This window comes from Pseudomonas triticifolii, assembly GCF_014358015.1.
GTDB lineage: Bacteria > Pseudomonadota > Gammaproteobacteria > Pseudomonadales > Pseudomonadaceae > Aquipseudomonas > Aquipseudomonas triticifolii.
The window spans coordinates 1-57,671 of record NZ_JACONV010000007.1; the positions used below are offsets into that span (position 1 = coordinate 1).

Genomic DNA, 57,671 nt, shown 5'->3' on the forward strand with positions numbered 1-57,671 from the left:
AACACAGCCTTCGCGGACAAGTCCGCTCCCACGTGGAGAACGCATCCCACGTGGGAACCGGACGCGGGATGCGCGTTACGCGGTCTTCTGATGCAACCCTGCCAGAAACGCCATCAATGCACCCGACACAAACTCCGGGTTCTCCAGGTTGGCGATATGCCCGGCTTTGGGCACCAACACATAAGGGCAGCCGATCAGGCGAGCCATCTCTCGGGTTTCTTGCGGGGGACGGGGGATGTCAACATCGCCGCACATCACCAGCGTCGTGTCCGCATCCAGTTTATGGAGAAGCCCAAGCCGGTCTTCACGACCAAAGATGATGCGACCCAGCGGCACCACCGTCTGGCGTACCTGCTCTGGGTTCATGCTGGCCAGCGCCGATCGAAACGCCTGATACAGCGGTGACTGAGGATCGATCCCGGGCCGGAAGAATATCGGCACCACAACGTCCAGAAGCGGCTCGGGAAACACACCGGCTGCCTGCACCTTATCGAGCAGAGAAAAATAGTACGCCTGCTTGGCCTCGCTTTCCTTGCCCAGATAGGTGTCCATCAACACCAGCCCGTTGAAGCGCTCAGGCGCTGAAGTCGCAGCGATAGCGCCCCACATGCCACCGACCGACAGCCCGATGAGGGTGCAACGTTCGATGTTCAAATGATCGAGCAATGCCAGCGCGTGGCGCGCGAGATCATCCAGATTCCGGGTCCCTTCAGGAAACGCACCCGACTCACCATGCCCCCACAGGTCCGGCACAATCACGCGGTACTGACTGGCGAGCAGATCAAGCTGCGCGCTCCACATGTTCCGGTCCCACAGGTAACTGTGGCCAAGCAACAGCACTGGCCCGCTGCCCTGATCAGAATAGTGAAGCGTCTTGCCTTCGATGACTGCATTCGGCATGTATCATGATCCTCTCTGTATCGATCCAAGCATTCATTGCATACCCATAAAACAAGGCTGCAACCACCCCCGATGCCTGATGCTCAGGCACCTCCATGATCACTTTTTGGCTCTCTGCACCTCAAAGGACCAACCAGTCACATTTTGGCGGGGGCTATATTACACCGAACATTTTGCCTGTCAGTCGACATAGCATCGTGGCAAAACAGGCCGGGGGCCTGGCCTGTCAGTCATCAAAAACACTCAAATCCAAAGGCCGCACCGCGCCCATCCAGATGGCATGCTCGGTGTGATCGAGCCGTTCATCGCCCGTCAGCGGATGCGTAAACACCACCAACCCATTGCGATTCAACGCCAGCCAGAGCATGACGTCAGCGAATTGCGCATGCTCGAAAGCCAGCTGACAACTCCAGTCCGGGTGTGGACCGACGCGCTTTTGATGGACGCGTCCCATCTGCACAGCAAATTTCCCGGCCGCGGCTTCGCACAACGCTTGGGCCTGGTCGAGGGTCTGGACGTCGAAATAAACATGGGCGTGGTAACCGTGGACATCTTGCATGGGGATAAAGACTCCTTTCGCGGCTGAAGACCTGACTGACGCAGGTGTGGGTCCAGCCTTGATCATTTTTCTCGCGTGTGGGCCGATAGTAGGTCCTGCATGATGGTTGATAAAGCGTAGCCGTCTAGCTTTTATCTCTCCATGCTTCGCCGGCTATCCCATAAAACCGATAGCCAAATGGCAACGCTAAAAACTTCACCAGATCAGGACGATGCTCCGCTACATGGTGTGCATGGACGGTCTTAAGCGTCTTGGTATCGCCGTTATACCGGCCTGTGGTTATCCACCAGCCAGACATATGTTCGGGTGACGAATAACGAACGCCCTCAGCAGGATCACCCTCGAGCACACCGTCAGAAATAACGATCAGCTGATCGTGGCGTGGGACGGAATACTCGACCCCGGCTTTCGCACACATTGCATGCTGCTCCGCCCACATAGTCAGGGTGGCCGTGATGCCGAGTACATAGTCGCCTGTTAAAGGAACCTGTTCAAAAAATACCAGTTCCTGACAATCATTGAGCTGCATTTTTGTTATCCAGGAGCCATAGCCCAGCGTTTCATTTGAAGAAATTTCATGACCCATATCGAGATAGTTAGCAACCGTCTCAATAAACGCTATCGCGTGTTCTTCCAAGTCGTCATCATGAATCTGAACAGTTATCTCGTAACCATAATGTTGTAAAAGCCCTTCCGTGTTTAATAGCAACCCAATGTCATTTATGGAAGTTTTTATCTTCACTGTTTGCTCCCTCTAAAGCGGCGCAAACGCCCTCAGATCGTTTACAGGCTAATCAGGCAAGGCGTCTACGCAGACATATACGCTCACTCCCTATGCACAGGTGAAGCCAACTCCAGACAATCAGAGACTCTCTTCTGAGATCTCTTTGCCTATGGCAACAGCGTATGCCCCATACGAAGGCTCTAACTCCACTACTAAAACAGAGCCATTCCGAAACGCCTCAAGTTTTTTATCCAGGAAGGACGAGTACTTTGGGGACAGCTTGAAATCCGCGTCTTCCAGCGCGTAGGCGTATTTCATCAGGCGCATGACTTCGCTGCTGGCTCCAGCATGATCATTCGGGCTTAATACACGTAAAGAATTGATTATATTTCCCTCCTCGAAATCAGTAACCCTAAGCTTTTCCAGGCCAGAGACTTTGATTTTGGTGGTTTTACCGTCAGCGTAAACCTCCATAAAAAGCGTGTCATCCATAACAGCAATGGACATCATTTTTCCATCATGAAAATTGCTAGATAGCATAGCGCTGATCACCTTCTAGGTTTAGCCCCCTCACGACTTATCTACGTTAGCAAGGCGGACTCAAAGTTAATGCCACTTACCTAAACTGAATCAAAAAAAGTCATCCACCCCAACGCTCTGAATTTTGAATGAGCCTCTACATAAAAAGTTATATTTTGCCAAGTAGTTCTAAACTAACGCTTTCCGCCAATGCAATAAATGTTGCACCGCAAACAGCCTCAAGCTCGAACAACACAAGCTTGCCCGTACGGACGAGTTCCAATTTCTGTAAAAAGGTGGAGTCCTTTAGCTCTCCTGTTTCAGGATCGCGCCCCCACAACAGAAAAAATAAACAATTTGCGGTTTCTACTTCTTGCTCTTTACTGACATCGAAAAAATTGACGCGATCAACAATATTCAAAACCGTCATATTATTAAGGACAAATCTATCGATACCTTTAACAACTATTTGATAGGACTTCTTACCCTCCCATGGGCTTGTTACCCGTACTCGAACGTGTTTTTCAATTGAACATACATGGATAGATTCAAATGTGGCCTCTACTAAAACATCCCACTTATTCATAAAGCCCCCTCAATTTCTCGACAAAGGTAAATAAGCATGATCAGGGTGCTCTCGAACGCGGCCCAGCCACTCATGCACATGAGGTGTATTACCCACTAATATCAAGCTGCGTCATCAGTCTGGACATTTATTTCGCCCAACCATAATTGTGCAACAGCCCATCGGCTTTAACATCAGCCCATGATTATCCAGGAATAACATTTATCTTCAATGGTCACTCCTCTCGGCGAGGCGCTAAAACGCTTACCCATTGACAGCGGTTAAAGTAAGGCTTGTACGCATACATACAAGCCCATGCCTCTTAAAACAAGGAAAAATTAATTCCAGATAACCAGAGGAAATCCTGGCCTCAAAAGCTGCATAGCCTCCGGCCCTTGAAATCCATCCGGAGTCATATCAATTCTAATTTTTGCTAAACCTTCGAACACCAGCTCAATTTCTCGCTCACTTTCTGAAACATTTATAAGTTTTTTCCCCTGCAGACTTTTCACAGTAGAGCCAATAATACAATATGAATTGTTGATATTTAATATGACGCCTCCTGCGAAAAACAACTGAAAGCAATCATGTACTACACATACAGTTTCAATATTATTTCCAACAAGGCTGGCAAGAACACTCATCGCATAATACTCCACTATTCAATTGGAAAATGACTCTTTGAGTTTGGCAACGTACGTCCTGTATAGGGGTCGACACCCTGACCTGACCTTTTTTCGCATTTAATATAATCATATTTGTAACCTGGGCTTTTCCCTAACGGACGTGCAAACGCCATTCACGCTTCAAATACTGAAAACTTTTTAATGCTTTGAACGTTACGCGCCGGACAGTCCAGCATTATCAATATCGCATAACCCACTAATATCAAGCTGCGGATACAAGGCTGCAATTATCTCAGAGCCACTACCTAAGTAATGCTAAAAAAGAGCAAAAGTAAACTCGCCCACTTCCGCAAACCATGTAGGAAGTTTCCGTCTAATTTGATAAGTCGCTTCTAACCCGTTAGATATTCGGGGTCATGAGTGCTGAAAAATACCCGATCACACCGCAATCGACGGCAGCGGCCTGCCCGCAAGCGAAACCCCGCTCAACGCCTGCTCGCTGGCCAGCCAGTCGACGAATTGCTGGACGATCTGTACGCGGCGTTTGCGCTGTGGCAAGACGACGTAGTAGCCGTAACCGGAAACCGCCGAGGCTGAGATGGGGCGGCACAGCAGGCCTTGTTCGAGCAGGTCGTCCACCAGATGCCGCCAGCCGATGGCCACGCCCTGACCGCCGATGGCGGCCTGGATCAGCAGTGTGTAATTGTCAAAGCGCAACTGCCCGGGTGCCGGTGACTGGGGGATGTCGAGGGCCCGGAACACGCCGCCCCAGTCGAACCAGTTGTTATTGCTTTCGCCACGCAGGTGCAGCAGTGGAAATTCGCGCAGCGCATCGTTGGCCAAGGGCAGTTCTCGACCTGCAATCAACTGTGGGCTGCACACTGGAAACACTTCCTCGTTGAACAGCCAATGGCTCTGGCCCTGCTTGAAGCGCCCATCGCCGAACAGCACAGCGACGTCGATATCCGGGCGCAGCATGCTGTGGCTGCGCTCGCTGGTCACCAGGCTGACGTCTACGTCCGGGTTGAGCTTGTGGAAACGGTGCAATCGGGGCATCAGCCAATAGGAGGCGAACGCAAAATCCGTCGCGACCTGAAGCACTTCATGCTGGCGCTGATCGGTAATGGCGACCAGCCCGCTTTCGATGGACTGCAAGCCGGTCTGCACATGACTGAACAGCACCTCACCGGCTTCGGTCAGCTCGATGCCGCGGTAGATGCGGTCAAATAGCCGGGTCGCCAGTTGCTCTTCAAGCCGCTTGATCTGCTGGCTGACCGCAGGCTGCGTGGTGCCCAGTTCGATGGCCGCAGCGGTAAAGCTGCGCGAACGGGCAGCCGCCTCGAACGCGCGCAACAGATCCAGCGAGAGATCACCAAGCGATTCATACATAAGTGCTGCTTATCCTAGGTATATCTTCATATGGGCTTTACCACAGCCAGTATGGCCTTCATTCTCGTTGGCAGCACTTTCGCATAACTATTCACTATGGGATGCAGCGATTACATGAAGCGCAAAAATATTCTGTTCATCATGGCCGATCAAATGGCCGCGCCAATGTTGCCGTTCTACGCCCCGTCTCCGATTCTGATGCCGAACCTGTCTCGCCTCGCCGATCAGGGTGTGGTGTTCGAGTCGGCGTACTGCAACAGCCCGTTGTGCGCACCCTCGCGTTTCACTTTGGTCAGCGGTCAGTTGCCCAGCAAGATCGGCGCGTACGACAACGCTGCCGACTTCCCGGCAGATATCCCGACCTACGCTCACTACCTGCGTGCGCTGGGTTACAAGACCGCGCTGTCGGGCAAGATGCATTTCTGCGGCCCCGATCAATTGCATGGCTACGAAGAACGCCTCACCAGCGACATTTACCCGGCAGACTACGGCTGGTCCGTGAACTGGGACGAGCCGGACGTGCGCCCCAGCTGGTATCACAACATGTCGTCGGTGCTGCAGGCCGGGCCGTGTGTGCGCACCAACCAGCTGGACTTCGATGAAGAAGTGGTCTTCAAGGCGCAGCAATACCTGTACGACCATGTGCGCCAGGACGGCGATGCGCCGTTTTGCCTGACGGTCTCAATGACCCATCCCCACGACCCGTACACCATCCCCCGACCGTTCTGGGATCTGTACGACGACGTCGAAATACCGATGCCCCCACTGCACGCCAACCAGCAGGCGCTGGACCCGCATTCACAACGCCTGCTCAAGGTCTACGATCTATGGGACAAGCCGTTGCCGACGCACAAGATCCGCGATGCGCGGCGCGCCTACTTCGGTGCCTGCAGCTACATCGACCTGAACGTAGGCAAGCTGATGCAGACACTCTTTGAAGTCGGTCTGGCAGACGACACTATTGTGGTGTTCTCGGGCGATCACGGCGACATGCTGGGTGAGAAAGGGCTCTGGTACAAAATGCATTGGTTCGAGATGGCCGCGCGCGTGCCACTGGTGGTCTATGCACCGGGCCAGTTCAAGCCACGTCGCGTGAAAGCGTCGGTGTCCACGGCTGATCTGTTGCCGACCTTCGTCGACCTGGCCAATGGCAAGCTGGACAAAGGATTGCCGCTGGACGGTCGCTCCCTGCTGCCGCACCTCAAAGGCAAGGCCGGTCACGATGAAGTCTTTGGCGAATACATGGCCGAAGGCACGACCAGCCCGTTGATGATGATCCGTCGCGGTGCCTACAAATTCATCTATTCGGAGCAGGATCACTGCCTGCTGTTCGACGTGAAGAGCGATCCGAAGGAACTGGAGGACCTGAGCCAGTCTCCCGACTATCAGCAACTGTTCAACGACTTCCTGGCCGAAGCAAGGGCCAAGTGGGACATACCGGCGATACACCATCAGGTGCTCGCCAGCCAGCGCAGGCGACGTTTCGTCGCCCGGTCGCTGGCAACCGGCAAGCTGAAGAGTTGGGATCACCAGCCACTGGTCGACGCCAGTCAGCAATACATGCGCAACCACATTGATCTGGACGATCTGGAGCGCAAGGCACGTTATCCACAACCCTGACACTGCCCACACCAAGAAAATCAAAAGGGGTATACCGATGAGAACGTTATTCACCGCACTGGCGGTCAGTGTCATGGCATTGGGCGGCGTCGCGGCACACGCCGATGACGCCAGTTGCAGTACGGTCAAAATGGCCGATCCGGGCTGGAGCGACATTGCCGCCACCAACGCGATCACCAGCCTGGTGCTCGAAGGCATGGGCTACAAGACCAAGATCGACACCCTTGCAGTGCCGATTGCCTATGGCGGGCTGAAGGACGGACAGCTGGACGTATTCCTGGGTAACTGGATGCCTGCGCAGCAGGGTTTCTATGACAAGTTCGTGGCCACCGGAGACGTCACGCAACTGGCCAAGAACCTCGAAGGCACCGAATTTACCCTGGCCGTGCCTGACTACGTCTGGGACGCGGGCGTGCATGACTTTGCCGACCTGAACAAATTCGCCGACAAGTTCAGCAAGAAAATCTACGGCATCGGCTCCGGCGCGCCCGCCAACCTGTCGCTGCAGGAGATCATCAAGAAGAACGAATTCGACCTCGGTGGCTGGAAACTGGTGGAGTCCAGCGAGCAGGCCATGCTCGCCGAGGTCAATCGCAACGTGAAACGCAAGTCGTTCGTGGTCTTTCTCGGCTGGACCCCGCATCCGATGAACGTGCAGATCAAAGGCATGCACTACCTCAAGGGTGGCGAGAAATACTTCGGTGACACCGGCTCCGTCTTCACCCTGACCCGTAAAGGCTACGCCGACGCCTGTCCAAACTTGGGCAAGCTGCTGACCAACCTGAACTTCACGCTGGACATGGAAAACACCATCATGGCTAACGTGGCGAACAATAAAGTCAGCAACAGCGAAGCCGCCAAGGCCTGGATCAACGCCAATCCGGCCGTGCTGGAAAAATGGCTGGATGGCGTCAAGACCCTCGACGACAAGGACGCGCTGGCGGCCGTGAAAGCGAAGCTTTCGCAGAACTAGGTCTGCGGGTACGCGCTCGACCTGAGGGGGCGGCTTGCCGGCGATGAGGCTCCCACGATTTATCAGAAACATCGCCGTCACCATTCATCGCCGGCAAGCCGCCTCCCACACTTCTGTGTTTGCTGCCAGCCAGTGCAGCCCCGAACAGGCGTCCGTATCTCACACGGGAAAATAGTGTTTCTTCAGTGAGTTACGAATCGCTGAATGAAAGGCAACTGACTGAACAAAAACCGCTTCTGTGGGAGCGAGCTTGCTCGCGAAAGGGCCCGCGCTAACGCCACAGCCTGTACCTTTAGCTACGCAAGCACGCTCACTCCGCAGGCTCTGCGTTCACTCAGGAAAAACCATGTGGAGCGAAAAGCACAGGCCGCGGTCATCATCAGATCGAGCCACAGCGTGTAACCTTGGCGGCAATCCACCACTCAAGAGGGACTGATGCGCTGGTTAAACCGCCATAAATTCCTGCCTTTTCTCGCCTGGCTGCCTCAGCAGACTCGCACCAGCGTCGGACGTGATGCGCTGGTGGGGTTGAGCGGCGCGATTCTGGCGTTGCCGCAATCCATCGCTTACGCGCTGATCGCCGGGCTGCCTCCCGAGTACGGGCTGTATGCCGCCATCGTGCCGGTGATCATCGCCTGCCTGTGGGGCTCTTCGTGGCATTTGATCTGCGGCCCGACGGCTGCCATTTCCATCGTGCTGTACGCCAGCGTCAGCCCGCTTGCGGTGCCAGCCAGTCAGGATTACATCACGCTGATTCTGCTGATGACCTTTATCGCGGGAGTGTTTCAGTTGCTGCTGGGCATGATGCGCTTCGGCGCGCTGGTCAACTTCGTCTCGCATTCCGTGGTGGTCGGTTTCACCCTGGGTGCCGCCGTGGTGATTGCGCTGGGGCAAATGCCCAACCTGATGGGCCTCGACCTGCCCAGCCAGACCACAGCCCTCAACAGCCTGACGGCGATGCTCGAACATCGTGGCGAAATCGACCTGCCGTCCCTCACGCTGGGCCTGATGACGCTGGCGCTGGGCATCCTTCTGAAATCCCTAGTGCCACGCTGGCCTACATTGCTGATTGCGCTGGTGTCGAGCAGCCTGCTGGTCTGGCTGTGGCCCGCCATGTTCGGCCACATCAGGCTCGTCAGCGCCTTCGTCGGGCACTTGCCGCCGTTCAGTCCGCTGCCGCTGGATGCCGAGCTGATCCTCAAGCTGCTGCCAACGGCGGTAGCGGTGGGCATGCTCGGGCTGGTCAACAGCCTGTCGATTGCGCGCTCGCTGTCGACCCGTTCGCAGCAGATGCTCAACGCCAATCAGGAAGTCCGCGCGCAGGGCCTGTCGAACATGGTGGGCTCGCTGTTTTCCGGTTACCTGTCGGCAGGCTCGTTCACCCGTGCGGCGCTGAATTACGAAGCCGGGGCCAGTTCGCCACTGGCCGGGGTCTTCTCCGCGCTCTGGGTCGCGCTGTTCGCCGTCGCAGGGGCCTCGTTGATTTCGCACATCCCGATCCCGAGCATGGCGGCGTCGATCCTGCTGATTTGTTGGGGGCTGGTGGACCGTCGCGGTATCGCTGCGTTGTTCCGGGTCAGCCGCGCGGAGTTCTTCGTGATGGCGCTGACCTGCCTGGCCACGCTGCTGCTGGAGCTACAGACCGCGATTTACGCTGGCGTGCTGGCTTCGCTGTTCTTTTACCTCAAGCGCACCTCGCAACCTCGCGTGCAGCAATGGCGTGAAGACGACGAAGACATTCTGCGCGTCGGCGGCTCGATCTTCTTCGGTGCCAGTCATTACCTGCAAACCCGCCTGCAACGTACTCAGGGCCAGCGCGTGGTGATCGAGGCGCAGCAGATCAACTTCATCGATTACTCAGGCGTCGAAATGCTGCATCAGGAAGCACGCCGCCTGGCCAGACAGGGCAGGGCGCTGGTGCTGCGCCATGCAAGGCCGCAAGTGATCGAAGAGCTGCATAAACTGGAAGGGGCCGAGAAATGCCCGATTGTGTTTGAGGATTGATGGGGGGCTCTGATCATGCCGATGCATGGGCATGGGCATGGGAACGGTCAGAGCGTGTGCATCAGTTCGCCAACTGCCTGCGCAACTCCGCCAGCACCGGCGCTGAATCCGGGCGCACGCCGCGCCACAGCAGGAACGCTTCGGCGGCCTGTTCGACGAGCATCCCCAGACCATCGACCGACTGCGCAGCGCCGTGCTCGGTGGCCCAGCGGCAGAATGCCGTCGGCTCTTTGCCGTACATCATGTCGTAGCAGAAGGTCTTGCCCGGCTCGATCAGGCCGGGCGAGATCGGCGGCAGTTCGCCTGCAAGGCTGGCGGATGTGGCGTTGATGATCACGTCCACCGACTCCTGGAGCCAGTCGAAACTACTGGCGAACACGGGACCGAGATCCGCGAACTCCTGCGCCAGCTTTTCGGCTTTTGCCACCGTGCGATTGGCAATCACCAATGCCAGCGGCTGTTGCGCCAGCAGCGGCTCAAGCGCGCCACGCACAGCGCCGCCCGCACCCAGCAACAGGATGCGCTGCCCCCGCAGGCTTACGCCGCAATTGACGGTCAGATCACGGACCAGCCCGGCACCGTCGGTGTTGTCGCCCAGCACTTTGCCGTCGTCGAGCTTGCCCAGCGTATTGACCGCGCCAGCACGTTTGGCGCGCTCGGTCAGACGGTCCGCCAGGCGAAAGGCTTCTTCCTTGAACGGCACCGTGACGTTGGCACCGCGCCCCGTCTGGAAGAACGCGCGGGCGAATGCTGTGAAATCGTCCAGCGGCGCCAGCGACGTCTGGTAATCCAGCGACTGCCCGGTCTGCTCGGCAAACAGACGATGAATCAACGGCGACTTGCTGTGGCCGATGGGGTTACCGAAGACGACGTACTGGTCCATTGGGGTTCCTGTTGATGTAGTGCAGCGCCTGCAGCGCTCGGTCTCGCAAACGGCGCTCGGTCTGCTGAAGAAACGCTATCTGACGTGGGAGCGGACTTGTCCGCGAAAAGGCCGGTGCATACGACGCATAGGCAGTGGTTGAAATACTGCCTTCGCGGATCAGGCCGCTCCCACGACGCCCGGTATTTGCCTGGAGACGTGGTGAGGCCTCCCACGGCCTTGACTGCACAGTGCAATCATTCCTCAGCCAACCAGTCCCGATCCGTCAGGAAGTACTCGGTCAACCGCGCCTCCTCGCTGCCCGGCGCGGCTTTCCAGTCGTAGCCCCAGCGCACTTGCGGCGGCAGCGACATCAGGATCGATTCGGTGCGGCCACCCGATTGCAGACCGAACAGCGTGCCACGGTCATACACCAGGTTGAACTCCACATAACGCCCGCGGCGGAATTCCTGAAATTCGCGCTGCTGCACGGTGTAGGCGTTGGCCTTGCGGCGGCGCACGATCGGCAGATAAGCATTGATGAACGCATCGCCAATCGCCCGGATGAAGGCAAAGCTGGTGTCGAAATCCCACTGGTTCACATCGTCGAAGAACAGGCCGCCAATCCCGCGCGGCTCATCACGATGCTTGAGGTGGAAGTAGCTGTCGCACCAGGCCTTGTAACGCGGGTAGACGTCGGCGCCAAACGGCGCACAGGCCCGCTCGGCAACCCGGTGCCAATGCACGCAGTCTTCTTCCACGCCGTAATAGGGCGTCAGGTCGAAACCACCGCCGAACCACCAGACCGCTTCTTCGCCTTCTTTCTCGGCAATGAAGAACCGCACGTTGGCGTGAGACGTCGGCACGTGAGGGTTGTGCGGGTGGATCACCAGCGACACACCCAACGCCTCAAAGCCACGCCCGGCCAGCTCGGGACGATGCGCGCTCGCCGAAGGGGGCAGGTTGCTGCCGAACACATGGGAGAAATTCACGCCGCCTTTTTCGATGACTGCGCCGTTCTCGATCACCCGCGTACGGCCACCACCGCCCGCCGGGCGTGTCCAGGCATCTTCAACGAAGTGTGCGTTGCCATCTTCCTGTTCAAGCGCAGTACAAATGCGATCCTGCAGATCGAGCAGGTAAGCCTTCACGGCCTCGGTGCGGGTACTCATGGCGATCCCTTACGGCTGACATCAAACGGCTGAGCCCCCGGAACACAGGCGGCGCAGGCAAATTGGCACGTAGCATACCATCGCAGCACAGGCGTGGCAGTTGACGAGGGTCGGGGGAAAGCGTTCGATAGGGGCTTTCGCAATCGGTTTAACCTTCATGGAGAGAGCACATGGCAAAGCGTATCCAGTTCAGCACTGTCGGAGGACCCGAGGTACTTGAATACGTCGATTTCGAGCCCGAAGCGCTCGGTCCGCAAGAGGTGCTGGTGCGCAACAAGGCCATTGGTCTTAATTTCATCGACACCTATTACCGCAGCGGCCTGTACCCGACACCTGCGCTGCCGTCCGGTCTTGGCACCGAAGGCGCGGGCGTAGTCGAAGCAGTGGGCGATGAAGTGACGCGTCTGGCCGTGGGTGATCGAGTGGCCTACGCCACCGGCCCGCTGGGCAGTTACAGCGATGTTCACGCACTGCCGGAAGACCATCTGGTGAAGCTGCCCGACTCGATCAGCTTCGAACAGGCCGCTGCCGTCATGCTCAAGGGCCTGACCGTTCAGTACCTGCTACGCCAGACCTACCAGGTCAAACCGGACGACATCATTTTGTTCCACGCTGCGGCGGGCGGCGTCGGATCGCTGGCCTGTCAATGGGCCAAGGCACTGGGTGCGAAACTGATCGGCACGGTCAGCACACCGGAGAAAGCGGCACACGCCAAGGCACTCGGCGCTTGGGAAACCATCGATTACAGCCATGAAGACGTTGCCAAACGGGTGCTGGAGCTGACCGACGGGAAGAAATGCCCGGTGGTTTACGACGGCGTCGGCAAAGACACCTGGCTGACCTCGCTCGATTGCGTGGCACTACGCGGCCTGATGGTGAGTTTCGGCAATGCTTCAGGCCCGGTGTCCGGCGTGAACCTGGGCATCCTGTCGCAAAAGGGCTCGCTGTACGTCACTCGCCCTACACTGTTCAGCTACGCCAACACTGCGCAGAACCTGCAGGCCATGGCCACTGAGCTGTTCGACATGCTCGCCAGCGGCAAACTGAAAGTCGGCGAGATCAAGCAGTACGCGCTGGCCGATGCGGCCCAGGCGCACATCGAGCTGTCCGCACGCCGCACCACGGGATCGACGATTCTGATCCCGTGACGCGTGCCGTCGTTCGCGTCCGGGTCAGCCGGCGCGAACGACCTGGGCGGTGGCGATATCGCGAATCACGCTGGGGTTTCGGCGACCACCCAGGCTGCCGCCGAGCACAAGATCAATCTGGCCTCGGAAATACTGCTCCACGCGCAGTCGCGACTTGGCGGCAGGCCGACCTGCGGGGTTGGCAGACGTCGAGATCAACGGTCCGACCAGCGCGCACAACTCACGTACGGTCGGGTGATCCGTGACGCGCAGGGCAACGGTCTCGTGGATGCCGGTAATCCACTCCGGCAACAGGTTCTGATGTGGCACCAGCCAGGTGTTGGGGCCGGGCCAGGTGCTGGCCATTCGGTCCAGCCACAGCTCCGGGAAGTCTTCGAACAGAAAGTCGAACTGGCGAATGTTGTCGGCAATCAGAATCAGGCCTTTCTCCACAGGCCGTGACTTGATCGCCAGCAGCCGATAGACCGCCTCTTCATCCCACGGATCGCACCCCAGCCCCCACACCGCTTCGGTTGGATAGGCAATCACCGCTCCAGCCCGAATATCACGAGCGGCTTGTTGCACACGCCAACTGCTGACCATTGTCATCTCTCCACGAAATCCTGGCGGCAGTTTAACCTCAGGGCGCTCTGGCGAACCATCGTCCCGCCTCACTGCTTATCCGTCCGTCGAGCTCAAGCTCGGTCAGTGCCGCCAGTACCTTGGGCAACGGCCAGCCACTGGACACCGACAAGCCCTCGCTGGTGTGCGGCGCGGCGTGCAGCAAATCGAGCAACGGATGATTGCAGGCAGGCGCCGAGGCTGATTCAGGCGCTTCTGGCGCGGTGACATGCCAGTGTTGCAAGCCTTCCAGAATGTGATCGACGGTTTCGACCAGCGTCGCGCCGTCGCGAATCAACTGGTGGCAGCCTTTGGCGCCTGGGTGATGAATCGAACCCGGTATCGCATACACCTCGCGGCCATGTTCAGCCGCAAGGCGTGCCGTAATCAACGAACCACTCGCGACACTGGCTTCGACCACCAGCACACCCAGCGACAACCCGCTGATGATTCGATTGCGTCTCGGGAAGTTGCCAGGCTGCGGTCCGGCATCGAGCGGGAACTCGGAAATCACCGCGCCGCCCTGCGCGGCCATCTGCGCCGCGAGTGTCCGATGCTGCTGTGGATAAAGTTTTTCGAGTCCCGTACCAAGGACGCCGATTGTAAGACCCCCGACATCCAATGCGCCCTGATGCGCCGCGCCATCGATACCCCGCGCCAGACCGCTAGTGATCACAAAACCGGCACTGGCCAGGCTTCTGGCGAAGGCTGTTGCGGTGTCCATTCCAGGCCTGGATGCACGTCTGCTGCCGACCATTCCCAGTTGCGGTCGCTCAAGGATCGAAGGGTCGCCAGCGATGAACAGCAGCGGCGGCGGATCGGCAATCTGCGCTAGCAAGGCGGGGTAGCCAGGGTCGTCCCACATCAGCAAATGCTGGCCCGGACGCTCTAGCCAGGCCAATGCAGCGCTGGCACCATCACGCACCGAAGGATCACGACGAGCCTCGGCACTGGCATTCGGAAGGCCCAGCGCCCGCCATGCACTGGCGGGTGCTGCCAGTGCCGCAGAGGCGCTACCAAAGGCATCGATAAGACGGGAAAAGCGTTTCAGCCCGACCTCGGGCAAGCGGTGCAGACGAAGACGGGCTTCCAGTTCCGAGGGCGACGGAACGGCTTTTTCGAACAGCGGCATGAGATCGTCCTTGATCAATTGTGTACCTGAAACAGTGCACAAACCTGTGGATAACTCTGTTGACAACAATTTGATAAATCAGCGCTTCGGCGGGAAAATCCGTATCAAAACCGAAGCATGCCGTCAGGGGTTGCGGACCTTGTCCATAATGGCCAAAGATCGATTGGCGTGCAGGACCAAGGCGTAACTAAGCTTGTCGTAGGTGCGGAAAACCATCAGCAGCCCTGACCGTTCGTCCGGGATTTTCACCTGCTCACCCGTGACCCGGTCGCGGACCATTTCGCCGGTTTTGTAGATCGCCAGCACGTTGCCTTCAGTCAGACCGTCACGTCGCCCCTTGTTGAGCGTGACCACATCCATGACACCCACCTGAGTCACACCGCGTGGCACATCCAGAATCAGACCTTCGACAGGCGCTTGCGGAGCGCTGGGCATGAAAGATGAATTGATCGCCCGCTCTTCGCTGGTGAACAGGCGGTCGCCCAGCCGGACTTCCTGCGTGGAGCGCTGCAGCATCAAGGTCGAGACATCGCCTTCGGTCGCCACGACTTCGCCACCGCCGATATCGTCGGCGTTGATGCCCAGCACTTCCTGGGTTTCGGGGTCGGTGTAGATCTTGCCCTGACGGAAAATGCCATACACGGTGTGGGAAGGGTCCAGCGCACCGCGCGCATACACCCGGTCGCCACTGCCGCTGAGCACACGCTCGGCGTTACCCGCGACGATGTAAGGGGCCTGCTGAAACTGCTCGGCGTCATCGACGATCCGGTTGCTGATCAGAAAGGCATTGATCGCCCCCAGCGGAATGCTGGGAATGGCCTCGACCATCGGCGTACTGCGCACACGCGGTGACAATTTGATCGTTCCGCGCGACTCGCCCCGATTGAGCGTCACGCGGGGCTGGCCGTCCACGTAGTCGAGCGAAAGCGTATCGCCCGGATAGATCAGATCGGGATCGCGGACCTGCGGATTGGCGCGCCAGATCTCGCGCCACTGCCACGGTTCACGCAAAAACTTGCCGGAAATGTCCCAGAGCGTGTCACCTGCGACAACGGTGTAACGCTGCGGATGGCCTTCCCTGAGTTGCACTTGCGCCTGGGCAAGACCGCTGGCGGTCAACAGCAGCAGGGCGAGTAGTGATTTCCTCATGCGGTGAATCCCTTTATCATGTTGCCTCGCGTGAACAATAGAGTCCCATCATGGGCTGCCTGCTTTGACGTCCCGAGCCCGCAGCCGACATTGACTTTACCTTAACAGTGCAGCTCTTACGTATATGGCTATTTTAAACATCCTCGAATTTCCCGATTCGCGCCTGCGCACCATCGCCAAACCTGTGGCGATAGTAGACGACGGCATTCGCCAGTTGGTCGACGACATGTTTGAAACCATGTACGAAGCGCCTGGCATCGGGCTGGCTGCGACCCAGGTCAACGTCCACAAACGTGTGGTCGTCATGGACCTGAGCGAAGATCGCAGCGAGCCGCGCGTGTTCATCAACCCTGAAATCGAAATGCTGACCGATGAAATGGATCAGTATCAGGAAGGCTGCCTGTCGGTGCCCGGTTTCTATGAGAACGTTGACCGTCCGCAGAAGGTGCGCATCAAGGCGCTGGGCCGCGACGGCCAGCCTTACGAGCTGGTTGCCGAAGGCCTGCTGGCGATCTGCATTCAGCACGAGTGCGATCACCTGAACGGCAAGCTGTTCGTCGACTACCTCTCCAACCTCAAGCGTGACCGGATCAAGAAGAAGCTGGAAAAGCAGCACAAGCTCAACGCCTGATCCGTCATCACCTCTAAAAGGCCTGTCGAAGGCCTTTTTCTTTTTTCAGAACGAGAAGTCCATGACTGAGCCACTGCGCATCGTCTTCGCCGGCACCCCGGAATTCGCCGCCGAACACCTCAAGGCCCTGCTCGACAGCCCTCATCAGATCGTTGCGGTCTACACCCAGCCTGATCGCCCGGCCGGTCGCGGACAAAAACTGATGCCCAGCCCGGTAAAACAACTGGCGCTTGAACACCATGTGCCCGTCATGCAGCCACCGACGCTGCGCGCGCCCGAGGCTCAGGCCGAACTGGCCGCCCTCAAGCCCGACTTGATGGTGGTGGTCGCCTACGGCCTGATCCTGCCGCAAGTGGTGCTGGATATTCCACGTCTGGGCTGCATCAACAGCCACGCCTCGCTGCTGCCACGCTGGCGCGGTGCCGCACCCATCCAGCGCGCCGTGCAGGCGGGCGATGCCGAAAGTGGCGTGACAGTGATGCGCATGGAGGCCGGTCTCGACACGGGTCCCATGCTGCTCAAGGCCGTGACGCCTATTACCGCGCAGGACACCGGTGGCACGCTGCACGACCGTCTTGCCGAACTCGGCCCGCCTGCGGTGCTGCAAGCCATTGCCGGTCTGGCCGACGGCACGCTGATCGGCGAGGTTCAGGACGACAGTCTTGCCAACTACGCTCACAAATTGAACAAGGACGAAGCGCGCATCGACTGGACACGACCGGCCGACGAGCTGGAACGTCTGGTACGTGCATTCAATCCGTGGCCGATCTGTCACAGCACGTTGAACACTGAAGCGCTGAAAGTCCTGGCGGCCGAACCGGCCGAAGGGCAGGGCGCACCGGGCACGATTCTGAGCGCCAGCAAAGACGGTCTGATCGTCGCCTGCGGCCAGAACGCCCTGCGCCTGACGCGCCTGCAACTGCCGGGCGGCAAACCATTGAGCTTCACTGATCTGTTCAACAGCCGCCGCGAGAAATTCGCCGTCGGCACGGTGCTTGGCCAATGAACCCGCGTCTGGCCGCTGCCAAGGCCCTGGCTGCTGTTCTCAGTGGCAAGGCGTCGTTGAATAGCTCGCTGCCCACGCAGCTGGACAAGGTCGAGCTGCGTGATCGCGGCCTGACTCAGGACCTGGCGTTCGGCACCGCACGCTGGCAGCCACGCTTGTCGGCCCTCGCCGCCAGACTGCTGCAAAAGCCCTTCAAGGCCGCCGACGCTGACGTCGAAGCCTTGCTGCTGGTCGGCCTGTATCAACTGTTCTACAGCCGCATGCCTGCCCACGCCGCGATTGGCGAAACCGTGGGTTGTGCCGACAAGCTGAAAAAGCCGTGGGCCAAGGGTTTGCTCAACGCCGTACTGCGCAACGCACAGCGCGAAGGCGAGGCGCTGCTGACCGAGCTGGAACACGACCCTGTGGTGCGCACAGCTCACCCACGCTGGTTGCAGAAAGCCCTGAAAGCCGCATGGCCTGAACACTGGGAAGCGATCTGCGCCGCCAACAACGCGCATCCGCCGATGATCCTGCGGGTCAATCGTCGTCACCACAGCCGTGATCAATACCTTGGGCTGCTGCAGACTGCCGGGCTTGAAGCCAGCGCCTGCACGTTCAGCCAGGACGGCATCGTACTCGCCGAGCCCTGCGACGTGCGCTCGTTGCCCGGCTTTGCCGAAGGCTGGATCAGCGTTCAGGACGAGGCCGCGCAACTGGCCGCCGACCTGCTGGAACTCGCACCCGGTCAACGCGTGCTCGACGCCTGTTGCGCGCCGGGCGGCAAGACCTGCCACCTGCTGGAAGTGCAGCCGCAACTGGGCGGGGTGGTCGCCGTGGACCTTGAAGCCAAGCGTCTGGTGCGCGTTCGCGAGAACCTCGGCCGCCTGGGCCTGGACGCCGAACTGATCGCCGCCGATGCGCGGGAAACCGCTCAATGGTGGGACGGCAAGCCGTTTCAGCGGATTCTGCTCGACGCGCCCTGCTCGGCCACCGGCGTGATCCGTCGCCACCCAGACATCAAGCTGACCCGTCAGGCAGACGACATCGTGGCCCTAGCGACGCTGCAAGGCGAACTGCTCGACGCGCTGTGGCCTACGCTTGAAGTGGGCGGCATGCTGGTTTATGCAACGTGCTCGACACTGCCCACGGAAAACACCGAGGTGATCGAAGCGTTTCTGGCCCGCACATCGGGTGCCCGCGAGCTGGACATCGCAAGCGACGCCGGTATCAAACAGACGCATGGCCGGCAATTGCTGGCTCAGCAGGGCGGTCACGACGGCTTTTACTACGCCAAACTGATCAAGATCGCAGCGGCGCGGGCGTGAACAGGCCGCTGGCAGCACTGCTTACGAATTTCCATGGAGTGAACGGTTGAAAATCATCATTCTGGGCGCAGGTCAGGTCGGCGGCACGCTGGCCGAGCATTTGGCGGGCGAAGCCAACGACATCACCGTGGTCGACACCGATAGCGACCGGTTGCGCAACCTGGGCGACCGTCTGGACATCCGGACCGTGCAGGGCAAGGGCTCGTATCCCGCCGTGCTGCGTCAGGCCGGGGCCGAAGACGCCGACATGCTGGTTGCCGTGACCAGCAGTGATGAAACCAACATGATTGCCTGTCAGGTGGCGTACACGCTGTTTCACACGCCGACCAAGATCGCGCGAGTGCGTGAAGCGGCCTACCTGACGCGCTCGGAGCTGTTCGACAACAGCGCTATTCCAGTGGACGTGCTGATCAGCCCGGAACAAGTGGTCACCCATTACATCAAGCGCCTGATCGAGTACCCCGGCGCACTGCAAGTGATCGACTTTGCCGAAGGCAAGGCCCAGCTTGTGGCCGTCAAGGCGTATTACGGCGGGCCGCTGGTGGGTCAGCAACTGCGCCAGCTCAAAGCACACATGCCCAATGTCGAAACCCGCGTCGCCGCGATTTTCCGCCGTGACCGTCCGATCCTCCCGCAGGGCGACACGGTGATCGAAGCCGACGATGAAGTCTTCTTCGTCGCCGCCAAGGCCGACATTCGTGCAGTGATGGGCGAAATGCGCCGCCTGGACGAAAGCTACAAACGCATCGTGATTGCGGGCGGTGGCAATATCGGCGAGCGACTGGCTGAAGCCATCGAGAGTCGCTATCAGGTCAAGATCATCGAGATGAACCCGGCACGCTGCCGTTACCTCTCGGAAAATCTGAACAACACTGTCGTGCTGCAAGGCAGCTCTTCGGACCGTGACCTGCTGATCGAAGAAAACATCGACAACGCCGACCTGTTCCTGGCGCTGACCAACGATGACGAAGCCAACATCATGTCGTCGCTGCTCGCCAAACGGCTGGGCGCACGCAAGGTCATGACCCTGATCAACAACCCGGCCTACGTCGATCTGGTGCAGGGCGGGGAAATCGACGTTGCCGTCAGCCCGCAACTGGCGACCATCGGCACACTGCTGGCTCACGTGCGACGCGGCGACATCGTCAGTGTCCACTCCCTGCGCCGGGGCGCAGCCGAAGCCATCGAGATCGTTGCGCACGGCGATTCGAAATCCAGCAAAGTCATCGGCCGCGCCATTAAAGATATCAACCTGCCGACCGGCACCACGATTGGCGCGATCATCCGCAACGAAGAAGTCCTCATCGCACACGACATCACCGTGATCGAATCAGGCGATCAGGTGATCATGTTCCTTGTGGATAAAAAGTACATCCGCGACGTGGAGCGGCTGTTTCAAGTGGGGTTGAGCTTTTTCTGATCACCCAGTGGGAGTGAGCTTGCTCACGAAGAGGCCGGCACATCAGCTGAAACAGTAGCGCCCGAACCACAGCTTTCGCGAGCAAGCTCGCTCCCACGAAGTGCACGCGCACACTCCCAGTGGGAGCGGACTTGTCCGCGAATAGATCGGTAAATTCCTCCCCGTGGGACCGGGCGGCGCTCCGCCTGTCCGCGAATGGGCGGTGTATTCAGCCGAAGTGGTGCGTCTGGAAGGCAGTCTTCGTGGACAAGTCCACTCCCACAGGCTGAACGCCGGTTTCAGCCGGTGGAAGCAAGCCTGCTCGCCCGAGGGAGCGGACCGGGCGGCGCCCCCCTTGTCCGCGAATACTATGGTTCAGCCGCTGAATATGTGTCGGATGTACCGGCCTTTCGCGGACAAGTCCGCTCCCACTGGCTGAAACCGGTTTTCATCCAGGCAGGAGTGGACCGGGCGGCGAGGTTGAAGCGCCAGATCAATACCAGCGCTTCTCACCCTCGGGACGTTTCTTGAAGCGTTTCATGGTCCACATGTACTGGCTCGGGTACGCGCGCACGTATTTCTCGACCACTTTACTCATCGCCGCTGCCGAGGTTGCGGTGTCGGTGCTGTACATCGCTTCAGGCGCGGCTTCCAAAACAACCTTGTAACCCGAACCGTCCGGCAGGCGCATGGCGTGCAGGAAGACGCCGACGGCTTTGCCGCCTGCCAGCATGTTGGGCACGAACTTGCTGGTCAGGGCCATGGTGCCGCAGAAGGGCACGAAGATGCCGGCGGACTCTGCCGGTTCCGGGTCTGCCGGAATGCCGACCGAGCCACCCTTGCGGACTTCCTTGATGACGCTGAGGATGCCTTCTTTAGTGGACGCCGCCACGCGGTTGCCCAGTTGAACCCGCTGCTTGCGCAACAAGTCATCCACGGCCTTCAACTTGGGCGGGCGGTAGAAGATGATCGGCTTGCACTGGCTGCAATAGAAGTGGTTGAGCACTTCCCAGTTGCCCAGGTGGCTGGTGATGCCGACCACGCCCTTGCCGGACGCCAGCGCATCCTTGAGCACGTCGAGCCCTTCGACTTCGCGCACCAGATTGATCGATTTCTGAGCAGGCCAGATCCACGCGCAGGCGCTCTCGGTCAGGGTCTTGCCGATGTCCATGAGGCTTTTGCCGACCAGCTTTTCAAGCTCAGGCCCGCTCAGCTCGGGGAAGCATTTGGACAGGTTGATCCGCGCCACTTCGCGCGAACGGTTGGGAAGTTTCCACATCAGCCAGCCAATGGCGGTGCCGACCCACTGCACGGCGCGCCAGGGCAGAAGTGCAAACAAGCGTAACGCCCCGACCATCATGGCGCCTTTGAACTTTTCCACAGATCACTCCCGGATTCTTGAGGCAGGCATTGTACCTTCAGCGGCTCAGGATCGCGTACCGATCGCAATCGACGGTGTGGTCCATCACCATACCGCTGGCCTGCATGTAGGCGTAACAAATGGTCGGACCGACAAAGGTGAACCCGGCCTTTTTCAGCGCCTTACTCATGGCTTCGGCTTCGGCGGTAATGGCGGGCACTTCGCTGCGGTCCTTGAAGTGGTTGATCTTCGGCTGATCGCCAACAAAGGACCAGAGCAGGCCGACCGGGTCTTTCAGCGCCAGCCAGGCCTTGGCATTGGTGCGCACGGCCTTGAGCTTGAGGCGGTTGCGGATGATGGTCGGATCGAGCATCAACGCGTCGATTTCAGCATCGGTCAGTTGCGCCAGACGCTCGGCATCGAAACCGAACAGCACCTCGCGATAACGGGCCCGGCGCTTGAGAATCGTGATCCAGGAAAGGCCGGCCTGGAACCCTTCGAGCAAAAGCAACTCGAAGAGCTTCTGCGCGTCGCGCAGCGGCACACCCCACTCCTGATCGTGATAGGCGATGTAAAGGGGGTCTTCGTTGCACCAAAAGCAGCGTGTCATAGGGCTCCCGAGAGTGGACGTGCAGCCGAATCGGGTATACTCCCGCTCTTTGAATCGCAGCCCAGCACAGGTGAAATTTGTGAGCCAGCCTACGCCAGCCGTGCGTACCTTCCAAGACTTGATCCTCGCCCTCCAGCAATACTGGGCAGAACAAGGTTGCGTGGTACTTCAGCCCTACGATATGGAAGTAGGCGCCGGCACCTTCCACACCGCCACGTTTCTGCGCGCCGTAGGCCCGGAAACCTGGAATGCCGCCTACGTTCAGCCAAGCCGTCGTCCTACTGACGGCCGCTACGGCGAAAACCCGAACCGCCTGCAGCACTACTATCAGTTCCAGGTGATCCTCAAGCCGAACCCGGACAACTTCCAGGAGCTGTACCTGGGCTCGCTCAAGCACATCGGCCTCGATCCGCTGGTGCACGACGTGCGTTTCGTCGAAGACAACTGGGAGTCGCCGACGCTGGGCGCATGGGGTCTGGGCTGGGAAATCTGGCTCAACGGCATGGAAGTCTCGCAGTTCACCTACTTCCAGCAAGTGGGCGGCCTTGAGTGCTACCCGGTGACTGGCGAGATCACGTATGGCCTGGAACGTCTGGCCATGTACCAGCAGGGCGTGGACTCGGTTTACGACCTGGTCTGGGCTGACGGTCCGTTCGGCAAAGTGACTTACGGCGATGTGTTCCACCAGAACGAGGTGGAGCAATCGACGTACAACTTCGAACACGCCAACGTCGACAAACTGTTCGAGCTGTTCGACTTCTACGAAAGCGAAGCCGCGCGCCTGATCGAACTCGAGCTGCCATTGCCGGGTTACGAAATGGTCCTCAAGGCCTCGCACACCTTCAACCTGCTGGATGCCCGTCGCGCCATTTCCGTGACCGCGCGTCAGCAGTACATCCTGCGTGTACGCACCCTGGCGCGCTCGGTGGCTCAGGCGTATCTGCAAGCCCGGGCCAGACTTGGCTTCCCGATGGCACCGCCCGATCTACGCGATGAAGTGTTGGCTAAGCTGGAGGCTGCACAATGAGTGCTCAAGATTTTCTGGTCGAACTGGGCACCGAAGAACTGCCACCCAAGACCCTCAGCTCCCTGGCAGACGCGTTTCTGGCAGGTATCGAGAAGGGCCTGCAGAGCGCAGGCCTGACGTACAGTGCCAAACAGGTCTACGCCGCGCCGCGTCGTCTGGCCGTGCTGATCACCGAGCTGTCCACACAGCAGCCAGACCGCAGCGTCAATCTGGACGGTCCGCCGCGTCAGGCTGCGTTCGACGCTGACGGTAACCCGACTCAGGCTGCCCTGGGCTTCGCCAAGAAATGCGGCGTGGACCTGAGCGAAATCGATCAGAGCGGGCCGAAGCTGCGTTACAGCCAGAACATCGTCGGCAAGCCGACCGTGTCGCTGCTGCCGACCATCGTCGAAGACTCGCTGAACGACCTGCCGATTGCCAAGCGCATGCGCTGGGGCGCTCGCAAGGAAGAGTTCGTGCGTCCGACCCAGTGGCTGGTCATGCTGTTCGGCGATCAGGTCGTCGATTGCACGATCCTGGCTCAGACGTCGGGTCGTCATTCCCGTGGTCACCGCTTCCATCACCCGGAAGATGTGCGTATCTCCTCGCCTGCCGGTTACCTGAGCGACCTGCGAGCCGCCAATGTGCTGGCCGACTTCAACGAACGTCGTCAGATCATCAGCAAGCGCGTCGAAGAGCTGGCCACCCAACAGGAAGGCACCGCCATCGTGCCGCCAAGCCTGCTGGACGAAGTGACCGGCCTGGTCGAATGGCCGGTTCCGCTGGTGTGCTCGTTCGAGGAACGCTTCCTTGAAGTGCCCCAGGAAGCACTGATCACCACCATGCAGGACAACCAGAAGTACTTCTGCCTGCTGGATGCCGACGGCAAGCTGCTGCCGCGCTTCATCACGGTCGCCAACATCGAGAGCAAGGACCCGGCGCAGATCATCGCCGGTAACGAGAAGGTGGTCCGCCCACGCCTGACCGACGCCGAGTTCTTCTTCAAGCAGGACAAGAAGCAGAAGCTGGAAACCTTCAACGAGCGCCTGAAGAACGTCGTGTTCCAGGCCCAGTTGGGCAGCGTCTACGACAAGGCCGAGCGCGTGTCGAAGCTGGCCGCCTACATCGCACCACGCATCGGCGGCGACGCCCAGCGTGCGGCGCGTGCGGGTCTGCTGTCCAAGTGCGACCTGTCGACCGAAATGGTCGGCGAGTTCCCGGAAATGCAGGGCGTGGCGGGTTACTACTACGCCAAGGCCGACGGCGAAGCCGAAGACGTGGCACTGGCGCTCAACGAGCAGTACATGCCTCGCGGCGCAGGTGCTGAATTGCCGACCACCCTGACCGGTGCGGCCGTCGCCATTGCGGACAAGCTCGACACGCTGGTGGGCATTTTCGGTATCGGCATGCTGCCCACCGGCAGCAAAGACCCCTACGCACTGCGTCGTGCAGCGCTGGGCATCCTGCGCATTCTGATCGAGAAGAAGCTGGACCTGGACCTGATCGAGACGGTGAAATTCGCCGTCACCCAGTTCGGAGCCAAGGTCAAATCGGCCGGTCTGCCGGAACAGGTGCTGGAGTTCATCTTCGACCGTCTGCGTGCGCGTTACGAAGACGAAGGCGTCGAAGTGGCCGTGTACCTGTCGGTTCGCGCGTTGCAGCCAGGTTCGGCGCTGGATTTCGATCAGCGTGTGCAGGCCGTTCAAGCCTTCCGCAAGCTGCCACAGGCTGCTGCGCTGGCAGCGGTGAACAAGCGCGTCTCGAACCTGCTGAGCAAGGCCGAGGGCAACATTGCCCAGACCGTCGAGCCCAAGTACTTCGACAACGCCAACGAGTTCTCGCTGTATTCGGCCATCCAGCAAGCCGACCACGCTGTGCAGCCAATGGCCGCCGAGCGTCAGTACAGCGAATCGCTGGCGCGTCTGGCCAGTCTGCGTGAGCCGGTCGATGCCTTCTTCGAAGCCGTGATGGTCAACGCCGAAGACGCCAACGTACGTGCCAACCGCTATGCGTTGCTGGCCCGTTTGCGTGGCCTGTTCCTGGGCGTTGCCGATATCTCGCTGCTGGGCTGACAAGGGGTCGATGTTGAAACTGCTGATACTGGATCGGGACGGGGTGATCAACCATGACTCCGACGCTTATATAAAGTCGGTGGAGGAATGGAGACCCATTCCCGGCTCGATCCAGGCGATCGCAGCGCTGAGCAAGGCCGGCTGGACGGTGGCAGTGGCCACCAACCAGTCCGGCATTGCCAGAGGTTATTACGACCTGGCCACCCTGGACGCCATGCACGCGCGGTTGCGCGGGCTGGTGGCCGAGGAGGGTGGCGAGGTTGGTTTGATCGTCTATTGCCCGCACGGGCCAGACGAAGGCTGCGACTGCCGAAAGCCCAGGCCCGGCATGTTGCAGACCATCGCCCGACATTACGCAGCAGACCTCAAAGGTCTATGGTTTGTGGGCGACAGCAAAGGTGACCTGCAGGCGGCTTTGGCCGTCGATTGTCAGCCTGTTCTGGTGAAGACCGGCAAAGGTCAGAAAACCCTGACCGGTGACGTGCCGAGCGGCACCCTTGTTTTTGACGATCTGGCGGCGGTTGCCGCAGAACTTATCCACACTAGTGTTTCGCCGAACAATCCATAAGTTCGGCTCGAAGCGCTCAAGGAGCGGGCACCTGCCCGTACGGTAAACGTAACTATGTCGATCATCCAGGCAATCAGGACTTTCTTCTTCTACCTGTTGCTGGGCAGCAGCTCGCTGCTGTGGTGCACGCTGAGCTTTTTTATCGCGCCATTCATGCCGTTCAAGGCTCGCTATCGATTCATCAACGTCTACTGGTGCCGCTGCGCCATCTGGCTGACCCGTGTGTTCCTTAATATCAAGGTTGAAGTCACCGGCGCCGAGAACGTTCCGAAAACGCCCTGCGTGATCATCTCCAACCATCAGAGCACGTGGGAAACCTTCTTTCTGTCGGCGTACTTCGAGCCACTGAGCCAGGTGCTCAAGCGCGAGTTGCTCTATGTGCCGTTCTTCGGCTGGGCAATGGCGATGCTTCGTCCGATTGCCATTGATCGCGACAATCCCAAGGCCGCCCTCAAGGAGATCGCCAAGAAGGGCGACGAACTGCTCAAGGATGGCGTTTGGGTGCTGATCTTTCCTGAAGGCACGCGCGTACCTTACGGCCAGGTCGGCAAGTTCTCTCGTGGCGGTACGGCACTGGCCGCCAATGCGGATCTGCCGGTGCTGCCGATCGCGCACAACGCGGGCAAGTATTGGCCCAAGGAAGGCTGGGCCAAGAAGCCGGGGACCATTCAGGTGGTGATCGGCGAGCCCATGTACGCCGAAGGCACAGGCCCGCGCGCCATTGCCGCCCTCAATGAACGTGTTCAGACCTGGAATGAAGAAACACAACGCGCACTGGGCTCGCCGGCCGCACCGGTATCGAGCAGCGAGAAAGTGCCAGCGTGAATTTTGTGGATAACCTGTGCACCATTTTTGATAAACAGTCGAAAAGTGCGCGTAAGCCCTTCATTACATTGTTTATTTCCTAAAGCGATTAGCGCCCTCCATACGTGCATAAGTTTTGGTGGTACATAAATAGCGCCTGCTAAGCAGGCCGGTTATTTAGACTCAATCCACCAACGCGCACTCCTTGATGTGAAGAGCTTGCGTGACGCAGCTCACAAAAATGCCCTGTGTGTGGGAATTTTCTGAAATGTAAGCGGTCTGTTTCACGACGCTTACACACGACGTCGCATTTTCGATCAGATACGTCGTCTTTCAGGGTCTATCAGGCCATTCCAGGCAGGCGGGTCATTCGCCTCCAGCATTTATTAACGGATTACTTATGCTTGTCTCTAAAAGGACCTGGCAGATGCTCTGCGCTCTGCTTTTGGCTTCAGGCACCCTTGTGCCTGCCTATGCAGCAACGCCCGGCGAACAGGATCTGATCCGCGACCGTCAGGATCGCCTGCTGGAAGAGCAGCGTCGACGTCTGGAAGAACTCAAGGACCTGCCCGGCAAGCAGACCACGCCAACGACGCCAACGGCCCCCACCGACACACGCTGCTTCAACATCGACCGAATCGAACTCAAGGGTGCCGATTCACTGTCACCCAAAGAACGCGATCAATTGATCAAGCCCTACGCGGGCAAATGCCTGGGCGTCGCCCAGCTCAACAACCTGCTCAAGGCCATCACCGACCATTACATCGACAAAGGTCTGGTGACCACACGTGCCTACCTGCCGCAGCAGGATCTGTCCAAAGGCGACCTGCAGGTTCTGGTCATCGAAGGCAAGCTGGAAAAACTGCGCAGTGACGCCAGCAGCGGCGTATCGGATCGCGAGCTGGCCATGACCTTTCCCGGCCGCGAAGGCGATCTGGTCAACCTGCGCGAGATCGAACAGATGGTCGATCAGCTCAATCGTCTGCCCTCCAATCAGGCGCAGATGGAGCTGACGCCCGGCCAGGCCGTCGGCGGCAGCGATGTGGTGGTCAAGAACACCCCGCAAAAACCCTGGCGCGCCAACCTGTCGCGCAACAACGATGGCCAGCGCAGCACGGGTGAACAGCAGTGGAATGCCGGTCTGGACTGGGACAGCCCATTGGGCCTGGCTGATCAACTGAGCCTGCGTGGCGGCCATGACGCCATCAGCGATCATCAGCAAACCTCGCGTAACGGCCTGCTGTCGTACAGCCTGCCATGGGGCTGGTGGACCTTCAGCTACCTGTACAGCGAAAGCGAATACCGCTCGAAAGGTCGGGGCGACGGCTTCAGCTTCAAGCAGACCGGCGACAGCCAGAACCACCAGTTTCGTGCCGAACGCGTGATTCATCGCGATGCGGTCAGCAAGACCTCCCTCAACACCGGTCTGGCGTACCTGCGCACTAACAACTACATCAACGACGCCAAACTGGGCCCGAGCAGCAACCACATCACCGAGGCACAGTTCGGTATCAACCATGGTCGGCGTGTGGGTTCGGCGTTCGTCAACATCGACCTGGGCATGCAACAGGGCATCGGCGCGCTGGACGCCCAGGGCGACCATGACTCAGGTCCCGGCCAGCCCGATGCGCGCTATCGCAAGTACACCGGCACCGTCAGCTACCTGCATCCTTTCCGCCTGTTTGGCGAAAGCCTGACCTTCACCAGCCTGGCCACTGGCCAACGCAGTGAAGACGTCCTGTTCAGCCCGCAGCGTCTGAGCCTGGGCGGATCATCCTCGGTGCGCGGCTACAAAGACCAGTTTCTGGCTGGCGACAGCGGTGGCTACTGGCGCAACGAAATACGCTGGGCTCGACCGGTCACCGTTGACTGGCTACGTCCGGTGTTTGCCGAATACGGTGCCGCTGCCGGCTATGACCAGGGCGTGATCCGCAACAACCGCTACAACGGCGATGAACATGGTCGCCTGTCCAGCAACTCGTTAGAGCTGTTCACCCGGGGCGAGCATGTCGCTGCGTCGGTGACCTTCGCTCACTCTCTGGAACGTCCTGACGTGGTCGAGCGCGAAGCGCCGATCTACTTCCGCATGGACTTTTTCCTCTAATAACACCGTTTTTTCGACACTGCTTTGAGGTTGCTTACATGGATGTTAACCAGATGGCTCTGCTTGCCCGTCAGCCCAGTGATGCCCTGATTGAACGCAAGCGTTTCTGGGGAGTGCCCAAGCGCGGCCTCGCGCTGATCCTGGCCAATGCCCTGTTCTGGCAGCCGCTGCTAGTGCAGGCCGAAGGCATTGTCGTGAGCGGGACGAACACCAGCGTCGGCCAGGCGGGCAACGGTGTGCCGGTGATCAACATCGCCGCGCCCAATGGCAGCGGCCTGTCGCACAACCAGTACCAGCAGTACAACGTCGACAGCCAGGGCGTGATCCTCAACAACGCCACGCAAGCCACGCAGAGCACGCAACTGGGCGGCATCATCGTCGGCAACCCGAACCTGGGCGGCAACGCCGCCAACACCATCCTCAACGAAGTGGTCGGGGCCAACGCCAGCCAGCTCAAGGGCTACACGGAAGTGGCCGGGCAGTCGGCGCGGGTCATCGTTGCCAACCCTTACGGGGTGACCTGTAACGGCTGCGGTTTCATCAACACGCCCCGTGTCACGCTGAGCACCGGTAAACCGGTCCTGGACAGCAACGGCCAACTGGAACGTTTCAACGTTCAGGGCGGCAGCATCAGCATCGACGGCGTGGGGCTCAATGCCGACAACGTCGATCAGTTCGACATCATTACCCGCAGCACCAAAATCAACGCCCGGTTGCAGGCCCGCAAACTCAACATTATTACCGGGCGCAACGACGTCAACGACCAGACCCTGGAAGCCACCGCGCTGGCCGACGACGGCAGTGCCAAGCCGGAACTGGCCATCGACAGCTCCGCGCTGGGCGGCATGTACGCCGGTGCGGTGAAGCTGGTGGGTACCGAAGCGGGTGTCGGCGTGAAACTCGCCGGAGACCTGGCGGCCAGCGGCGGCGATATTCAGATAGACGCCAACGGCAAACTGACGATGGCCCAGTCCGCCGCCAGCGGCAATATCGTTGCCAAAGCCCGCGACATCACCGTCACCGGCCCGGCGTATGCCGGCGGCCAACTGGCCCTCAGCGCCAGCGGCACACTGGACAACAGCAAGGACCTTGTGGCGGGCCAGGACATCGTTCTGCAAGCCGACCAACTCAAGAACACCGGCATCGTCGAATCGGGCGTCAACGCCGACAACACTCGCAACAAAAACGGCACCCTGACCGTCAGGGCACGCAGCCTGATCAACCAGGGCACGCTGGCGGCCAGCAGCACCATGAGCGTCATCGTGGCCGATACGCTGGACAACCGGGCAGGCAAGATCCTCGGCGAAGGTACGCTGGACGTGAACGCCGCACGGCTCGACAACAGCAAAGGGCTGATCTCCAGCGCCGGTCGCCAGAGCGTCAACGTGAGCGGCAACCTGAATAACACCTCAGGTCAACTGGTGAGCGACGAAACACTGAGCGTATCCAGCGCGCGCCTGACCAACGAGGATGGCACCCTCAGCTCGGCAAAAGCGCTGACTGTCACCGCCTCACAACTCGACAACGACGCAAAAAGCCGGATCACCAGCGGAGACGCACTGACGCTCAACACGACCGTACTGAACAACCTGGGCGGACTGCTCTCCGGCTGGACGGGCGTAACACTGAACGCAGAGACGTTCGACAACACCGCAGGCACGCTGGTCAGCAACGCCAACATCACCCTGGACCTGCTCGGCACGCTCACCAACACCAATGGCAACATTGTCAGCGGCGGCGACCTGCTGCTGCAACGTGCCGCGCAAGTGAACAACCAGAATGGACGCCTGACCAGCAAAGGCGTGATGACGCTGCTCACAGCGGGTCTGGATAACCGTGGCAAGGGCACCGTCGCCGGCAGCTCCGTCACGATCACTTCCGGCGGCGCAGTCCAGAATGGCAACGACGGCCTGATCTACAGCCAGAGCGGCGCGCTTGATCTGACAGCCACAGCGCTGAACAACGACGGCGGCACCGTACAAAGCTCGACCAACGCGACCGTGAACACCGGCCGGGGTGCATTGAGCAACCTCGATGGCAGCATCACTGCGCAGAAGGGCGACCTGTCCGTCACCGGCGCCAGCCTGGACAACCGCGCAGGCGTGCTTGCGAGCCTGACCGGCCAGCTGCGCACTGACCTGACCGGCATGCTGCGCAACGGCAGCCTGAACGCCAAGCGCGGTGCCATTCAAGGGCAGAGCTTGCTGCTGGTGGCTCGCGACAGCATCGATAACAGCGGCGGCGGCATTTCCGCACGCGCTGGCGATGCACAGATTCAAACGCCCCGTTTCGACAACCGCGATGGCGCGCTCTCGGCCGGAAGTCTGCTGCAGGTCCGCGGCAACAGCTTCGATAACCGCAGTGGCGAGGCGACGGGCTCGAACATTGACTTCGACCTGTCCGCCGCCTTGACGAACCAGCTGGGCATCATCGAAAGCAACAACGGCTTCACCCTCAAGGCAGCCAGCCTAGACAACACCCAGGGCAAGCTGCGCGCCCTCGGCACTGACGGCTCAAGCTCATTGACGGTGAGCGGCGCTCTGAACAACACCTCCGGCAAAGTGGAAAGCGCCAACAAGGATGTGAAGTTTGCACTGGGCAGCCTGATCAACAGCGGCGGTTCGATTCTGCACGTCGGCACCGGGGCGCTCGACCTCGGTCTGCCGCTGCTGCAAAACGCAGGCGGCAGCCTGACCACCAACGGCACCCTGAAACTGACAGGCGACACCTGGACCAACAGCACCACCCTGCAGGCGTCCAGCCTTGAACTGGACATCAAGACTTTCAGGCAACTGGGCGGCGGCAAGCTGCTGGCCGGCAAAAGCTTCGTGGGCCGCGGCACCGACTGGACCAACGATGGCCTGATCGCCAGCGACGGTACGCTGGACGTGCGCCTGACCGGCGCTTACAGCGGCGCGGGCGGCATGACCAGCATCGGCAAGTTCGACCTGACTGCAGCGCGCCTTGACCTGACCGACGCCAAGGCGCGGCTGTCCAGCGGCGGCGACAGCGCGATCAACATCGACGGCATCATGGCCAACCAGGGCCGCATCACCAGCAGCGCCGACCTGAAGGTAAACGCAGGCACGTTGAACAACTTCGGCACGCTGGGCGCGACCAAAGACCTCACCGTGACCGCTCCCACGCTGCTGAACCGCAATGGCCTGATGTTCAGCGGCGGCAACATGTCGCTGCGGGTCAACGACTTCACCAACCAGACCGCCGACGTCTACAGCATGGGCAACCTGCGCATCAGCCGCGACGCTGCAGGCGCTTTCGCCAACTCCATCATCAACCGCTCCGGCACGCTCACCAGCGACGGCAGCATGCTGCTCGCGGCCAATTCCATCCAGAACATTCGCGATGTGATGACGGTCAACGACGCCGGCATCTACAGCGCACGGATCGACGAGCTCTCCTGCACCACGGCAGGCACCGGCAACCTCGATTGCAGCGGCGGTAAAGAGCACCACGTCTGGAAAATCCAGCAACTGGAAAAACTCGAGGTCACGCAAGCAAGCGCCGCGTCCAGCATCACCTCGGGCGGCAACATGACGCTGCAGGGTGGCGACTTCCTCAACAGCAGCAGCACCCTGGCAAGCGGCGGTTCCCTCAGCGCCGTCTTCAACGACTTCAAAAACATCGGCGTAGTCCCCAGCCAGACGCAGACCGACCGCATCTTCGTGTCCGAACGAACCCGCAACGACAACGGCTGGGAAAACGCGGCTCAAGGCTTCAATCAACAATACAGCCAAGGCAGCACCGGCTACGACGTAAGCAAACTGGGCGGCCTTGAAGCGGCGATGAGTAACTTCATCGCGATGACCGAACGGGAAGTCGACGCCCTGCGCACGATCAACCGGTCTGGCGTCGACACGACGACCTATGCGGCGGTTATCCAGGCGGGCGGCGCGGTCGATATCAGAGCGGGCAACAATTTCGACAACTCGGTTGTGCAACGCGGGTTCACCTACGTCAGCGGCGGCGCACGCACCGACACCAGCGCACCGGGCAGCACCTACGCCACCGCCGTGCCGCTGAGCCGTGAGACCGCACCGGACCTGACGCAGCAGCCCGTCAACCCGACCGCCTTGCCAGGCTTCAGCCTGCCGACCGGCCAGAACGGCCTGTTCCGCCTGAGCGGCACCCAGACCGACACCGACCTGCAAGGCAGCGGTGCGCAATTGCTGGGCACCGCAAACGCCACTCAGCCGCATCGCTACCTGATCGAAACGAACCCGGCGCTGACCGACATGCGTCAGTTCCTCAGCTCCAGTTACCTGCTCGACAAGCTCGACTACAACCCCGATGCCGCCTGGAAACGCTTGGGCGACGGCTACTACGAGCAGCGCCTGATCCAGCAGTCCATCGTGGCCCGCACTGGCCAGCGCTTCATCAATGGCCTGACCAGCGATGAAGCGATGTTCAAGTACCTGATGGACAACGCCATCGCCAGCAAAGACGCGCTGAACCTCAGCGTGGGTGTTTCGTTGACCGGTGAGCAAGTCGCTGCACTGACCCACGACATCGTCTGGATGGAAGACCAGGTCGTGCGTGGCGAACACGTATTGGTGCCCGTGCTGTATCTGGCCCAGGCCGACAACCGGCTTGCCAGTAACGGCGCGCTGATTCAAGGCAACGACGTGTCGCTGATCGCTGGCAACGACCTGACCAACGTCGGCGTACTGAGAGCGACGCGCGACCTGCGGGTCAGTTCGGGCAACAGCCTGATCAACGAAGGCCTGATCCAGACCAACGAACGCCTGAACCTGCAATCGACCAACGACCTCATCAACCGCTCAGGCGGCATCGTCACCGGCCGCGACGTCGCCCTCGTGTCCGAACGCGGCGACGTGACCAACGCCCGCACCGTCACCAGCCACCAGAGCGCCGCCGGTGCCTCCACCTGGCGCGAAGACTTCGCCAACACCGCCGCCCGCGTCGAATCCGCCAACGACCTGACCATCAGCGCCGGACGCGACGTGAACAACACAGGCGGCACCTTGCAGGCAGGCCGCAACGCCACGCTGCTCGCAAACCGCGACGTCAACGTCAACGCCGCCCAGACCCAGGAAGCCCGCACCAACGGCCCGAACCACACCCGCTCCAGCACCACACAACTGGCCGCAAACGTGACCGCGGGCCAGGACATCAAGGCCCAGGCAGGGCGGGATGTAGGGGTGACGGCGAGTCGGGTGGAGGCTGGCCAGGACATGGCACTGCGCGCCGGCGGCAACATCCAGATCGCATCCGCAGCCAACCAGAACGACTATGTTTCGCGCAGCAAGAAAACCACGCAGGAAAACCGTTCGATCAATCAACAGGCCAGCCAGCTTGGCGCAGGGCGTGACCTTTCCGTTGATGCGGGCCAAAACCTTGATGTCGTCGCCAGCCGCGTGAACGCAGGCCGAGACATCGCGCTTGATGCGACGCAGGACATAACCATCACGTCGGCCATGAATGAGGAATCCTCCTTCTACTCCAAGAAGAGCAAAGGCTCCTTTGGCCGAAGCAGCAGCAAACAAGAGGAAAGCTATAACAGCACCAACATCGCGTCCGAAATCAGCGCAGGACAAGACCTGACCGTCAACACCAGCAAAACGGCTGATGGCAGCGTCAACATCAACGGTGGACGTGACGTCAGCATCATCGGCAGCCAGCTCACAGCGGGCAACGATCTGGTACTCGGCGCAACAAACGACGTGGCAGTGCTCTCCGGCGTCGAGGAGCACGGTGCCTACAGCAAGAAAACCAAGTCCGGTTTCATGGGTCTTTCCAAGAGTGGAAAGAGCGAGCTGAAAACCAGCGCCACTCAGGTTGCCAGTGAAGTGAGTGCGGGCAACGACGTGGTCGTGGCCTCCGGCAAGGACATCCGCTTGCGCGCCAGCGAGATCGCGGCCAATAACGATGTCGAGCTGAGAGCAGGACTGCTCGACAAGACCGGCGACATCAATCTGGTTTCGGCCAACGACGAGGCCTACAGCCGCAGCGAGCAGTACAAGAAGAAAACAGGCCTGTCAGTGTCGGGTGGTTTCCTGTCGATTTCCTCGGCCAAGGAAGCCGGCCGTGAAGCGCAAAGCAGCACCAGTGTGGGCAGCCAGGTCAACGCCACGGGCGATACCGCACTGCAAGCCGAACGCGACATCAACCTTGTCGGCAGCAGCATCAACGCAGGCGGCAATGTCAGCCTCAAGGCCGGTCAGGACGTCAACGTGCTGGCCGCCCAGAACACCAGTTCGGACCGAAACTGGGAGAAGAACAGGCAGAGCGGCATCGGCGTGTCCTCCAATGCCAATGGGGTCACATTCTTTGCGGGTGTTGATCGCGCTCAGGAAAAAAATCGTCTTGAGCAGCAGACCGCTGCCGCCAGCCAGATCCAGGCGGGCGAAGACCTGGCCATCAATGCCAGGCGCGACATCAATCAGGTCGGCTCCGACCTGCGGGCGGCCAACAACATCGACCTCACCGCTGGCCGCAACATCAGGATCGACGCGGCGAACGAGAAGCAGCTGACCGAGCAGGAACGCGAAAGCCAACGCAACGGCCTCAGCATGAGCCTCAACCACAACTACGGCAGCACCCGCGATGCCGTCAGCGGTGCGGGACAAGGTGATGATGCCGTCAGCAAGGGCTCCAGTACGCTCAAGGCCGTGGACAGTGTCGGGCAGTTTCTCTCGGGCCCGACCGGCGACCTGAAATTCGGCAACAGCAAACAGAGCACCAGCACCCAGGTCATCGAAGAAGCCAACCGCGCCTCGACGCTGGACGCAGGCAACGACCTGAACCTCTCGGCCAATAACGACGTGCGTGTCACTGGCGGCCAGTTGCAGGCGGGCCGCGACATCAATGTCACGGGTCGCGACGTCACCCTCGACGCCGCCAGAGGCAGCTACAGCCAGGAAACCCGCGAACGCCAAAGCTGGGGCGGCATTCACGGTGGCACCAGCGGTGGCCTCAAGCTCGGCGTGGGCGGCAGCAACGGCATTGCCAGCGGCGACCAAACCCAGCAATCCTCGACCGTCACCGGCCTGCAAGCCGGGCGCGACGTCAACCTGCAGGCCAGCAACGACCTCAACCTGATCGGCACACAGGTCCAGGCCCAACGCGACATCGACCTGCGCGCTGGCAATGACCTGAACATCAAGGCGGCTCAGAATGACAGCAGTACTGAGAACACCAGGAAGAATGGTGGGGGTGAAGTCGGGCTGACGTTCGGCTCCGAAGGCGTCGGTGTGTATGCCAGCGTCAATATCGGCAAGGGCGACCTTGAACGTGAGGGTCAGCAACAGCAGGAAGCTTACCTGTACGCCGGTAACCGTCTGGGCTTCACCAGCGCAAGAGACACCAACATCGCTGGTGCCAATCTGCGTGGTGATGAGGTCATTGGTCGAGTCGGCCGGGACCTCAGCATTACCTCGCTGGCGGATACGGGCAAGGTCGAGGGCAAAGAGTTTGATCTAAGTGCAACGGTCACTGTCGGGCCGGGCCCGGGTTTCAGTGGTTCGGTAGGCTACGGCAAGACCAATGGCTCCACCAACTGGATCGAGCAGCAAACAAGCATTACCGGCAAAGACAAGGTCGACATTCGTACCGAGAACCACACCCAGCTTGACGGCGCCTTGATCGCGTCCGACACCGGCAACCTCAAACTCGACACCGGCACACTGGGCTTCAGCGACATCGCTGGCAAGGACAAGGAGCATGGCTACTACCTAAACGTGGGCGGGTCCTACAAAAAAGACGGCAGTGGCAGCGTCCAGGACCCGAGTCAGGTCGGCAAAGGTGACAAGGACAAAAGCGGCTGGAGCGTAGAGGGCTGGAATTACGAAAAGGATCGCCAACAGATCGTCAGGGGCACGGTAGGCGCAGGCGACATCGTCGTACGCGGGGACAACGCCGGCAAGGACTCCACAACAGGGCTGAACCGGGACGTCAGCAGGGCGTACGAGATCACCAAGGACGATGAGCACCGGACTGATCTGTATGCGTCGAAGTCTTCGTTGGAGGCTGTGGGTGATCCATCCGGAACTATCGCCGTTTGGAAAGATAATCTAAAGCAATATCCAGCTAATTCCATTGAACTGTTCAATACCATGCAAGGGCTTGTGACAGGGTCGGTATCGGCTGCAGAGCAAGTGTGGAACACAATCCAGGCACAGAATGTTTCTTTGGAAGATGTACCCGCGTCTGCAAAGGAAAAGTTAGGAGACGAGTTAGCACTCAATCTTGCGAAAACATTTGTGAAGAACGGAAAGGACTATAGCGAATTTGATAAACTCACTAATGCCGATATAGCCATTATCCAAAAGTTTGAAAAACTCTTTTCAGCGTTCAATGCGCAACAAGCCAAATGTCAATCCAGAGGAGACTGTTCATCAGCAAATAGTTTTGGAGTCGATGACGATCCTCCTATCCATTACCAAGATCGTGATGGTATCAACAAGCTTGCCCGTTTCAAGCCGTTAATTCCTGAAACATCAGGTCAGAATTTGCTGGCACAAGCGGATAAGCTTAACCGCTTTCTGGCCGGCATGCCGGCTGAGCAGGCCCAGTTGGTGACGTTCGGCGTTCAAGCTGTGATGGGGCCAGCCAAATTCGCATTGGGTATGGCTGGTGATGTAATCATCAGCAAGCTCTACGGCGATAAAATTGCTGAGTTCAAGGACTCAGTGGCCGTATCAGTGGCCAGCGAATTTAGTGGCCAAGATAAAGCGCAGCTTGAAGACAGCGAAAGAAGATTTAAGAAATATCATGAGCTCCAGTTAACGAATCAAGAAGGGGACGTGTACGTCGGTGGTGCCACGACACTTCTGAATATCTCGCTCGGAACACTTGGTCTTACAGCAGGCCTGACTGGAGCCAAGATAGTAAAACCCTCGAGAGGGACGAGTTCCGAATTTGAGGCTAGCAGACCGACAGATACTACCAAGGTTGATGTCAATCCAGACTGGAATAAACCAGATAGAACCATCTCAGCAACTGAAACGAAACAAACCTCGTTACATGGGGCGACCGATAAAACAGCTGAACAAAGCCCGCTTCCGTCCTATTATCGAGAAGAGAGTTCGGTAGGAGCGTCGTTCAACACGACGGGGGGTTTACCTGAAGGATACCGACGAGTCATCAACACCAAAACGGGGAACGTGGAGGTTGCCGGCCCTGATGGCACGCTCTACCTCCAGACTGCAGACGGTGGACTCACACCCAAGGCCGGGGGTAATCTGGCTCAGTTGGTGAAGGCTGAGCGTGAGATTGCTGGTCCAAAAGCGACAGGCGAAGCTGCTACTCAGATCCCAGGCCGAGTACAGTCGCGTGTAAACATTGCCAATGGCCGCACGGAAACGACCCCTCTTCGTGATAACGGCAATCCCGTATCTGCGGGTTTCGATCATGTTATAGATGGGCATTTCAATAGAGAAATCTCCAACTCGCGCTCCGTGTTTACCATTGCTCCAGATGAGCTGAAAGGCATCCTACAGAGCAGTTCTGTTGTAAAGTCCCCGGTTGTAGCGCTGCCAGATGGCCAATTCGTAAGAACAGTTGATGTGGGTCGGGCTATTGGTACTACTACATTGAAGGATGGCGGCATTCCTACGTCTGTGATAAAGGTATTCACCGACAAAGCAGGGAATTTAATTACAACCTTCCCGGTTAAGGTGGGCAACTGATGCATACTCTACCCTTAAAAATATGGCATGAATTCCAGTCGGTAGTGGAAACTCTAAGTGACGAAACACCTTCGAGGCAAGTTCTTGAAGTAATACTATTTTGGATGAGAAGTAACCGTAAGCATCTTACCGGTGAGCCGTTTTCGGTCTATGGGTTCGATAGCCTTGCAAAAATAGATGAGAGGGAGATTCCAGTTGAATACTCTTCCTTTAAGGTAAGTGATTTAATTAATTTCAAGAGTGTTGTTTTGAAACGTCAGGCTCGAGATGTAGATTCGATTGTGAGATTCTTACGCGATACGATTGAGGAGCTGGCAACTGTCGAAGTTGATGAGCAATGCCCCAGATGTGAGTCTGAGGGAATGCGCGCGTTTATAGGTAAGTACAATGGATTGCTGGCTTATCAGTGTAATGTCTGTGGGTACTCCAATTATTCAGATGGATCTAGGGTTGAGAACGGTGGATTAGAGTTTGCGAGTGAGAGGCAGTTGCGAGAGCTTGGCCTGATTTAATGATGCAAAAGGGGAAGTGTCCGGTCTTCTTCCGAAACCTGGTGCTACATCTATTCCTGCAAGTGGCTTAGGTGCTGGTGCAGCATTTAAGGTAGATTCGAAGCAGCTATGTAAAAAGCTCGGTAAGCATGTTGAAGATTTCGGCGGCAACGCGGCTAGCCCAGCAGATCGTAAAATGGTACTTGATAAAATTCATGACGTTGGGAGTAACCCTGAAAAAGTAATCCCTGGGACCTTTGCTGGGCAAGGAGCAAATGGCGCACGGGGTGATGTGTTTTTCAGAGTTAAGGGTAATGATGTGGTTGTTACCAAGCCTGATGGAACATTCGTTACTATCCTGAAGGATGGGGTAACTCAGAATCCATCTGTACAGAGCGCATTGAAGGGAGGCGTCAGGTAATGAACTTTCCCGAACTTATGATTGCCTGGCTGTTAACAGTGCTCGGGAAGAAACTACTGTCAGTAAATGCTCTATTCCATGTGTTCTCTTCCGAGAGGGATTCTGCCCCTCAAGAGATTGGCCTTCTATTTGAAGATTCTGAAATTGGGAAGCTCTATGGCGGACCTGATGGTGCGTCTCTCTGTTTTTCTTTGAGTCCGATGTCAAGCTGCGATCTAGGTGAATACGGTAGGCAAGATATTTTTTGTATCTCTGGTGAGCTTTATTTCTCCGATGTTGTAGGAAGGAAGTTAGTGTCAGCATCGCTTGTAAAGTCCTTAGCGGAAGACGTAGTGGTAGGCGTTGTTCTCTCGTTTGATAATGGTTTTCGCCTATCCATTTTAAACTTAGGTGATGATCTTTTTGTCTATGATGAAATCCCAGAGGAAATAGTGATCAGCGAGGGGGTGAGCCTTATCTCTGTGAGTTAATGGTCCAAAAGGTACTGCAACAGATCCGAAAGTCACCATCAAAGATCACTATGATCATCACTTGAACATGGTGGATGACATAAAGGATCAACTTTCGTCTCAAGGGTTCAGAGTCAGCGAAAAGGAAATATCATTTGGTAGCTCCTGCGGAACTGGTCGTTGTAGGCCAGATATCGTGGCCGAAGCACCTGATGGAACCTTGAGAATTATTGAGGTTAAGACGGGGAACGCGGACTTGAGTATTCGTCAGTCAGAAATTTTCCCTCAAATAAAAGATGGGACTTCAATTCCAAGAGGGAAAGTTGCCGAACGTTTCGGCCTCACACCAGGCGTACCACTAAAGGATCAAGGTTATCCTAACGGTATCCCTATTGAGATAATGAATTTTCCTGGTGCTAAGTTATGAAGGAAAAAGATGTGGCTTCAATTTTGATGGAGCAGGGCTGGGTTTGTAGCAAGGATGAAGTCGGGGATTATTTTTGCGTGACAGATGTTGATGGGGTTAAAGTTCAAATAGTCCCATCTGTGAGGAAGCGCTCGGATCATTTTCGGGTGTCACTTATGCCATCGGTTTCGACCAAGGAATTCTCGGAAACTGTTGCGTTTGTGCGTGGAGAGGGGAGCGGATATTCGCCTGTAATAGTTAGTAATGAGCCTCCGGAGAAGTTGCCTGAATTTTCTAGTGATGATGTTCTCAGGATGTCTGAGAAAGCCATATCTTGGGCACGCTCTCAAAATATTGAGTCCGGCCTGATGGTCTATAGAAATCTGCCGACTGACAGTAAAGGCGCGATGCCCCTTCGGCACTTGGCTGCATTGGCAATAGCTGGTGACGTTGAACGATTGGACGGTTACAAGAAGAGCTTTGGGATGGGAGACAGGCTCGGTTTTGTACCCTACATTACTGATGTCATGATTGATCGAGCAGTCTTGAAAGCCAAAATTGCAAAATAGAGTTTTCTTGAGCGCTACACACCTTTGACACCGGCCTTGGGCCGGTGTTGTATTTCGCTTTACGTTCAAAACGGTCCCATCCTTCGCTGCGCGTTTGGTTTGCTTTGGCGGATATCCAGCGCATTCTAGCGCTGGTATTTTCAGTTGCTTTTGCTCCCTATATGTACCCTGATTGCACTCTTTCCGCATCCTATCAGCACTCAAGCTGCACCCCTTTTGCACCCACCCTGACGACCTACGGTCTATCTGCTCAATACGCTCTTTTTCAGCATGAATTTTTGCTCCTTAACAGGAGCAAAATCTCAATACGCAACACGCACCTCTTGCGAGGTGGGTATTTTCTATATGTATCAATTAGTTGCCAGATTTATGCCTTCAAAGTGCTGCTATACATTTGTAATACGGAATGCAGGTTTCACCCAATAAACACTGGCGTATAGCTTTTCTTATACTCAGCAGCGAAGTATGTGGGCCGGCTCACTCTTTCAGATCGGCCCTTTTTTCTGGTTACGCACTGGGTGGTTGGCTGCTGTTATCCGTCCCCATGTTTTTTGATGCCTGGCACTTGAAAATCATCCTATCGAGCAGTGCCTTTATCACTGATTTCTCGGCTTCGGGCATATGGCTGACGGCCTCAAAGCGCAGGCGCAAATCGTCGGACGGTCCGCGTTCTCCTTCAGCGAATACCAAATCATCCAAACTGACGTGCAGAGCCTGAGCAAGCCGGATGAGGGCTTCTAAGGTTGGTTGCGCCGTCCCTGCCTCATAACGCCGAATCTGATTGGCGTGTACTGACGCGGTGTCAGCCAGAGTTTGCTGGGTGAGGTCGGCGGCCTTGCGCAGCTGAATTTACCCTCGACGCCGCCAGAGGCAGCTACAGCCAGGAAACCCGCGAACGCCAAAGCTGGGGCGGCATTCACGGCGGCACCAGCGGCGGCCTCAAGCTCGGCGTGGGCGGCAGCAACGGCATTGCCAGCGGCGACCAAACCCAGCAATCCTCGACCGTCACCGGCCTGCAAGCCGGGCGCGACGTCAACCTGCAGGCCAGCAACGACCTCAACCTGATCGGCACACAGGTTCAGGCCCAACGCGATATCGACCTGCGCGCTGGCAATGACCTCAACATCAAAGCGGCTCAGAACGACAGCAGTACTGAGAACACCAGGAAGAATGGTGGGGGTGAGGCTGGTATTGCTGTCGGGCCAGGCGGGTTTGGTTTCTACGCCAGCGTTAACGTCGGCAAAGGCAACCTGGAGCGCGAAGGACTGCAGCAACAGGAAGCTTACCTGTACGCAGGCAACCGTCTGGGTTTCAACAGCGCAAGGGATACCAACGTCGCCGGTGCCAACCTGAGAGGCGATGAAGTCATCGGCCGGGTGGGCCGTGACCTGAACGTCACCTCGCTGGCGGACACAGGCAAGGCGCAAGGCAAGGAGTTCGACCTCAGCGCAACGGTCGTCGTTGGATTTGGCGGCAGCTTCAGCGGCTCGGTTGGCTACGGTCAGACCAATGGCTCCACCAACTGGATCGAGCAGCAAACCAGCATCACCGGCAAAGACAAGGTCGACATTCGTACCGAGAACCATACCCAGCTTGACGGTGCCTTGATCGCCTCGGACACCGGCAACCTCAAACTCGACACCGGCACACTGGGCTTCAGCGACATCGCCGGCAAGGACAAGGAGCATGGCTACTACCTGAACGTGGGGGGTTCCTACAGCAATGGGAGCGAGACCGTTCAAGATCAGAGCCAGATCGGCAAAGGCGCGAAGAACCAATCCGGCTGGAGTATCGAAGGCTGGAACTACGAAAAGGATCGCCAGCAGATCGTCAGGGGCACGGTAGGCGCAGGCGACATCGTCGTACGCGGCGACAGCGCCGGCAAGGACTCCACAACAGGGCTGAACCGGGACGTCAGCAAGGCGTACGAGATCACCAAGGACGATGAACACCGGACTGATCTGTATGCGTCGAAGTCTTCGTTGGAGGCTGCCAGAGAGCCAATAGTCACTGCCAAAGAGTGGACTAACCAGCTACTGAGGTACAACAAGACTACCCGCGATAATTACGAAAACGCGTCTCGGGGCCTGACGCGCGCCATCAATAAAATCCAAAGTAGCCTGGGTCGTCAGCTGGATGCAGGCGCTATCGGGGTGAACGGCGCTGATTTTGCTGAACACACCATGGATTCCTTGCTTGCTGGTGGAATGAGCACTCGCGAAGCGCTGGAAACCATGAAGGATCCAGAGTTCCAAGCCCAAGTCATGGCTGAGGTTGACCGGCTTTCAAAACTGGATTTGTCAAAGTTCGAGCTGAAAGAGATCGAATCTGCGATTAAAGTCAGCGATGCTCCGCCAGTGCGCAATAGTTCAAACGTCGTAGAGATAGCGCCAGTTGAAATTGACAACGGCGAACTCAGCGTCGCTCAAAGTACCCTGCGCACTTTTGTAGGGGTTGACCAGTACATCAAGGCTCACCCCGACCAAAAAGAGGGGGTGGCCACTGTAATGGCCATGGCGCAGGGGCCTAAAGGCCTGGTACAACTCGCACTTTACAAAGCTCTATCGAAAACATCCTTGGGTGAAAATCTCAATGAAGAGCTGGCTCAATACAGCGACATGCTGGGCCATAAGATCGCGAACCGGATAGAAGGAATCGAGCTAGACAAGCAATATCAAGACGAAGATGAGCTGATCGGCGGCGGTCAATTTTTCTCAAGCATCTTGATTGGAGTGGTGCAAAAGCGTAAAGGTAAGGGGGAGGAGGGTCCAAAGGGCACAATTCCTGAGAATATGAGCCCTATAGGTGCGGGACGAAGTGGAGCTTTTAATGAAGCTAAACGTCAATCAGGCATTCCAACAAGCCAGCAACCTAGCCGGACCCTACCAAATGTCGATAAACGGGGTAATCCTCAGCCCGGGAAAATTTATGAGTTCGAGGTTCCAGCTCCAGGTGGGGGTCTCAAAACGGTAAGAATCCGTGATGATGCAGGAGGTCATGATTTCGGTTCAGGTAATTCCCAAAATCGTGGGTCCCACTTTAACGATGAAACTGGAAATCACTATGACTATTGATATTCAAGTCGGGCGTACGCCTGATATTTCAATTACTAACGATGTGATTAATCCCCATTGGGCTGGAGATTATTTTAGATCGGAATTGTCAGCGGCTAGTTTTTTAGCCGCAGATGCATCAAGTACGTCACTTGCAGGTGTGCTGAGTTTTATTTACAGTTTGATTGATAAAAAGCTGCCTGAGTATGATGTTTGGTTACTCCTAGGTAACTCTGCTTGGCAGCCAGATACTCGAATTGTACGCTATCGAAAATTGTGGGGAGCACTGAAGTTTCGAGGAAGTGAAATTTCGGGTGGTAGTGACTCACAAGAATCTATCGTAGAGGCTCATGAAAAGTTAAAATTTTTCGGCGCTTTACGTCTTTCAGAACAGTCTATTGCGAATGTAATTGACGTAATTATTGACGAGCGCTGTTCATATATTGCCGCGATACCTAGAGCTTTTGCATTTAAACGCATTCTTGATGTTGGGTGGTCTGGACGTGTGGCTGAGGATTTTAGTCTTTGTTGTCACATATGCGAAGAAAATGGATTGCTTTTTAAGCAGGTCGGTGAGTTTGATGATCATGAATGGGGTTTTATATCTATTGGGTTGCCAGAAATTATGGAGAAATTATTGAGTTAAAATGGTCCAAAAGGGACGGGGACAGGAAAGGCGCCATACACCTCGACTGTATCAACGGATGCTGAGACTGGCATGCCGTATGCCCACCCCGTAAAGGAGGCTGGTGCAAAAGTCTCGACTAGCATCAATTCTGTACCTCGCAACGCAAGTGATCTCGTCGGAGGTCCGCTTGAAAACGCCACTACGATTAGCGGCCGTTTTAAGCTAGATGGTGGCCCCGCAAATGGAGCTGTATATCGAGCCGATAATCAAGGAAATATCACCGGCTATGCTGTCTATGATTCATCTGGCATGATTGTTAAGCGTGTTGACGTGACAGGTGCAGCTCATGCTGATGTGTCAACACCACATGTAATAGAATATGGCAGAAATACGTTGCCGGACGGGACAGTCAGGGTTCAGTCACCGTATACAAAATTAGCTCCACGGCCTACCACCCCGGATGAGATTCCGTAATGAAGATTCAAACAATTAGACAGTTTAGCGGCTTGGGCAGATACGAGTTATGGGCGTCAAGCTGGGCAAAAAAAGATGATATCGATATATTTTCTTATGTAAGCGCCATGTGCAATCCTGAGGATTGCCTAGTCTTTTGCAGGCTTTTGTTTCCTGACTTTTTTGTTAGTGAAGGTGCAGTTTTTTTAAGTTTCAAATACGATCATGATGCTTTTATCGTATGGCTAAACCAGTTTGATGGTGATGCACGCGCGGTTGAAAAAATAATGAATCACACCCATTTATACGATGTTTTTGCAGGCTGCACGGATGAGGTTGATGATGTTATTTTTGAACAGCTAGCTGAAATCATTGCTTTATCATGGCGGCTAGCCTTGAAAGAAAAATTTCCAGATAGTAAGTTTTCTGTGGATGTTTCTAATTCAGATCAGGATTACGGTCCTACTGTTACTTTTTATCAGATTTCTGAGCAGTTCTAAAAGGTGGCAGTTCTAGTGGTTTTAGTGGCGGTAAACCAACTATTATGGATGATCCATATAGCCCGAATGCTGCTACTGAAAGGTCTAGCGTAAATAGATACTATTATGATCGGAGAAATGCTGCCGATGAGTTTTCTGCTGGTCTTCCAGACTATGCAACGCATTCAACAGCAAAGAGCTATGAGTCAACGGCGCCAAGAGATCTGAACGAGCAGACTTTGTGGAACAGAGTGATAGAAAATCCCTCAGCCGGTCGTGATACAAAACTAGCGGGCGATAAAGACTTCCCGCGGAGTGAGGGATGGAGAAAAATGGAAGTAAGTCACCGTTTACCTAGCGGAGAAAATATAACCATCCACTACCAGTACAACTCCATAACCGGCAAAGCATACGACATGAAAAGTTGATCCAATTAAGAGGTAATCATGACGAGTATTAACTCTTTGAAAAAAGCCTCGACAGTTTCGATCCACTTTGTCCGCGCTGAAGAAATTAAGCATGCGTTAGACTCTCTAGGAGGTATGGTAGCTACAGGCTCAATAGTGAATGTAAGGTCAGATAAGGATTTGTTTGCAGTTGTGGCGTCGGCAATGAAGTTTCCAGATTATTTTGGGAATAACTGGGACGCTCTCGACGAGTGTCTGGATGATATGGGTTGGTTTCCTGCTGACAGTTATTGTCTCGTTCTACGCGAAGCGGCTAAAGGATGGTCTCAGGCCCCATATGCGTTGGGGTGCTTTGCAACGGCCTGGTTGGAAGCAGCTGAATATTGGGCGAAAAGCGGAACGCCATTCCATTTGGTGTTCGTTATGTAAGAGCTCCAAAAGCAACTGGGACAGCAGGAACGCCTCCAGTAGTGCATGGTAAGGGTTCAAACTTGGACTATTTTAATGCCCAATAGCAATCAAACATATGTATGTCCGGTCTGCAGGTATCCTGATCTTGATGAGCCGGCGTATGACAGTTTTGGCTGTGCCTCGTACGATATTTGCCCGTGCTGCGGGACGGAGTTTGGGTATGATGACTCGACAACCGCTCATTCCGATTTACGCGGAAAGTGGGTGTCGGAGGGAATGCAATGGTGGAGCAAGCATCGACTCAAACCTAATGATTGGGATCCGGTCAGGCAACTAGAAAACAATTAGATGCTTTATTAGTTGGTACAAAAGGTCTTGGCAAGGACTACGTTGACATTCGTTCGCCAGAAGCGAAGCAACATATTTTATACGGCGATAAAACAGGTAGCGGTGGGCATATGTGGCCATAGTAGGTGAAGGGTATCATGGCAAATTTAGTGGCGTCAGCGTAGGCGATGATCTTCGAAGTTTAGAAAGGTGTTTTGATATTGTGTTCAATGATGCGGATGATGACTTTCTTCTAAAAGAAAGTGACAGCATATTGACGGGTATTAGTTTTATTACGGACTACAGAGCTTCCTTGGAATATGCACCAGAACAAGTTATCAAGTTTATATCGATACATGACTGGTCCCTTCGGTAAAAAATAGCTTCAACGTAACGCTCCGAGTTGATCAAGCATTTTCAGTTTGGTCCACAACTGCAAGGCCGGTGCCGTTGGAGGCGTTGCCTTCCGTGAGGCCGGCCAAGCGCAATATCATCACCAGCCTGGTGTCCGGTATCGCGGCCACGGCGAGCAATGCGGCGACCGCCAACGTCGATAACAACTGGCTCGCCACCCAACAGGAAGTGCAGTACAAAAAAGAACTCGCCGAGGCCAAAACAATCAGCGAAGAGCTGCGCGTCGTTGCGAAGTGGGAAGGCACTTCCATGCGCCAGAATGTCCTGACCGGCACAGGCATCGCCAAAGGCTTCACCGAGGGCATGGCGGGTACAGGCCTAGACACGCTCAACAGTGCCGTCAGCTTCCTGCGCGACCCCGAGGAAAGCCTGATCGCGATGAAGGCGTTCGCCACCTCATCTGAGGCGCAAGTCCAGTTGGGCAAAGAAGCAGCCGCCATGCTGGAGAGGCAGCTCAACGAAATCGATGAAGCGTTCGACAAAGGAGGCGACGAAAACTCGGAAAGCCTGGGTTACAAGATGGGACAGGCCGCCGCCATCAGCATCGGTGCGATTGCGAGCGGTGGCAGCGGTACAGCCTCCAAATCACTGACCCTGTCCCGAATGGGCATCGACATTTCCAGCAAGAAACTCGAAGAAATCGCCACCACTGTCAAACTCAAAGGCCTCAAGAAAGAAATCGCCGAACTGGAACGGCCGCCGGGCAGGGACTCGGATGTGCCGATGATCGAGCCGGAAACCCCGCCCCGCGTTGCCGATGTAGAGAGCCGGAAGATTACTCTGCCCTCTTACTACCGTGAAGATAGCTCGGCGGGAGCATCCTTCAACAAGACGGGAGGTCTGCCTGAGGGCTACCAGCGAGTCATCAACACCAGAACCGGAAACGTAGAGGTTGCCGGGCCTGACGGCACGCTCTACCTTCAGACAGCAGACGGTGGACTCACACCCAAGGCCGGGGGTAATCTGGCCCAGTTGGTTAAGGCTGAGCGTGAGATTGCAGGTGCAAAAGAACTTGGGAGAGTTGATCCACCCATCCCGAAAGTTGATGTTACAAATGACTTTATGATGAAGCAATTCAATGATGGGGGAGTCCAGCTCAAGTATGGCGATCCTGATGGCGTAGCAGGATTGGTCGTGAATGTGGATAAAGCGGGAGTGCTGGGATTTGAAATTCGTGCTGCACAGAATCATCCCTACTACGATGCATCAGGCACTGATATGTTCGCCAGCGCAATGCAACGCCTCGGCAATGAAGGCATCAAGGTCAATCAAATCCGTGGGGCTTGGGAGGCGGGCACTGACAGCGTTAACACTGCTCGATATCTCGAGAATATTGCCAATGGAATGTCAAAAGAAAATGCTGCTTTGAATACATGGACAGGCCAAATAGCCCAAAAGTACGGATACGGAAAGGTTGAGAAAATTGAAACCATTGGAGGCATCAATTATGTCACCTTTAAAAAATAACAATTTGTTAGCCCAGGTGCTGGAAGGAAAAATGCCGAGCACTGTACTGAACTTGATGTTAGAGGCTGATCCTGAGTTGGATAAGTATGTTTTAGCAAATTTTTTTTTGGAAGAGTTTGATCGTTTGGATAGCAAAATCCTTCCTGTAATATGGAAATGGAAGAGTACCAAATCTATTAGAGGTATTTCTGACCAACAACTTGATGAGGCAATACTTGCGCAAATGAGGATGGCGGGCTATATGGTGTAGTTAGAAGTAGGAAGGGTCTTAGGCTCTGTACGAAATCATCTGAAACTCATTTCAACCCAGCAAGCGTCGGGAGTCAGTAAAGTCCGCGTCCATCAACGGCAGGAGCCCACGATTGCCAAACGTTACGAACTCCCCGATGCAGCCTGGGATTTGGTTGCAAACATCTTCAGTGAACCCCGCCTAACGGACGCCCAAGGGCAGATGATCGGCTGGTGCTCAACGGCGTGCTCTGGGTGCTCTGCTTGGGTGCTGCCTGGCGCGGCATGCCCGAACGCTTCGGCCCATGGTCAACGGTTTATCAACGCTTTCGTGACTGGCGCAATCGCGGGACGTTCGATCAGATGCTCAAGCGGCTTCACATCAAGCTGAACGATCAAGGGTTAATTGATCTGGAGACCTGGATGATTGACTCCACGGCGGTACGTGCAACCCGGGCCTCTTCTGGTGCTGGGAAAAAAGGAGCCTGAAGAACCGCAAGACTACGCCCTCGGTCGAAGCCAGGCCTCGACACGCTCAACAGTGCCGTCAGCTTCCTGCGCGACCCCAAGGAAAGTCTGGTCGCGATGAAGGAGTTCGCCGCGTCAAACTCTACGTTGACACGGCGGGCTTCCGGTCAAACGACCAGGCAGCTCGCGTTCAATCGACTGTCGATTTGCTCTACCGGCCACCATCATTACTGCAGACCACATCTGACTGAATTGCCAGATGTCTCTTACCCAATACCCAGCACTATCAGACAGACGCTCGCGATTCTTGAATGGAAAAATACGCGCCGAGCATTGGTCTTGTTCATCCACAAGATCCATCGATAGAGATCTGGACTTGAACAAGCAGAAATTTCGGTATCAGGGCCATTTTGGCGTGGTCTTCAACGTCAATTCGTTTACCGTCGCGCCATCGCATCGCCCCGTGTTGCGTCAGGTCTTTTTCTGCGAGCCTGGATCGCAGTGCTACAAAGTCAGCGACCTCATCGTTGAAACCTACGACCGAATGCTTGCTGATCAGCGACCGTGCGACATGGTGGTAGCGATTTCCAACCCGCTGACCCGAGAACAGGCTGATCTGTTCAATCAACAGCGTATCAAGATAAGTGCAGTTGCTGCGGGTGCCGTCAGTTTAGCGGCGAAACCCGCTGGTATTTATGGCGCTCCTGCAGGGCCGGCGGTATCGGCATTTGTGTACAGTCGTTTGGAAGCCCGCCATGCAGGCGACGTGATTGTGGCGGTCGATGCCAAAGTCGTGGGTGGCATTGGTCCGCAGCACACTTCAACATCACTGCTGATCAAGGTCGGAGGCGGCAGCCAATGAGCGACGTTATTATCATCGGCATTTCCCTGGCGGCAGGGCTGTTGATTTCGTTCGGAGTACAGCCTCCACGCTGGAGGGTAGGGCTGGGCACTTCGCTGATTGCGGCAAGCCTGATCGCCATTTTCTTGCTGCCTCTCGCGCCCGAGGGCTTTCATTATGTTTACGTCGCTGCCTGGGCTACAGGACTCGATCTTGTTCTTAACCGCAACCGGTATGTAGTCGCTCACGATGGGAAGTAAGCACTTCCCCTGCGCCGCTCTGCCTGTGTACCATCCTCCACGGGCCGATGCTGCCCGCCGCTCGCTCCGAAAGGAAAGGTGAAAGCATTTCTTCTTCCAACTCAATCGCATCTTCTGAACCGGTCGAGGCTTGGCAACGCGAGCACCCGCATGCTTCGACTCCGGGAGGAATGATGTTATCCATCGAGCAAGCCAAGCAGTTCGCCAAGACGTTGCGTGCGTCGCTGGAAGCCCGTGATCAGCCTGTGTCGCACTCTGCGGCCCTGGAGCTGGTAGCGCAGCAATTGGGTTACAAGGACTGGAACACCGCGTCGGCGCTGTTGCCTCAAGACACGGCGCAACCTGCGATCACGTTCAAGAGCCCGATACCGATATTACGGATGTTCGACGAGGCCAAAGCACGTGAGTTCTACCTGGACTTTCTGGGTTTCAATGTGGAGTTCGAGCACCGTTTCGAGGCTGACTTACCGTTGTATCTGGGCATTATCCGAGACGGGTTGCGGCTGCATTTATCCGAGCATCATGGCGATTGCAGCCCCGGCTCGACGGTGTTCATCCCTATGCAGAATATTCAGATGTTGCGGGACGAGTTGCTGGCCAAGCGTTATGGCTACGGCCGCCCTGATATTGTCGAGCAGGGTTGGGGGAGAGTGCTGGAGGTTCACGATCCATTCGGAAACAGGATTCGATTCTGTGAGGATTGAGTAACCTGTCACCTCATTCAGCGTGTGATGAAGCCGTGCATTCGATTTTGGGTGCACGTTTTCATGTTTGTCGCAGAGCGACGCTCTTAGCGATAGGGTTGCCAGTTTCCTGTCTGTCTTTAGATTGACCTCATGCTCGACGCCAGGCTGGTACTCCTTACCGCTGAGCAGCACAAAGCGTTCACCGTGAACGCTAGTGATTGACTGATTGCAGCTCTTTCATAACGCAGGACAGCTCCTTGCTCGTCGTGCGGATACAGTCAATGAATGACTCTATGATGTGTGAGGTGGCTCGCTGGCTGGGTCTGACAATGCTGACTGTGAAAGGGATGGAAGCCGAAAGTCTTCGTACCTGAAGGCCTTGGCTCGCATAGACATGCGCCGCAAGCGGATTGATGATCGACACGCCCACACCATGCAAAACCATCTGGCAAATTGTCGCTGAATTGTCGACTTCAAGGACTTGCCCGCGATTGATACCGTGTGTGCACAACAGATTGTCCAATGGGTGCCGATAAGGATCGTTAGGCGCCAAGTGAACAAACGTATAGTCCGCCAGGGAAGCTGGATCAATCACCGCTTGGTGGCACAGAGGATGAAGAGGGGGAAGTATGCACACCTCGTCAAGACGCAGTAACGGCTCAGCCGTTGTCCCCATGGGTGCTCGGGAACCTTCAATCAATCCGAGATCATGGGACTGCGACGACAGGCTTTCTTCCAATAGCGGCGAGTCATGTGTCGTCAGGCTGAAGCTCAGTTCAGGGTAATCCAGCAAAAACGTTGAAATCGAGCCGGGCAGTAATGTTTGCGACAGAATCGGCAAGCTGACGACTGCCACCTTTTCATACAAGCCTTGTTTTATTTCTGCGGCCGCCAAGCCGATTCGCGCCAAGCCATCATAGGTTTTAATGATTTCATTATTAAGCGCGAGCCCTTGTCGAGTGGGCTTGAGTCGACCTTTGGTTCGTTCGAATAACTGCATGCCCATGGAGCGCTCGAAGCTGGACAGGTCTCGGCTGATGGTGGGCTGGGATGTGCCTAACGCGTCAGCGGCTCCAGTGATACTCCCGGCCGCCATGACGGCTTTGAATATCTCAACGTGTCTGAGTGAAACCTTCATGTTCAATCCTTGATCACCTGACCACACGTTTTAGGCTAAAAAACATCAGTTCTATCGTTATTTTTTGATCGGCCGGTCATCGATTCCTGCGAGTAACGGCGTACGGCTTTTAATCTCAAGTCAGAAGGGCGGGCAGTAATTGCCCGGCTTCAAGTTCCAGCTTCAAAAGGTCGGCATAGGTCTGGCGATGCCGGATCACTTTCAGCTGTTCGCCGTCTTTCAAAATCTCTGGCAGCAACGGGCGCGTATTGTAGTTCGACGACATGCTTGCACCATAAGCACCGCAGTCATGGAAGATCAGCAGGTCACCAACCTCCACCTCGGGCAGCAGATAGGAGATGACTTCCCCACCTTCCTTTTGAGTGAACACATCGCCTGATTCGCACAAAGGACCGGCAATGACCGTCGGCCGCAGGCCTTCGCACTTTAGTTGCCCTGTAGGGCTGACGACGCTCACGCGATGCGATGCACCATACATGGCCGGTCGCATCAGATCGTTGAAGCCCGCGTCCACTAGAACGAAAAAGTTCTGACCCATGGTTTTGTAAGCCCGCACTTCGGCTACCAGAATGCCGGCTTGTGCAGCCAGGTAGCGGCCAGGCTCGATCTCCAGACTTACAGCGTGCCCCAAGAACTGTTCGATTTCCTGACGCGCCGAGTGCCAGAGTTGGAAATAATGCTCCGGGTCAATTTCCCGCTCATGCTCAGCGTATGGAATCGACAGCCCGCCGCCCGCTGATATCGCTTCAATGTCAGCGCCAAGCTCCTTGACCTCTTTCACCATGGCATCGCAGACGCGCGCCAGATGCTCATAGTCGGCCCCCGAACCGATATGCATATGAAGGCCGACCAGCTTCAACCCATGACGGCGGATCAGCTCCATGCTGTTTCGGATCTCGGTGTGCCATATCCCGTGCTTGCTGTGTTCCCCACCGGTGTTGGTCTTGCGCGTGTGGCCATGGCCAAAACCCGGATTTACCCGCAGCCATACTTTATGCCCAGGGCTTACCGCTCCCAGTTGCTCAAGCATCTGGGGAGAACCCGCATTGACCGGGATCTGCAGTTCAGCCAGACGGCCAAGGGTGCCTGCATCAATCAGGTCTGCGGTGAAGACAATGGGTGAGTGAGGGCCTTCAACGAGATAGCCGGCGCTAAGGGCACGCTCGACCTCTCCGAGGGAGACGGCATCGATCAATACACCTTCTTCGCGCATCAGAGACAGGATATGGATATTGGAACAAGCCTTCTGGGCAAATCGTATTAAGTCGAAGGACTTCAGTTGCCTGATCTGCCGCCGGATGATCGACGCATCGTATAACCAGAACGGCGTGCCAACTGACTGGCTCGCCAGGATGATGGAGCCGAGTAGATCTTTCGTCATGATTGTCCTTAAAAGACGTGCAGTCACTAAACCAGGCAGGCGGGGCGGATTGAAAGCCATCCGGATGAATATAAGGTCACTCAGGCTAAGGCCATGAAAGTGTCGGTCTTTTTTCGCTCACGAGGAGGCGCGTTGCAACCAGCGTAGTCCGCTGATCAATGCTCAGGTGTGCGGCCGGAGTGCGTGCTAAAAGGTGGCTTTTACAGAAGTGACCAACTTATCGTAAAAACGCGGAGGAGAAAAATATCCTCTTTTCGGCCAAGCATTCATTTTTGATATGGCCTGACAACATTGTTCCTGCACCAGAAGGATGGCGAATTCTTACCCAAAAAAAAGCCAACGCTTAATAGCGTTGGCTTTTTTGTCTAGCGCGATTCAACTCATGCTGAGCGTTCTCATTTATGTTGAGAACTTACCCGTCGTCAGAAGTCCAGATTGGACACTGCCAGCGCGTTGCTCTCGATGAAGTCACGGCGTGGTTCGACCGCATCACCCATCAGGGTGTTGAAGATCTGGTCAGCGCCGATGGCGTCTTCGATGGTGACCTTGAGCATGCGACGCACGCTTGGGTCCATGGTGGTTTCCCACAGCTGATCCGGGTTCATCTCACCCAGACCTTTGTATCGTTGAATGGTGTGACGCTTGGTGCTTTCTGCCATGAGCCAGGCGAGGGCATCCTTGAACTCGGTAACCTGCTTCTTGCGCTCGCCACGTTGCACGTAGGCGCCTTCTTCCAGCAAGGAACTGATCTGCAGGCCCAAGGCCGTAACGGTCTTGTAATCGTTGCTGCCGAAGAAGTCGCGGTTGAAGGTGACGTAGTTCGACAGGCCGTGGGAGATCAGTTCGACCTCTGGCAGCCAGACGTTACGTTCACGGTCTTCGCGCAGGCTGGCCTTGTACACCAGACCCGACTTCTCACCGGTGCGCAGACGGGCATCGAACAGGTCGAGCCAGGACTGCATGGCGGCGTGGTCGGAAAGCTGCTCCAGCGTGACGGGCGGCAGGTAAACGAAGTGCTCGGTCAGTTCCTGAGGGTACAGGCGCGACAGACGCTTGAGCGTCTTCATGACCATGCGGAAATCGTTGACCAGGCGCTGCAGCGCCTCACCGGAAATGCCCGGCGCGGAGTCGCTGAGGTGCAGGCTGGCGTCTTCCAGAGCCGACTGGGTCATGTACTCTTCCATGGCCTCGTCGTCTTTGATGTACTGCTCCTGCTTGCCTTTCTTGACCTTGTACAGCGGCGGCTGAGCGATGTAGATGTAACCGCGCTCGATCAGCTCGGGCAACTGACGGAAGAAGAACGTCAGCAGCAGGGTACGGATGTGAGAACCGTCGACGTCAGCATCGGTCATGATGATGATGTTGTGATAACGCAACTTGTCGATGTTGTACTCTTCGCGGCCGATGCCGCAGCCCAGCGCGGTGATCAAGGTGCCCACTTCCTGCGAAGAGATCATCTTGTCGAAACGTGCTTTCTCGACGTTCAGGATCTTGCCCTTGAGCGGCAGGATGGCCTGGGTTTTACGGTTACGCCCCTGCTTGGCTGATCCGCCAGCAGAGTCCCCTTCCACCAGGTACAGTTCAGAGAGGGCAGGGTCTTTCTCTTGGCAGTCGGCGAGTTTGCCCGGCAAACCGGCAATGTCCAACGCACCTTTACGGCGGGTCATCTCACGGGCCTTGCGGGCAGCTTCACGAGCGCGCGCGGCGTCGATCATCTTGCCGACAACGGCCTTGGCTTCGTTCGGGTTTTCCAACAGGAAGTCCGAGAAGTATTTGCCCATCTCTTGCTCAACGGCGGTTTTGACTTCGGACGAAACCAGCTTGTCCTTGGTCTGCGAGCTGAACTTGGGATCGGGTACTTTCACCGAGATAATTGCGGTCAGGCCTTCACGCGCATCGTCACCCGTCGTGGCAACCTTGTGCTTCTTGGCCAGGCCTTCCTGCTCGATGTAGTTGTTCAGGTTACGCGTCAGCGCAGAGCGGAAACCAACCAGGTGAGTACCACCGTCGCGCTGCGGGATGTTGTTGGTGAAGCACAACAGGTTTTCGTTGAAGCTGTCGTTCCACTGCAGGGCAATCTCGACACCGACACCATCGTCACGCTGGACGTTGAAGTGGAACACTTCGTTGACCGGCGTTTTGTTGGTGTTCAGGTATTCAACGAATGCACGCAAACCGCCTTCGTACTTGAACAGTTCTTCCTTACCGCTGCGCTCATCTTTCAGCATGATGCCGACGCCGGAGTTCAGGAAGGACAGTTCACGAATCCGCTTGGCCAGAATGTCCCAGCTGAAGTGGATGTTCTTGAACGTGTCGGCAGAAGGCTTGAAGTGGATCTGGGTACCGGTCGTATCGCTCTCGCCTACAATCTTCATCGGTTCCTGTGGAACACCATGAACGTAGGTCTGCTCCCAGATCTTGCCGCTGCGACGCACGGTCAGCAGCAGAATTTCCGAAAGGGCGTTTACAACGGAGACACCCACGCCGTGAAGGCCGCCGGAGACCTTGTACGAGTTGTCGTCGAACTTACCGCCAGCGTGGAGCACGGTCATGATGACCTCGGCTGCCGACACGCCTTCTTCTTTATGCACGTCTACCGGAATACCGCGGCCGTTGTCGCGAACGGTGATCGATTCGTCCGGGTGGATGATGATACTGATGTCGTCGCAATGGCCTGCCAGCGCTTCGTCGATCGAGTTATCAACTACCTCGAATACCATGTGATGCAGACCGCTACCGTCGTCTGTATCGCCGATGTACATTCCGGGACGCTTGCGTACGGCATCAAGTCCTTTCAGCACTTTAATGCTGGACGAGTCGTACGTTTGATTTTCGCTCATGCAATCACTCCCGATGGTCGTGGGTCTGGGTGATACGGCCTTGTTCCACGTGGAACAAAGCGACTGGCGTTTCCGTCTGCCAGCCTTCCCTCAAAAATTCTTGATCTACACAGGTGATAAAAACCTGGCAGCGTAATTCTTCCAGCAAACGGCAGAGCGCTCGGCGATGGTTGTCATCCAGTTCGGAGGGCAGGTCATCGACGAGATAGATACACTGGCCGCGTCGGGCCTGGCTAACCAGATGCCCTTGAGCAATGCGCAACGCGCAGACCACCAACTTCTGCTGACCGCGTGACAAAATATCCGCGGCATTGTGAGCGCCCAATCTAAGGCGCAAGTCAGCGCGCTGTGGTCCGGCCTGGGTATGCCCCATCTGCTGATCGCGATTCAGGGAAGAAGCGAGCACTGTGCTCAGCTCTTTTTCCTTGTCCCAACCTCGGTAATAGCTCAGGGTCAAACCTTCAAGCTCAACAAGCTCGCTCAAAGTTTGCTCAAAGACTGGCTTCAATGCCTTGATGTACGCTCGACGAAACTCATCGATTTCGTCACTCGCTAGGCACAGCTCTCGGTCCCATGCCGCCTGCGAAGCGGCGTCAAGTGTACCATGCCGAAGCCACGAGTTTCGCTGCCTCAAGGCCTTCTGGAGGCGCTGCCAAGTGGCCATGAAACGTGGTTCCACGTGGAACACTCCCCAGTCCAGAAACTGCCTGCGAATCTTTGGCGCGCCTTCGAGCAATCTGAAACTGTCCGGATTGATCAATTGCAACGGCAGAATTTCAGCGAGCTGTGCTGCGCTGCGTGCATTCTGCCCATCGATGCGGATCTGAAATTCACCTTGCCTGTCACGTGAAACACCCAGGCTGCTATGACCGCCCTGGGCGAGTTCAACCTGGCCGAAGACCGTGCACGAAGGTTGCTCGTACTGGATGACAGGAAGTAGACGGCTGCTGCGAAACGAACGGGCGATACCCAGCAGATGGATGGCTTCCAGCACGCTGGTCTTACCGCTGCCGTTGGCACCGTAAAGGATATTGATACGCGGGGAGGGGGAGAGGGTCACCGGGTGCAGATTGCGCACCCCGGTGACCGAGATGCGGCTAAGAGACATCTAGGTTGCGCTGTGCATGGATTACAGACGCATCGGCATGACGACGTAAGCAGAGTCGTCGTTGTCCGATTCCTGCACCAGCGCACTGCTGTTGGAGTCAGACAGAATCAGACGCACTTGTTCAGTGGTCATGACACCCAGCACGTCGAGCAGATAGCTCACGTTGAATCCGATCTCCAGAGAAGCACCGTTGTACTCAACGCCGATCTCTTCTTCTGCTTCTTCCTGCTCAGGGTTGTTCGCCTGAATCTTGAGCTGACCATTGGCCA

Annotated in this window: 48 protein-coding genes and 2 pseudogenes (1 of these 50 running past the window's edge); 30 read left to right on the top strand and 20 right to left on the bottom strand. The window is 56.9% G+C overall.

The features are described from left to right. Nucleotides 1–75: 75 nt before the first annotated feature. The 7 genes from H8S56_RS12230 to H8S56_RS12260 form a co-directional block, all read right to left on the bottom strand. Nucleotides 76–900 (bottom strand): alpha/beta fold hydrolase, encoded by an 825-nt coding sequence (locus H8S56_RS12230; protein WP_187518775.1) that lies wholly within the window; start codon nucleotides 898–900, stop codon nucleotides 76–78. Between the two features lie 226 nt (nucleotides 901–1,126). Next, nucleotides 1,127–1,459, bottom strand: coding sequence for a DOPA 4,5-dioxygenase family protein (locus H8S56_RS12235; protein ID WP_187518776.1), 333 nt, complete (start codon nucleotides 1,457–1,459; stop codon nucleotides 1,127–1,129). A gap of 124 nt (nucleotides 1,460–1,583) precedes the next feature. After that, nucleotides 1,584–2,201, bottom strand: a complete 618-nt coding sequence (locus H8S56_RS12240; RefSeq protein ID WP_187518777.1) for an immunity protein Imm33 domain-containing protein — start codon at nucleotides 2,199–2,201, stop codon at nucleotides 1,584–1,586. A 120-nt stretch (nucleotides 2,202–2,321) separates the two neighbouring features. Further along, the gene (locus tag H8S56_RS12245; RefSeq protein WP_187518778.1) at nucleotides 2,322–2,723 is read right to left on the bottom strand and encodes a hypothetical protein; all 402 of its coding nucleotides are present in this window, start codon (nucleotides 2,721–2,723) and stop codon (nucleotides 2,322–2,324) included. A gap of 148 nt (nucleotides 2,724–2,871) precedes the next feature. Continuing rightward, nucleotides 2,872–3,288: a hypothetical protein gene (locus H8S56_RS12250; protein ID WP_187518779.1), complete on the bottom strand. Its 417-nt coding sequence runs from the start codon at nucleotides 3,286–3,288 to the stop codon at nucleotides 2,872–2,874. 317 nt (nucleotides 3,289–3,605) lie between these two features. Continuing rightward, nucleotides 3,606–3,911: a hypothetical protein gene (locus H8S56_RS12255; protein WP_187518780.1), complete on the bottom strand. Its 306-nt coding sequence runs from the start codon at nucleotides 3,909–3,911 to the stop codon at nucleotides 3,606–3,608. Between the two features lie 420 nt (nucleotides 3,912–4,331). Further along, complete coding sequence (locus tag H8S56_RS12260) at nucleotides 4,332–5,282, bottom strand: choline sulfate utilization transcriptional regulator (protein ID WP_187518781.1); 951 nt, start codon at nucleotides 5,280–5,282, stop codon at nucleotides 4,332–4,334. A gap of 114 nt (nucleotides 5,283–5,396) precedes the next feature. Between H8S56_RS12260 and betC the strand changes: the two genes are divergently transcribed. The 3 genes from betC to H8S56_RS12275 all read left to right on the top strand — a co-directional run bounded on the left by betC (nucleotide 5,397) and on the right by H8S56_RS12275 (nucleotide 9,879). Then, nucleotides 5,397–6,902 (top strand): choline-sulfatase, encoded by a 1,506-nt coding sequence (betC, locus tag H8S56_RS12265; protein ID WP_187518782.1) that lies wholly within the window; start codon nucleotides 5,397–5,399, stop codon nucleotides 6,900–6,902. A gap of 37 nt (nucleotides 6,903–6,939) precedes the next feature. Next, nucleotides 6,940–7,875, top strand: a complete 936-nt coding sequence (choX, locus tag H8S56_RS12270; RefSeq protein ID WP_187518783.1) for a choline ABC transporter substrate-binding protein — start codon at nucleotides 6,940–6,942, stop codon at nucleotides 7,873–7,875. Nucleotides 7,876–8,310: 435 nt separating this feature from the next. Next, a complete protein-coding gene (locus H8S56_RS12275; protein ID WP_024695467.1) occupies nucleotides 8,311–9,879 on the top strand; it encodes a SulP family inorganic anion transporter in 1,569 nt (522 codons plus the stop codon). Nucleotides 9,880–9,940: 61 nt separating this feature from the next. Here H8S56_RS12275 and aroE read toward each other — a convergent pair whose 3' ends face one another. Further along, a complete protein-coding gene (gene aroE / locus H8S56_RS12280; RefSeq protein ID WP_024685167.1) occupies nucleotides 9,941–10,762 on the bottom strand; it encodes a shikimate dehydrogenase in 822 nt (273 codons plus the stop codon). Between the two features lie 236 nt (nucleotides 10,763–10,998). Further along, the gene (gene hemF / locus H8S56_RS12285) at nucleotides 10,999–11,913 is read right to left on the bottom strand and encodes an oxygen-dependent coproporphyrinogen oxidase (RefSeq protein WP_187518784.1); all 915 of its coding nucleotides are present in this window, start codon (nucleotides 11,911–11,913) and stop codon (nucleotides 10,999–11,001) included. 170 nt (nucleotides 11,914–12,083) lie between these two features. Here hemF and H8S56_RS12290 point away from each other — a divergent pair, with 170 nt between their 5' ends. Then, the gene (locus H8S56_RS12290) at nucleotides 12,084–13,061 is read left to right on the top strand and encodes an NADPH:quinone reductase (RefSeq protein ID WP_187518785.1); all 978 of its coding nucleotides are present in this window, start codon (nucleotides 12,084–12,086) and stop codon (nucleotides 13,059–13,061) included. A 24-nt stretch (nucleotides 13,062–13,085) separates the two neighbouring features. Here the strand turns inward: H8S56_RS12290 and H8S56_RS12295 are convergent, their stop codons facing one another. From H8S56_RS12295 to H8S56_RS12305, 3 genes are all read right to left on the bottom strand, one after another. Next, nucleotides 13,086–13,643 carry an L-threonylcarbamoyladenylate synthase gene (locus H8S56_RS12295; protein WP_004882479.1) on the bottom strand — a complete coding sequence of 186 codons (558 nt, stop codon included), beginning with the start codon at nucleotides 13,641–13,643 and terminating at the stop codon, nucleotides 13,086–13,088. Nucleotides 13,644–13,680: 37 nt separating this feature from the next. After that, nucleotides 13,681–14,793, bottom strand: coding sequence for a DNA-processing protein DprA (dprA, locus tag H8S56_RS12300; protein WP_187518786.1), 1,113 nt, complete (start codon nucleotides 14,791–14,793; stop codon nucleotides 13,681–13,683). A gap of 123 nt (nucleotides 14,794–14,916) precedes the next feature. Next, nucleotides 14,917–15,942, bottom strand: coding sequence for a LysM peptidoglycan-binding domain-containing protein (locus tag H8S56_RS12305; RefSeq protein ID WP_187518787.1), 1,026 nt, complete (start codon nucleotides 15,940–15,942; stop codon nucleotides 14,917–14,919). 124 nt (nucleotides 15,943–16,066) lie between these two features. Here H8S56_RS12305 and def point away from each other — a divergent pair, with 124 nt between their 5' ends. The 4 genes from def to trkA all read left to right on the top strand — a co-directional run bounded on the left by def (nucleotide 16,067) and on the right by trkA (nucleotide 20,306). Then, nucleotides 16,067–16,573, top strand: a complete 507-nt coding sequence (gene def / locus H8S56_RS12310; RefSeq protein WP_024685173.1) for a peptide deformylase — start codon at nucleotides 16,067–16,069, stop codon at nucleotides 16,571–16,573. 61 nt (nucleotides 16,574–16,634) lie between these two features. Further along, nucleotides 16,635–17,579, top strand: a complete 945-nt coding sequence (gene fmt / locus H8S56_RS12315) for a methionyl-tRNA formyltransferase (RefSeq protein WP_024695471.1) — start codon at nucleotides 16,635–16,637, stop codon at nucleotides 17,577–17,579. Continuing rightward, a complete protein-coding gene (gene rsmB, locus H8S56_RS12320; RefSeq protein WP_187518788.1) occupies nucleotides 17,576–18,886 on the top strand; it encodes a 16S rRNA (cytosine(967)-C(5))-methyltransferase RsmB in 1,311 nt (436 codons plus the stop codon). The genes fmt and rsmB overlap by 4 nt, the downstream gene beginning before the upstream one ends. A 46-nt stretch (nucleotides 18,887–18,932) precedes the next feature. Beyond that, nucleotides 18,933–20,306: a Trk system potassium transporter TrkA gene (trkA, locus tag H8S56_RS12325; RefSeq protein ID WP_024685176.1), complete on the top strand. Its 1,374-nt coding sequence runs from the start codon at nucleotides 18,933–18,935 to the stop codon at nucleotides 20,304–20,306. Nucleotides 20,307–20,778: 472 nt separating this feature from the next. Here the strand turns inward: trkA and H8S56_RS12330 are convergent, their stop codons facing one another. After that, a complete protein-coding gene (locus tag H8S56_RS12330) occupies nucleotides 20,779–21,666 on the bottom strand; it encodes a lysophospholipid acyltransferase (protein WP_187518789.1) in 888 nt (295 codons plus the stop codon). A gap of 37 nt (nucleotides 21,667–21,703) precedes the next feature. Next, nucleotides 21,704–22,255 (bottom strand): DNA-3-methyladenine glycosylase I, encoded by a 552-nt coding sequence (locus tag H8S56_RS12335; protein ID WP_024686668.1) that lies wholly within the window; start codon nucleotides 22,253–22,255, stop codon nucleotides 21,704–21,706. Between the two features lie 79 nt (nucleotides 22,256–22,334). On the opposite strand from H8S56_RS12335, the gene glyQ reads away from it, so the two are divergent. From glyQ to H8S56_RS12390, 11 genes are all read left to right on the top strand, one after another. After that, nucleotides 22,335–23,282, top strand: a complete 948-nt coding sequence (gene glyQ / locus H8S56_RS12340) for a glycine--tRNA ligase subunit alpha (RefSeq protein WP_002551326.1) — start codon at nucleotides 22,335–22,337, stop codon at nucleotides 23,280–23,282. After that, nucleotides 23,279–25,333, top strand: coding sequence for a glycine--tRNA ligase subunit beta (gene glyS / locus H8S56_RS12345; protein ID WP_024686667.1), 2,055 nt, complete (start codon nucleotides 23,279–23,281; stop codon nucleotides 25,331–25,333). Before glyQ ends, glyS begins: the two co-directional genes overlap by 4 nt. A 10-nt stretch (nucleotides 25,334–25,343) precedes the next feature. Further along, nucleotides 25,344–25,901 carry a D-glycero-beta-D-manno-heptose 1,7-bisphosphate 7-phosphatase gene (gmhB, locus tag H8S56_RS12350; protein ID WP_187518790.1) on the top strand — a complete coding sequence of 186 codons (558 nt, stop codon included), beginning with the start codon at nucleotides 25,344–25,346 and terminating at the stop codon, nucleotides 25,899–25,901. A gap of 54 nt (nucleotides 25,902–25,955) precedes the next feature. Continuing rightward, nucleotides 25,956–26,726, top strand: coding sequence for a lysophospholipid acyltransferase family protein (locus H8S56_RS12355; protein WP_187518791.1), 771 nt, complete (start codon nucleotides 25,956–25,958; stop codon nucleotides 26,724–26,726). Nucleotides 26,727–27,132: 406 nt separating this feature from the next. Next, nucleotides 27,133–28,809, top strand: a complete 1,677-nt coding sequence (locus H8S56_RS12360) for a ShlB/FhaC/HecB family hemolysin secretion/activation protein (protein ID WP_235986779.1) — start codon at nucleotides 27,133–27,135, stop codon at nucleotides 28,807–28,809. 38 nt (nucleotides 28,810–28,847) lie between these two features. Further along, on the top strand, nucleotides 28,848–38,477 hold the full coding sequence (locus H8S56_RS12365) for a hemagglutinin repeat-containing protein (protein WP_408003811.1): 9,630 nt from the start codon (nucleotides 28,848–28,850) through the stop codon (nucleotides 38,475–38,477). Further along, nucleotides 38,477–38,989, top strand: coding sequence for a hypothetical protein (locus H8S56_RS12370; RefSeq protein ID WP_187518793.1), 513 nt, complete (start codon nucleotides 38,477–38,479; stop codon nucleotides 38,987–38,989). Before H8S56_RS12365 ends, H8S56_RS12370 begins: the two co-directional genes overlap by 1 nt. A 16-nt stretch (nucleotides 38,990–39,005) precedes the next feature. Further along, entirely contained in the window at nucleotides 39,006–39,389 is a 384-nt protein-coding gene (locus tag H8S56_RS12375; RefSeq protein ID WP_187518794.1) for a hypothetical protein, read from the top strand. Beyond that, nucleotides 39,389–39,859, top strand: a complete 471-nt coding sequence (locus tag H8S56_RS12380; RefSeq protein ID WP_187518795.1) for a hypothetical protein — start codon at nucleotides 39,389–39,391, stop codon at nucleotides 39,857–39,859. Before H8S56_RS12375 ends, H8S56_RS12380 begins: the two co-directional genes overlap by 1 nt. Before the next feature lie 61 nt (nucleotides 39,860–39,920). After that, nucleotides 39,921–40,265, top strand: coding sequence for a hypothetical protein (locus tag H8S56_RS12385; RefSeq protein WP_187518796.1), 345 nt, complete (start codon nucleotides 39,921–39,923; stop codon nucleotides 40,263–40,265). Beyond that, complete coding sequence (locus tag H8S56_RS12390) at nucleotides 40,262–40,813, top strand: DUF6990 domain-containing protein (protein ID WP_187518797.1); 552 nt, start codon at nucleotides 40,262–40,264, stop codon at nucleotides 40,811–40,813. The genes H8S56_RS12385 and H8S56_RS12390 overlap by 4 nt, the downstream gene beginning before the upstream one ends. A 507-nt stretch (nucleotides 40,814–41,320) precedes the next feature. On the opposite strand, the gene H8S56_RS24860 is transcribed toward H8S56_RS12390, so the two are convergent. After that, nucleotides 41,321–41,662 carry a helix-turn-helix domain-containing protein gene (locus tag H8S56_RS24860; RefSeq protein ID WP_187518858.1) on the bottom strand — a complete coding sequence of 114 codons (342 nt, stop codon included), beginning with the start codon at nucleotides 41,660–41,662 and terminating at the stop codon, nucleotides 41,321–41,323. On the opposite strand from H8S56_RS24860, the pseudogene H8S56_RS24490 reads away from it, so the two are divergent. The 11 genes and pseudogenes from H8S56_RS24490 to H8S56_RS12455 all read left to right on the top strand — a co-directional run. Beyond that, nucleotides 41,659–43,887 (top strand): annotated as a pseudogene (locus H8S56_RS24490) (hemagglutinin repeat-containing protein); the annotation flags it as partial. The gene H8S56_RS24860 and the pseudogene H8S56_RS24490 overlap by 4 nt on opposite strands. After that, nucleotides 43,877–44,512 (top strand): hypothetical protein, encoded by a 636-nt coding sequence (locus H8S56_RS12410; RefSeq protein WP_235986780.1) that lies wholly within the window; start codon nucleotides 43,877–43,879, stop codon nucleotides 44,510–44,512. The pseudogene H8S56_RS24490 and the gene H8S56_RS12410, both read left to right, overlap by 11 nt. A gap of 72 nt (nucleotides 44,513–44,584) precedes the next feature. After that, a complete protein-coding gene (locus H8S56_RS24865) occupies nucleotides 44,585–44,968 on the top strand; it encodes a polymorphic toxin type 24 domain-containing protein (RefSeq protein ID WP_187518799.1) in 384 nt (127 codons plus the stop codon). Further along, entirely contained in the window at nucleotides 44,968–45,447 is a 480-nt protein-coding gene (locus tag H8S56_RS12420; protein WP_235986781.1) for a hypothetical protein, read from the top strand. The genes H8S56_RS24865 and H8S56_RS12420 overlap by 1 nt, the downstream gene beginning before the upstream one ends. A 425-nt stretch (nucleotides 45,448–45,872) precedes the next feature. After that, nucleotides 45,873–46,262: a barstar family protein gene (locus H8S56_RS12425; RefSeq protein ID WP_187518800.1), complete on the top strand. Its 390-nt coding sequence runs from the start codon at nucleotides 45,873–45,875 to the stop codon at nucleotides 46,260–46,262. A gap of 759 nt (nucleotides 46,263–47,021) precedes the next feature. Beyond that, on the top strand, nucleotides 47,022–48,452 hold the full coding sequence (locus H8S56_RS12430; RefSeq protein WP_187518801.1) for a hypothetical protein: 1,431 nt from the start codon (nucleotides 47,022–47,024) through the stop codon (nucleotides 48,450–48,452). Beyond that, the gene (locus tag H8S56_RS12435) at nucleotides 48,433–48,702 is read left to right on the top strand and encodes a hypothetical protein (RefSeq protein WP_187518802.1); all 270 of its coding nucleotides are present in this window, start codon (nucleotides 48,433–48,435) and stop codon (nucleotides 48,700–48,702) included. The genes H8S56_RS12430 and H8S56_RS12435 overlap by 20 nt, the downstream gene beginning before the upstream one ends. Nucleotides 48,703–48,813: 111 nt before the next feature. Next, a pseudogene (locus tag H8S56_RS12440) lies at nucleotides 48,814–49,224 on the top strand (IS5 family transposase); the annotation flags it as partial. A 300-nt stretch (nucleotides 49,225–49,524) separates the two neighbouring features. After that, a complete protein-coding gene (locus tag H8S56_RS12445) occupies nucleotides 49,525–50,010 on the top strand; it encodes a hypothetical protein (protein ID WP_187518803.1) in 486 nt (161 codons plus the stop codon). Further along, entirely contained in the window at nucleotides 50,007–50,249 is a 243-nt protein-coding gene (locus H8S56_RS12450) for a hypothetical protein (RefSeq protein WP_024686652.1), read from the top strand. Before H8S56_RS12445 ends, H8S56_RS12450 begins: the two co-directional genes overlap by 4 nt. Nucleotides 50,250–50,422: 173 nt before the next feature. Next, nucleotides 50,423–50,953 (top strand): glyoxalase superfamily protein, encoded by a 531-nt coding sequence (locus H8S56_RS12455; RefSeq protein ID WP_187518860.1) that lies wholly within the window; start codon nucleotides 50,423–50,425, stop codon nucleotides 50,951–50,953. 193 nt (nucleotides 50,954–51,146) lie between these two features. On the opposite strand, the gene H8S56_RS12460 is transcribed toward H8S56_RS12455, so the two are convergent. From H8S56_RS12460 to dnaN, 5 genes are all read right to left on the bottom strand, one after another. Then, nucleotides 51,147–52,073: a LysR family transcriptional regulator gene (locus tag H8S56_RS12460; RefSeq protein ID WP_187518804.1), complete on the bottom strand. Its 927-nt coding sequence runs from the start codon at nucleotides 52,071–52,073 to the stop codon at nucleotides 51,147–51,149. A gap of 115 nt (nucleotides 52,074–52,188) precedes the next feature. Beyond that, nucleotides 52,189–53,454, bottom strand: coding sequence for a diaminopimelate decarboxylase (lysA, locus tag H8S56_RS12465; protein WP_187518805.1), 1,266 nt, complete (start codon nucleotides 53,452–53,454; stop codon nucleotides 52,189–52,191). Nucleotides 53,455–53,876: 422 nt separating this feature from the next. Then, the gene (gyrB, locus tag H8S56_RS12470; RefSeq protein WP_024686648.1) at nucleotides 53,877–56,294 is read right to left on the bottom strand and encodes a DNA topoisomerase (ATP-hydrolyzing) subunit B; all 2,418 of its coding nucleotides are present in this window, start codon (nucleotides 56,292–56,294) and stop codon (nucleotides 53,877–53,879) included. Between the two features lie 4 nt (nucleotides 56,295–56,298). After that, the gene (gene recF, locus H8S56_RS12475; RefSeq protein WP_024686647.1) at nucleotides 56,299–57,402 is read right to left on the bottom strand and encodes a DNA replication/repair protein RecF; all 1,104 of its coding nucleotides are present in this window, start codon (nucleotides 57,400–57,402) and stop codon (nucleotides 56,299–56,301) included. 21 nt (nucleotides 57,403–57,423) lie between these two features. Then, nucleotides 57,424–57,671 carry the 3' portion of a DNA polymerase III subunit beta gene (gene dnaN, locus H8S56_RS12480; RefSeq protein ID WP_024694924.1) on the bottom strand. Its footprint extends 856 nt past the window's final position, so the window shows 248 of its 1,104 coding nt (coding positions 857–1,104); the start codon falls outside the window, past its right edge; the stop codon is at nucleotides 57,424–57,426.

Coding starts and splice junctions, on each gene's coding strand:
- H8S56_RS12230 (WP_187518775.1), bottom strand. CDS start 900: ATGCCGAATGCAGTCATCGAAGGCAAGACGCTTCACTATTCTGATCAG.
- H8S56_RS12235 (WP_187518776.1), bottom strand. CDS start 1,459: ATGCAAGATGTCCACGGTTACCACGCCCATGTTTATTTCGACGTCCAG.
- H8S56_RS12245 (WP_187518778.1), bottom strand. CDS start 2,723: ATGCTATCTAGCAATTTTCATGATGGAAAAATGATGTCCATTGCTGTT.
- H8S56_RS12250 (WP_187518779.1), bottom strand. CDS start 3,288: ATGAATAAGTGGGATGTTTTAGTAGAGGCCACATTTGAATCTATCCAT.
- H8S56_RS12255 (WP_187518780.1), bottom strand. CDS start 3,911: ATGAGTGTTCTTGCCAGCCTTGTTGGAAATAATATTGAAACTGTATGT.
- H8S56_RS12260 (WP_187518781.1), bottom strand. CDS start 5,282: ATGTATGAATCGCTTGGTGATCTCTCGCTGGATCTGTTGCGCGCGTTC.
- betC (WP_187518782.1), top strand. CDS start 5,397: ATGAAGCGCAAAAATATTCTGTTCATCATGGCCGATCAAATGGCCGCG.
- choX (WP_187518783.1), top strand. CDS start 6,940: ATGAGAACGTTATTCACCGCACTGGCGGTCAGTGTCATGGCATTGGGC.
- H8S56_RS12275 (WP_024695467.1), top strand. CDS start 8,311: ATGCGCTGGTTAAACCGCCATAAATTCCTGCCTTTTCTCGCCTGGCTG.
- aroE (WP_024685167.1), bottom strand. CDS start 10,762: ATGGACCAGTACGTCGTCTTCGGTAACCCCATCGGCCACAGCAAGTCG.
- hemF (WP_187518784.1), bottom strand. CDS start 11,913: ATGAGTACCCGCACCGAGGCCGTGAAGGCTTACCTGCTCGATCTGCAG.
- H8S56_RS12290 (WP_187518785.1), top strand. CDS start 12,084: ATGGCAAAGCGTATCCAGTTCAGCACTGTCGGAGGACCCGAGGTACTT.
- H8S56_RS12295 (WP_004882479.1), bottom strand. CDS start 13,643: ATGGTCAGCAGTTGGCGTGTGCAACAAGCCGCTCGTGATATTCGGGCT.
- dprA (WP_187518786.1), bottom strand. CDS start 14,793: ATGCCGCTGTTCGAAAAAGCCGTTCCGTCGCCCTCGGAACTGGAAGCC.
- H8S56_RS12305 (WP_187518787.1), bottom strand. CDS start 15,942: ATGAGGAAATCACTACTCGCCCTGCTGCTGTTGACCGCCAGCGGTCTT.
- def (WP_024685173.1), top strand. CDS start 16,067: ATGGCTATTTTAAACATCCTCGAATTTCCCGATTCGCGCCTGCGCACC.
- fmt (WP_024695471.1), top strand. CDS start 16,635: ATGACTGAGCCACTGCGCATCGTCTTCGCCGGCACCCCGGAATTCGCC.
- rsmB (WP_187518788.1), top strand. CDS start 17,576: ATGAACCCGCGTCTGGCCGCTGCCAAGGCCCTGGCTGCTGTTCTCAGT.
- H8S56_RS12335 (WP_024686668.1), bottom strand. CDS start 22,255: ATGACACGCTGCTTTTGGTGCAACGAAGACCCCCTTTACATCGCCTAT.
- glyS (WP_024686667.1), top strand. CDS start 23,279: ATGAGTGCTCAAGATTTTCTGGTCGAACTGGGCACCGAAGAACTGCCA.
- gmhB (WP_187518790.1), top strand. CDS start 25,344: ATGTTGAAACTGCTGATACTGGATCGGGACGGGGTGATCAACCATGAC.
- H8S56_RS12355 (WP_187518791.1), top strand. CDS start 25,956: ATGTCGATCATCCAGGCAATCAGGACTTTCTTCTTCTACCTGTTGCTG.
- H8S56_RS12360 (WP_235986779.1), top strand. CDS start 27,133: ATGCTCTGCGCTCTGCTTTTGGCTTCAGGCACCCTTGTGCCTGCCTAT.
- H8S56_RS12365 (WP_408003811.1), top strand. CDS start 28,848: ATGGATGTTAACCAGATGGCTCTGCTTGCCCGTCAGCCCAGTGATGCC.
- H8S56_RS12370 (WP_187518793.1), top strand. CDS start 38,477: ATGCATACTCTACCCTTAAAAATATGGCATGAATTCCAGTCGGTAGTG.
- H8S56_RS12380 (WP_187518795.1), top strand. CDS start 39,389: ATGAACTTTCCCGAACTTATGATTGCCTGGCTGTTAACAGTGCTCGGG.
- H8S56_RS12390 (WP_187518797.1), top strand. CDS start 40,262: ATGAAGGAAAAAGATGTGGCTTCAATTTTGATGGAGCAGGGCTGGGTT.
- H8S56_RS12410 (WP_235986780.1), top strand. CDS start 43,877: ATGACTATTGATATTCAAGTCGGGCGTACGCCTGATATTTCAATTACT.
- H8S56_RS24865 (WP_187518799.1), top strand. CDS start 44,585: ATGCCGTATGCCCACCCCGTAAAGGAGGCTGGTGCAAAAGTCTCGACT.
- H8S56_RS12420 (WP_235986781.1), top strand. CDS start 44,968: ATGAAGATTCAAACAATTAGACAGTTTAGCGGCTTGGGCAGATACGAG.
- H8S56_RS12425 (WP_187518800.1), top strand. CDS start 45,873: ATGACGAGTATTAACTCTTTGAAAAAAGCCTCGACAGTTTCGATCCAC.
- H8S56_RS12435 (WP_187518802.1), top strand. CDS start 48,433: ATGTCACCTTTAAAAAATAACAATTTGTTAGCCCAGGTGCTGGAAGGA.
- H8S56_RS12450 (WP_024686652.1), top strand. CDS start 50,007: ATGAGCGACGTTATTATCATCGGCATTTCCCTGGCGGCAGGGCTGTTG.
- H8S56_RS12455 (WP_187518860.1), top strand. CDS start 50,423: ATGTTATCCATCGAGCAAGCCAAGCAGTTCGCCAAGACGTTGCGTGCG.
- H8S56_RS12460 (WP_187518804.1), bottom strand. CDS start 52,073: ATGAAGGTTTCACTCAGACACGTTGAGATATTCAAAGCCGTCATGGCG.
- lysA (WP_187518805.1), bottom strand. CDS start 53,454: ATGACGAAAGATCTACTCGGCTCCATCATCCTGGCGAGCCAGTCAGTT.
- gyrB (WP_024686648.1), bottom strand. CDS start 56,294: ATGAGCGAAAATCAAACGTACGACTCGTCCAGCATTAAAGTGCTGAAA.
- recF (WP_024686647.1), bottom strand. CDS start 57,402: ATGTCTCTTAGCCGCATCTCGGTCACCGGGGTGCGCAATCTGCACCCG.